This window comes from Flavobacterium sp. Root420 (assembly GCF_001427905.1).
Classification (GTDB): Bacteria; Bacteroidota; Bacteroidia; order Flavobacteriales; family Flavobacteriaceae; genus Flavobacterium.
Genome location: NZ_LMEF01000001.1, coordinates 57,672 through 115,342, shown reverse-complemented (window position 1 = coordinate 115,342; position 57,671 = coordinate 57,672). Strand labels below are relative to the sequence as shown.

The 57,671-nt window shown below is 36.2% G+C and carries 51 protein-coding genes (2 of these 51 cut by a window edge); 23 read left to right on the top strand and 28 right to left on the bottom strand.

What is annotated here, in order from left to right:
• The 3 genes in view from ASC72_RS00500 to ASC72_RS00490 are tightly spaced (at most 8 nt apart) and all read left to right on the top strand, a layout consistent with a single transcriptional unit that may run on beyond the window.
• Positions 1-258, top strand: the 3' portion of a protein-coding gene (locus ASC72_RS00500) for a response regulator (protein WP_056185105.1). It extends 108 nt beyond the left edge of the window; only the last 258 of its 366 coding nucleotides appear in the window; its start codon lies beyond the left edge, outside the window; it ends in the stop codon at positions 256-258.
• Positions 259-266: 8 nt separating this feature from the next.
• Entirely contained in the window at positions 267-1,076 is an 810-nt protein-coding gene (locus ASC72_RS00495; protein ID WP_056185101.1) for a protein-glutamate O-methyltransferase CheR, read from the top strand.
• Positions 1,058-1,651, top strand: a complete 594-nt coding sequence (locus ASC72_RS00490) for a chemotaxis protein CheB (RefSeq protein WP_056185098.1) — start codon at positions 1,058-1,060, stop codon at positions 1,649-1,651. The genes ASC72_RS00495 and ASC72_RS00490 overlap by 19 nt, the downstream gene beginning before the upstream one ends.
• On the opposite strand, the gene ASC72_RS00485 is transcribed toward ASC72_RS00490, so the two are convergent.
• Both ASC72_RS00485 and ASC72_RS24410 read right to left on the bottom strand, forming a co-directional pair.
• Positions 1,648-2,421 (bottom strand): porin family protein, encoded by a 774-nt coding sequence (locus tag ASC72_RS00485; protein ID WP_056185097.1) that lies wholly within the window; start codon positions 2,419-2,421, stop codon positions 1,648-1,650. The two genes, ASC72_RS00490 and ASC72_RS00485, sit on opposite strands and share 4 nt — an antisense overlap.
• A gap of 10 nt (positions 2,422-2,431) precedes the next feature.
• On the bottom strand, positions 2,432-2,626 hold the full coding sequence (locus tag ASC72_RS24410; RefSeq protein ID WP_056185093.1) for a hypothetical protein: 195 nt from the start codon (positions 2,624-2,626) through the stop codon (positions 2,432-2,434).
• Between the two features lie 779 nt (positions 2,627-3,405).
• On the opposite strand from ASC72_RS24410, the gene ASC72_RS00475 reads away from it, so the two are divergent.
• The 5 genes from ASC72_RS00475 (at position 3,406) to ASC72_RS00455 (ending at position 11,825) form a co-directional block, all read left to right on the top strand.
• Positions 3,406-3,729 carry a DUF6660 family protein gene (locus tag ASC72_RS00475; protein ID WP_241775584.1) on the top strand — a complete coding sequence of 108 codons (324 nt, stop codon included), beginning with the start codon at positions 3,406-3,408 and terminating at the stop codon, positions 3,727-3,729.
• 105 nt (positions 3,730-3,834) lie between these two features.
• Positions 3,835-6,960 (top strand): efflux RND transporter permease subunit, encoded by a 3,126-nt coding sequence (locus ASC72_RS00470; RefSeq protein ID WP_056185090.1) that lies wholly within the window; start codon positions 3,835-3,837, stop codon positions 6,958-6,960.
• Positions 6,961-7,080: 120 nt separating this feature from the next.
• On the top strand, positions 7,081-8,328 hold the full coding sequence (locus ASC72_RS00465) for a TolC family protein (protein ID WP_056185086.1): 1,248 nt from the start codon (positions 7,081-7,083) through the stop codon (positions 8,326-8,328).
• Positions 8,329-8,330: 2 nt separating this feature from the next.
• Positions 8,331-9,560, top strand: a complete 1,230-nt coding sequence (locus ASC72_RS00460) for an efflux RND transporter periplasmic adaptor subunit (RefSeq protein WP_056185083.1) — start codon at positions 8,331-8,333, stop codon at positions 9,558-9,560.
• Positions 9,561-9,836: 276 nt separating this feature from the next.
• Complete coding sequence (locus tag ASC72_RS00455) at positions 9,837-11,825, top strand: heavy metal translocating P-type ATPase (RefSeq protein ID WP_056185080.1); 1,989 nt, start codon at positions 9,837-9,839, stop codon at positions 11,823-11,825.
• A 105-nt stretch (positions 11,826-11,930) separates the two neighbouring features.
• On the opposite strand, the gene ASC72_RS00450 is transcribed toward ASC72_RS00455, so the two are convergent.
• Positions 11,931-12,581 (bottom strand): hypothetical protein, encoded by a 651-nt coding sequence (locus tag ASC72_RS00450; RefSeq protein WP_056185077.1) that lies wholly within the window; start codon positions 12,579-12,581, stop codon positions 11,931-11,933.
• 269 nt (positions 12,582-12,850) lie between these two features.
• Here ASC72_RS00450 and ASC72_RS00445 point away from each other — a divergent pair, with 269 nt between their 5' ends.
• Positions 12,851-14,293: a serine hydrolase domain-containing protein gene (locus ASC72_RS00445; protein ID WP_082564211.1), complete on the top strand. Its 1,443-nt coding sequence runs from the start codon at positions 12,851-12,853 to the stop codon at positions 14,291-14,293.
• Between the two features lie 47 nt (positions 14,294-14,340).
• Here ASC72_RS00445 and ASC72_RS00440 read toward each other — a convergent pair whose 3' ends face one another.
• Entirely contained in the window at positions 14,341-14,775 is a 435-nt protein-coding gene (locus tag ASC72_RS00440; protein ID WP_056185070.1) for a DUF1810 domain-containing protein, read from the bottom strand.
• 495 nt (positions 14,776-15,270) lie between these two features.
• On the bottom strand, positions 15,271-15,585 hold the full coding sequence (locus ASC72_RS00435) for a helix-turn-helix domain-containing protein (protein WP_241775583.1): 315 nt from the start codon (positions 15,583-15,585) through the stop codon (positions 15,271-15,273).
• Between the two features lie 108 nt (positions 15,586-15,693).
• Here ASC72_RS00435 and ASC72_RS00430 point away from each other — a divergent pair, with 108 nt between their 5' ends.
• A complete protein-coding gene (locus ASC72_RS00430) occupies positions 15,694-16,305 on the top strand; it encodes an FMN-dependent NADH-azoreductase (RefSeq protein ID WP_056185066.1) in 612 nt (203 codons plus the stop codon).
• 55 nt (positions 16,306-16,360) lie between these two features.
• On the opposite strand, the gene ASC72_RS00425 is transcribed toward ASC72_RS00430, so the two are convergent.
• On the bottom strand, positions 16,361-17,641 hold the full coding sequence (locus tag ASC72_RS00425; RefSeq protein WP_056185064.1) for an acetyl-CoA C-acetyltransferase: 1,281 nt from the start codon (positions 17,639-17,641) through the stop codon (positions 16,361-16,363).
• A gap of 179 nt (positions 17,642-17,820) precedes the next feature.
• Between ASC72_RS00425 and ASC72_RS00420 the strand changes: the two genes are divergently transcribed.
• Complete coding sequence (locus tag ASC72_RS00420) at positions 17,821-20,268, top strand: TonB-dependent receptor (RefSeq protein ID WP_056185060.1); 2,448 nt, start codon at positions 17,821-17,823, stop codon at positions 20,266-20,268.
• A gap of 155 nt (positions 20,269-20,423) precedes the next feature.
• Here the strand turns inward: ASC72_RS00420 and ASC72_RS00415 are convergent, their stop codons facing one another.
• The 3 genes from ASC72_RS00415 to ASC72_RS00405 all read right to left on the bottom strand — a co-directional run bounded on the left by ASC72_RS00415 (position 20,424) and on the right by ASC72_RS00405 (position 22,831).
• Entirely contained in the window at positions 20,424-21,446 is a 1,023-nt protein-coding gene (locus ASC72_RS00415; protein ID WP_056185058.1) for an LLM class flavin-dependent oxidoreductase, read from the bottom strand.
• A 154-nt stretch (positions 21,447-21,600) separates the two neighbouring features.
• Complete coding sequence (locus tag ASC72_RS00410; RefSeq protein WP_056186814.1) at positions 21,601-21,990, bottom strand: DUF1634 domain-containing protein; 390 nt, start codon at positions 21,988-21,990, stop codon at positions 21,601-21,603.
• Between the two features lie 4 nt (positions 21,991-21,994).
• Positions 21,995-22,831, bottom strand: coding sequence for a sulfite exporter TauE/SafE family protein (locus ASC72_RS00405; RefSeq protein WP_056186811.1), 837 nt, complete (start codon positions 22,829-22,831; stop codon positions 21,995-21,997).
• Positions 22,832-23,040: 209 nt separating this feature from the next.
• On the opposite strand from ASC72_RS00405, the gene ASC72_RS00400 reads away from it, so the two are divergent.
• Together ASC72_RS00400 and ASC72_RS00395 are read left to right on the top strand one after the other, a co-directional pair.
• On the top strand, positions 23,041-23,523 hold the full coding sequence (locus ASC72_RS00400) for a TlpA disulfide reductase family protein (RefSeq protein ID WP_198528473.1): 483 nt from the start codon (positions 23,041-23,043) through the stop codon (positions 23,521-23,523).
• A gap of 12 nt (positions 23,524-23,535) precedes the next feature.
• Complete coding sequence (locus ASC72_RS00395) at positions 23,536-24,147, top strand: thioredoxin family protein (protein ID WP_056185055.1); 612 nt, start codon at positions 23,536-23,538, stop codon at positions 24,145-24,147.
• A gap of 232 nt (positions 24,148-24,379) precedes the next feature.
• Here ASC72_RS00395 and ASC72_RS00390 read toward each other — a convergent pair whose 3' ends face one another.
• From ASC72_RS00390 to ASC72_RS00380, 3 genes are all read right to left on the bottom strand, one after another.
• On the bottom strand, positions 24,380-24,673 hold the full coding sequence (locus tag ASC72_RS00390) for a DUF3861 domain-containing protein (RefSeq protein WP_056185052.1): 294 nt from the start codon (positions 24,671-24,673) through the stop codon (positions 24,380-24,382).
• A 294-nt stretch (positions 24,674-24,967) separates the two neighbouring features.
• The gene (locus ASC72_RS00385; protein ID WP_056185049.1) at positions 24,968-25,699 is read right to left on the bottom strand and encodes a LytTR family DNA-binding domain-containing protein; all 732 of its coding nucleotides are present in this window, start codon (positions 25,697-25,699) and stop codon (positions 24,968-24,970) included.
• Complete coding sequence (locus ASC72_RS00380) at positions 25,699-26,742, bottom strand: sensor histidine kinase (RefSeq protein WP_056185047.1); 1,044 nt, start codon at positions 26,740-26,742, stop codon at positions 25,699-25,701. The genes ASC72_RS00385 and ASC72_RS00380 overlap by 1 nt, the downstream gene beginning before the upstream one ends.
• 266 nt (positions 26,743-27,008) lie before the next feature.
• Between ASC72_RS00380 and ASC72_RS00375 the strand changes: the two genes are divergently transcribed.
• The 3 genes from ASC72_RS00375 to ASC72_RS00365 are packed head-to-tail and all read left to right on the top strand — an operon-like array spanning position 27,009 to position 32,771.
• On the top strand, positions 27,009-28,172 hold the full coding sequence (locus ASC72_RS00375) for an efflux RND transporter periplasmic adaptor subunit (protein WP_056185044.1): 1,164 nt from the start codon (positions 27,009-27,011) through the stop codon (positions 28,170-28,172).
• A 6-nt stretch (positions 28,173-28,178) separates the two neighbouring features.
• Entirely contained in the window at positions 28,179-31,346 is a 3,168-nt protein-coding gene (locus ASC72_RS00370) for an efflux RND transporter permease subunit (RefSeq protein ID WP_056185041.1), read from the top strand.
• A gap of 18 nt (positions 31,347-31,364) precedes the next feature.
• Positions 31,365-32,771 (top strand): efflux transporter outer membrane subunit, encoded by a 1,407-nt coding sequence (locus tag ASC72_RS00365; protein ID WP_056185038.1) that lies wholly within the window; start codon positions 31,365-31,367, stop codon positions 32,769-32,771.
• Between the two features lie 217 nt (positions 32,772-32,988).
• On the opposite strand, the gene ASC72_RS00360 is transcribed toward ASC72_RS00365, so the two are convergent.
• A complete protein-coding gene (locus ASC72_RS00360) occupies positions 32,989-35,340 on the bottom strand; it encodes a mechanosensitive ion channel family protein (protein WP_056185035.1) in 2,352 nt (783 codons plus the stop codon).
• Between the two features lie 237 nt (positions 35,341-35,577).
• On the opposite strand from ASC72_RS00360, the gene ASC72_RS00355 reads away from it, so the two are divergent.
• From ASC72_RS00355 to ASC72_RS00345, 3 genes are all read left to right on the top strand, one after another.
• On the top strand, positions 35,578-37,179 hold the full coding sequence (locus ASC72_RS00355) for a Na+/H+ antiporter (RefSeq protein WP_056185032.1): 1,602 nt from the start codon (positions 35,578-35,580) through the stop codon (positions 37,177-37,179).
• 181 nt (positions 37,180-37,360) lie between these two features.
• Positions 37,361-38,398 (top strand): LacI family DNA-binding transcriptional regulator, encoded by a 1,038-nt coding sequence (locus ASC72_RS00350; protein WP_056185030.1) that lies wholly within the window; start codon positions 37,361-37,363, stop codon positions 38,396-38,398.
• Between the two features lie 380 nt (positions 38,399-38,778).
• Entirely contained in the window at positions 38,779-40,389 is a 1,611-nt protein-coding gene (locus ASC72_RS00345) for a DUF5597 domain-containing protein (RefSeq protein ID WP_241775582.1), read from the top strand.
• Between the two features lie 28 nt (positions 40,390-40,417).
• On the opposite strand, the gene ASC72_RS00340 is transcribed toward ASC72_RS00345, so the two are convergent.
• The gene (locus ASC72_RS00340) at positions 40,418-40,672 is read right to left on the bottom strand and encodes a hypothetical protein (RefSeq protein WP_056185024.1); all 255 of its coding nucleotides are present in this window, start codon (positions 40,670-40,672) and stop codon (positions 40,418-40,420) included.
• 478 nt (positions 40,673-41,150) lie between these two features.
• On the opposite strand from ASC72_RS00340, the gene ASC72_RS00335 reads away from it, so the two are divergent.
• The gene (locus ASC72_RS00335; RefSeq protein WP_056185021.1) at positions 41,151-42,122 is read left to right on the top strand and encodes a hydrogen peroxide-inducible genes activator; all 972 of its coding nucleotides are present in this window, start codon (positions 41,151-41,153) and stop codon (positions 42,120-42,122) included.
• A gap of 159 nt (positions 42,123-42,281) precedes the next feature.
• On the opposite strand, the gene ASC72_RS00330 is transcribed toward ASC72_RS00335, so the two are convergent.
• Positions 42,282-43,079 (bottom strand): alpha/beta hydrolase, encoded by a 798-nt coding sequence (locus ASC72_RS00330; RefSeq protein WP_056185017.1) that lies wholly within the window; start codon positions 43,077-43,079, stop codon positions 42,282-42,284.
• A gap of 68 nt (positions 43,080-43,147) precedes the next feature.
• Positions 43,148-43,564 carry an OsmC family protein gene (locus ASC72_RS00325; RefSeq protein WP_056185014.1) on the bottom strand — a complete coding sequence of 139 codons (417 nt, stop codon included), beginning with the start codon at positions 43,562-43,564 and terminating at the stop codon, positions 43,148-43,150.
• 461 nt (positions 43,565-44,025) lie between these two features.
• Here ASC72_RS00325 and metN point away from each other — a divergent pair, with 461 nt between their 5' ends.
• From metN to metQ, 3 genes are read left to right on the top strand one after another with little or no spacing between them, the layout of a single operon-like run.
• Positions 44,026-45,057: a methionine ABC transporter ATP-binding protein MetN gene (gene metN / locus ASC72_RS00320; RefSeq protein WP_056185011.1), complete on the top strand. Its 1,032-nt coding sequence runs from the start codon at positions 44,026-44,028 to the stop codon at positions 45,055-45,057.
• Positions 45,050-45,703 carry a methionine ABC transporter permease MetI gene (locus ASC72_RS00315; RefSeq protein ID WP_056185008.1) on the top strand — a complete coding sequence of 218 codons (654 nt, stop codon included), beginning with the start codon at positions 45,050-45,052 and terminating at the stop codon, positions 45,701-45,703. Before metN ends, ASC72_RS00315 begins: the two co-directional genes overlap by 8 nt.
• Positions 45,704-45,745: 42 nt before the next feature.
• On the top strand, positions 45,746-46,564 hold the full coding sequence (gene metQ / locus ASC72_RS00310; protein WP_056185006.1) for a methionine ABC transporter substrate-binding lipoprotein MetQ: 819 nt from the start codon (positions 45,746-45,748) through the stop codon (positions 46,562-46,564).
• A gap of 153 nt (positions 46,565-46,717) precedes the next feature.
• Here metQ and ASC72_RS00305 read toward each other — a convergent pair whose 3' ends face one another.
• From ASC72_RS00305 to mug, 12 genes are all read right to left on the bottom strand, one after another.
• The gene (locus ASC72_RS00305) at positions 46,718-47,119 is read right to left on the bottom strand and encodes a response regulator (protein WP_056185004.1); all 402 of its coding nucleotides are present in this window, start codon (positions 47,117-47,119) and stop codon (positions 46,718-46,720) included.
• 2 nt (positions 47,120-47,121) lie between these two features.
• Positions 47,122-48,381, bottom strand: coding sequence for an ATP-binding protein (locus ASC72_RS00300; RefSeq protein WP_056185001.1), 1,260 nt, complete (start codon positions 48,379-48,381; stop codon positions 47,122-47,124).
• Between the two features lie 3 nt (positions 48,382-48,384).
• Positions 48,385-48,684: a circadian clock KaiB family protein gene (locus ASC72_RS00295; protein WP_056184998.1), complete on the bottom strand. Its 300-nt coding sequence runs from the start codon at positions 48,682-48,684 to the stop codon at positions 48,385-48,387.
• Between the two features lie 3 nt (positions 48,685-48,687).
• Positions 48,688-48,984 (bottom strand): circadian clock KaiB family protein, encoded by a 297-nt coding sequence (locus tag ASC72_RS00290; RefSeq protein ID WP_056184994.1) that lies wholly within the window; start codon positions 48,982-48,984, stop codon positions 48,688-48,690.
• 4 nt (positions 48,985-48,988) lie between these two features.
• Positions 48,989-50,665: a circadian clock protein KaiC gene (kaiC, locus tag ASC72_RS00285; protein WP_056184992.1), complete on the bottom strand. Its 1,677-nt coding sequence runs from the start codon at positions 50,663-50,665 to the stop codon at positions 48,989-48,991.
• A 568-nt stretch (positions 50,666-51,233) separates the two neighbouring features.
• Entirely contained in the window at positions 51,234-52,043 is an 810-nt protein-coding gene (locus tag ASC72_RS00280) for an SDR family NAD(P)-dependent oxidoreductase (RefSeq protein ID WP_241775581.1), read from the bottom strand.
• A gap of 200 nt (positions 52,044-52,243) precedes the next feature.
• Complete coding sequence (locus ASC72_RS00275) at positions 52,244-52,831, bottom strand: TetR/AcrR family transcriptional regulator (protein ID WP_056184984.1); 588 nt, start codon at positions 52,829-52,831, stop codon at positions 52,244-52,246.
• A gap of 305 nt (positions 52,832-53,136) precedes the next feature.
• A complete protein-coding gene (locus ASC72_RS00270) occupies positions 53,137-54,687 on the bottom strand; it encodes a DHA2 family efflux MFS transporter permease subunit (RefSeq protein WP_056186806.1) in 1,551 nt (516 codons plus the stop codon).
• 264 nt (positions 54,688-54,951) lie between these two features.
• Entirely contained in the window at positions 54,952-55,398 is a 447-nt protein-coding gene (locus ASC72_RS00265) for a PaaI family thioesterase (RefSeq protein WP_056184983.1), read from the bottom strand.
• 150 nt (positions 55,399-55,548) lie between these two features.
• Positions 55,549-56,139, bottom strand: coding sequence for a TetR/AcrR family transcriptional regulator (locus ASC72_RS00260; protein ID WP_056184980.1), 591 nt, complete (start codon positions 56,137-56,139; stop codon positions 55,549-55,551).
• 453 nt (positions 56,140-56,592) lie between these two features.
• Positions 56,593-57,198: a DNA-3-methyladenine glycosylase gene (locus tag ASC72_RS00255; RefSeq protein ID WP_056184978.1), complete on the bottom strand. Its 606-nt coding sequence runs from the start codon at positions 57,196-57,198 to the stop codon at positions 56,593-56,595.
• A 94-nt stretch (positions 57,199-57,292) separates the two neighbouring features.
• Positions 57,293-57,671: the 3' portion of a G/U mismatch-specific DNA glycosylase gene (gene mug, locus ASC72_RS00250; protein WP_056184975.1), read on the bottom strand. The gene runs 131 nt beyond the window's last position; 379 of the gene's 510 nt are visible here — the last part of the coding sequence; its start codon lies beyond the right edge, outside the window; its stop codon occupies positions 57,293-57,295.

Sequence of the window (57,671 nt, the reverse complement as noted above, 5' to 3'; positions counted from 1 at the left end):
GAAGAAGCTTTAAAATTATTAGAATCCGAAGAAGAAATTGATGCCGTATTAATCGACATGATGATGCCGGAAATGGACGGGTATGAAGCAATTCCACTAATAAAAGCGATTCCGTCACGACGGTTGACTTATGTTGTAGCGGTAACTGCCCAGGCGATGACGGGCGATAAAGAAAAATGTTTGGAGGCTGGGGCAGATGCGTATATTTCGAAACCAGTAGATGTAGATAAATTGCTTCAGGTGCTGAAGGAAATATGAAATGAGTTATGATTGAGGATATTGAGTTAGAAACACTTATAAATGATGTTTACGAATATTATGGTTTTGATTTTGGAAGTTATTCGAGAGCTTCACTGAAAAGACGTGTAAACAGAATCTATCATTTAGATGGATTTACCCATTTTCATGAGTTTCTTTCCAAAGTTCGATATGATCCCGAATATTACAAAAGAATGGTAGACGAAATCACAGTAAATGTAACCGAGATGTTTCGCGATCCTGCTTTTTATACCGTTTTGCGAAAAGAAATTTTACCATTGTTAGGAACCAAGCCTTTTATCAGATTATGGCATGCGGGCTGTTCTACGGGAGAAGAAGTATATTCGATGGCTATTATGCTAAAAGAAGCAGGTTTACTTCATAAATCGCTTATTTATGCGACAGATATCAATGCTTCGGTATTAGAAACAGCCAAAAAAGGGATTTTTCCGCTTCGAATGATGAAAGAATATTCAGAAAACTATCGTGATGCGGGTGGTCTGGAAGATTTTTCAAGTTATTATACTGCTAATTATGGTATCGCCAAATTTAATGAAGAACTCGCTGAAAAGATGGTTTACTCACTGCATAATTTAGTATCAGATACTTCATTTAATGAATTTGACCTGATTTTATGCCGCAATGTTTTAATTTATTTTGACAATGATCTTCAAAAAAGAGTCATTAATTTATTTGATGAAAGTTTGGCCGTATTAGGATTTCTTGCTTTAGGGACAAAAGAAACTATAAAATACTCGATTTCTACAACTAAATATAAACAGTTTGATAAAGAAAAGATATGGAGAAAAGTGAAGTAATATCGGGCTGTAAAGTGGTGATAATAGGAGGATCAGCAGGAAGCCTCAACGCCTTAATGCAAATCTTACCGGAATTACCGATATTAAATGGTTTTGCAATCGTAATTGTGGTGCATCGAAAAAATACCGACGAGCAGACACTCGAAGATTTAATTAGTTTAAAATCAAGTGTGCCATTAAAAATTGTTGAAGATAAAACACCATTAGTTCCGGGTTTTGTTTATGTTGCGCCTTCAAACTATCATTTATTATTTGAGAAAAATGACTTGCTGGCATTGGATACTTCTGAAAAAATAAATTTTAGCAGACCTAGTATTGATGTTTCTTTTGAATCAGCTGCAGAAATTTATGGAGAAGCTTTAGTAGGTATTTTGTTATCTGGTTCAAATACTGACGGAACTGTGGGATTACAGGCTATTCAGGCTCATGGAGGCACTGTTGTTGTTCAAAGTCCGTTGGCGGCTGAAATGCCTTTCATGCCAAACAATGCCATCTTGTATACAGAACCACATTTTATTTTACAAAACCACGAAATCCTAAGATTGATTGTTTCCATCAACAACCCTAATAATTAATTTTTAGATTTTGGTGCTTCTTCCTCAGGTAAAATAACACGGTTTAATTCGGTTTCTTTTTCTGCTTTTTTCCTGGCTGCTTTTCCACGTCCGATTGGTATTCCGGCTGTTACATACAAAGATCTGTTGAATTGTTCAGGACCGTCTCCCTTCATTACCGGAACCAATCCGTAGTAATATTGAACCGTCATATTCAATCCGTTTCCAACATTCATATGATAACCGGCACCAAGCGCAATCCCAGCATCGATTACATGTATTTGGTCTCTGATATTGTGTTTATAAACCACATCATCACCATCGTATTCTTTACGGAATTTGTCAAAAGCTTTGGCTAATAACCCTAATTGCGGCCCCGTTTTTAAATAGATATTATTTTTGAACTGATATTTAATCAAAATAGGAACATTAAAATAACGGATTTCACGATCCACTTTTCCGCCTGCAAAGGTATTATCCAAATTGGCATCTCCTAAAGAATAAACCGGCATACCATGAGCTCCCATTGGAGATTTTACAATAACGCCGGTATTAATCATCCAGGCTGGATTTTTTTTAGATCGGATATCAAAATAAAATCCAAGGTTAAAACCCACTTCGGTACCCGAGGTTTCCATATTTGAAATCGTCGAAAAATTGACACCGCCATCCAAACCAAATTCTAAAAAAGGAGAATTCAGTTTGTCTCCAAAAAGCAAGGAAATTAAAACTTGTGATTGGGCTGATGTAATACAAAAGAAAGCAATAAATAATAGTAAACCTTTTTTCATATTAATTGATTTAAAGTCCAAAACGATACTGAAGACCTCCTAAAACTTGTGTACGGCTTCCTAAAAAAAACACTTCTGCACGAAGCATAATATGTTTATTGTATTGAAATTGAGTACCAATCAGAAAATTCCACATGTCTTTAGGTCTTTTTTGCAGTGAATATTGCACTGACGAGGAATTGGATGTGCTTAAAGTTCCATCCATGGTTGTCAATATATTTCCGGCACTTTCAAGTGCTCTGTTGGCAGTATTATGCTTTGCAACATTGCTAAAAGTCGCAACTTGTGACCAATTATTATCAGCATCGGGAAATGTCAGGCCTGATTGTTAGCGCACCGGCCTCAACTGAAGATTTATCAAAGCGTACAATTTCATCTAAATTATATTGAGGACCATGATTAAAACCGACTTCTAATTCGCTTATCACTATCTCAGAATCCTGCCAGAAATAATTTATTGAAAGCCCTGCAGAATAGGGCAATTTATAGCCTTTTTGAGCAACTTTTTCTCCCCAGATTGGTAAGGCATATGGATATTCTTCAACTTTAAGGCTATCTTTTAATTGTTCATTTTTTTACCAACTATTTTATCGGTATAAACCTGACCGAAAATTTGCATGCTAAAGAATAATAATGTGGCGGATATTAGCGTATTATATTTCATTGACTTGTAGTGTTAAAATTAATTAATAAAACTGTTTAGAAAAAATAGAGACTAATGTTATTATTATAAGAAATGTGTACTTATGTTTTTGTATTATAGTGGAATAAGATTTTTGTGCTTTAAAATTAGAACTAGGTGTAGTATGTTAATTATTGTTAAAGTTAAGTAGATTTTCTTACTATTTCTGATCTTTTTTTAGAAAGTAAAATTTTAAATAAAAAATGTTTAACCAAATTTGATTGAAAAATTTAGCTGACTACGAATATCATTTTCAATTATTTAGATTTTTAGTATAAGAAATAAATAGTATTTTTACAATCATGAAATGGATCGCTATATTTTTGTCAATTTATTTGATGGCACTTTCAAATATGCCTTGTGCAGATATGGAAGTGGATAGCGCTATGCATAAAACTGCCCAATTTTCATCAGAAGCAAATCATTCCCATGATAAGGACAACGACTTATGTTCTCCATTTTGTGCCTGTAATTGCTGCGGAGCCCAGGTTTTAAGTTATCAGATTTCTGAAACTATTGATTTTCCGGTAGCTTTTACCATTATTTCAAAAGCTTTACCCAATTATAATTCTGTTTTTGCTTCCAATTTCTACGGAAGCATTTGGCAGCCTCCTCAAATAGCATAATGATGCCCTTCCCGATACTTATCGGGAATCGGTAAGAGCGTTGTGGATTTTCCGCAAAATGAACAGACAAACCTTGTCTGATTTCTCACGTCATTATAGAATCAAATGTTAGATAAAATTATACAGTTCAGTATAAAGAATAAGTTCTTTATACTGCTATTTACCCTTGTATTAATTGCCTGGGGAAGTTATTCGCTTAAAAATTTACCGCTGGATGCTTTGCCGGATGTTACCAATAATCAGGTGCAGATCATCACAACAGCGCCAACTTTGGCCAGTCAGGAAGTGGAACAATTAATTACTTATCCACTCGAACAGGCTGTAAAAACAGTTCCAAATGTTATAGAACTCCGCAGTATTTCTCGCTTCGGATTGTCGGTTGTAACTGTCGTTTTTGAAGACGATGTCGATATTTATTGGGCCAGAGAACAAATATTTCAACGCTTAAAACAAGCCGAAGAAAATATTCCGGCTTATGCTGGTTCTCCTGAATTAGCACCCATTACCACAGGTTTGGGAGAAATTTATCAATATGATGTTTATGCCAAAAAAGGGTATGAAAATCAATTTGATGCCGTCAAATTAAGAACGATTCAGGATTGGATTATTATTCCGCAGTTACAGGGAATTAAAGGTGTTGCCGATATCAGTACATGGGGAGGAAAACTGAAACAATACGAAATTGCAGTCAATCCAAATACGCTTAATAGTCTTGGAGTTACCATTACCGAAATTTTTGATGCGTTAGAAAAGAACAATCAAAATACAGGTGGGGCTTATATTGAAAAAGATCAGTATGCCTATTTTATCCGCGGCGTCGGAATGGCAAAAGGAATTAATGATCTTGGAAATGTGGTAGTAAAAAACCGAAACGGCTCGCCCGTTTTAGTTCGTGATGTTGCCGAAGTCCGGGAAGGAATTGCGTTGCGTTATGGCGCTTCAACCAAAGATGGAAAAGGAGAAATTGTTTCAGGATTGGTTTTGATGTTAAAAGGAGAAAACTCCAGCGCAGTAGTCAACCGAATCCATGAAAGAATGATTCAGATTAATAAAAGTCTTCCCGAAGGAGTTGTGGCCGAAGCTTTTATTGATAGAGGAAAACTGGTTGATAATGCTATTGGAACAGTGACTAAAAACCTTTTGGAAGGTGCCTTAATCGTCATTTTTGTACTGATTTTGTTTCTTGGGAATCTTCGCGCCGGATTGATTGTGGCTTCTGTGATTCCCTTGGCGATGCTTTTTGCTGTGATTTTGATGAATGCCTTTGGCGTAAGCGGAAACTTAATGAGTCTGGGAGCGATTGACTTCGGAATTATTGTCGACGGAGCTGTTATTATTGTCGAAGCCACAATGCATCATCTCCAAAAAATCAAAAATAAAAAAGAGCTTTCTCAGGAAGAAATGGACATTGAAGTGTATAATTCGGCTTCAAAAATCAGGAATAGCGCTGCCTTTGGTGAAATCATTATTTTAATAGTTTACCTGCCAATTCTGGCTTTAATTGGTACCGAAGGTAAAATGTTCAAGCCAATGGCGATGACAGTTGGTTTCGCAATTGCTGGTGCTTTTATACTTTCGCTGACCTATGTACCAATGATCAGCGCCATGTTTCTATCTAAAAAAACAGAACACAAAGAAAACTTCAGCGACCGGATGATGCGTTGGTTCGAATCCATTTACACCCCTTTTTTAAATAAAGCCTTGCAGTTTAAAAAAGTGGTTTTAGGAATTTCTCTCGGGTTTTTTGTTTTGGCCTTTATCATTTTCCAAAATATGGGAGGCGAATTTATCCCAACAATTGAGGAAGGTGATTTGGCTATCAATGCTACAATTATGACCGGAAGTTCGCTTACGCAGATGGTAGAAACGACTACTAAATATGAGAAATTATTAAAGGATAAATTTCCTGAAATCAAAACGATTGTAACGAAAATAGGAAGTGGAGAAATCCCCACCGATCCTATGCCGATTGAAAGTGGAGATTTAATTATTGTTCTAAAAGACAAAAAAGAATGGAAAGGCAAATATCATAATTGGGAAGATTTGGCCAATGCCATGAAAGAAGAAATGGAAATTATTCCGGGAGCTAATATTGAGATTTCACAGCCGATTCAGATGCGTTTTAACGAACTAATGACCGGAAGTCGAAGCGATATTGCTATTAAGATTTTTGGTGATGATTTAGAAATCCTCGACGCCAAAGCAGCTGAGTTAATTTCGAAAATTAAAAATATTGAAGGAATCGGTGATTTAAAAGCAGATAAAGTAACAGGTTTACCTCAAATTACAATCAAATACGATTACAATAAAATCGCTTTATACGGACTCAATATTTCAGATATCAACCAGATTATTCGTTCCTCATTTGCGGGCGAAAGTGCCGGTAAAATCTATGAAGAAAGCAAAAGATTTGATGTTGTGGTCCGAATGAATCAGGACAATCGCGCTGATATTAACGATGTCAGCAATTTGTTTATTCCGCTTCCAAACGGTCAGCAGGTGCCGCTTTCTCAGGTCGCTTCTGTAGAGTATGAACAAGGCCCTGTTCAGGTGACGCGTGAGGACGGAAAACGCAGAATTTCAGTAGGTTTGAACGTTCGAGGACGCGATATCAAAAGTGTTGTGGAAGAAATTCAGCAAAAGCTAGATCAGAATTTTAAGCTTCCTGCTGGTTATTATGTAACGTATGGCGGGCAGTTCGAGAATTTAATTGAAGCCACAAAACGACTTTCGGTTGCGTTGCCAATTGCATTAGGATTAATATTGATTTTGCTGTATCTGACTTTCAACAGTTTTAAACAAGCCGGATTGATTTTTACCGCAATTCCGTTATCGGCAATTGGCGGTGTTTTTGCGCTATTACTGCGTGGAATGCCGTTTAGTATTTCTGCGGGAATTGGTTTTATAGCCTTATTCGGAATTGCCGTTTTAAACGGAATTGTTCTGATTTCGTATTTCAATCAATTAAAAGCAGAAGGAATAGAGGACCCGCTTCAAAGAGTCTTAATCGGAACCAAAACCAGATTGCGTCCGGTTTTAATGACCGCGGCCGTAGCTTCGTTAGGATTTTTGCCAATGGCTTTGTCCACAAGCGGCGGGGCAGAAGTACAAAAACCTTTGGCAACCGTTGTTATTGGAGGTTTAGTTTCAGCAACATTATTGACGTTAATCGTTTTGCCGATTCTGTATTTGATGCTGGAGAAATTTGGCAGAAATGAGATAATTAGATAATTTATTACTGCCTGTAAAATAATTCCTCTCGCAGATTCAGCTGATCTGGCAGATTAATTTAAAAGAATCAAAAAAAATCTGCGAGATCTGCGAGATCTGCGAGAAATAAAAATTAAAAACATGAAAACACTATATAAAATAAAGACACATCGGCTTGCGAACCTTGCGAAAAAAACCTTGCGCGCTTTGCGGTTAAGTGCATTCCTATTGGTGAGCACGTTAACATCGGCGCAAGCCAAAATATCTTTAGAAAAAGCAATAGAACTTGCCAAATCAAACAACATCGATTTAAAAATTGCCGATAAAGAAATCGAAAAACAAACCATCCTAAAAAAGACCGCATTTCAGGCAGACCCGGTTCAGGTGCAATATCAGGGCGGACAATTCAATAGTGCCGATTTTGATCATAATGTTTCAATTCAACAATATTTCCCCATCGGGAATATCACAAAAGCAAATCGTCAATTACAGGAAGAATTGGTAAAGCTAGCCGAGAAGCGAAAAGCTTTATCGTCTTATGAAATTGAAAAAGCGGTTACATTGGCCTATTATCAATATTTATACGGTGTTTCGATTCAGAAATTAAACTCAGAATTAAATGCGATTTACACCAAATTTCTAAAAAATGCCGAATTACGTTTTCAAACCGGAGAGAGCGGAAACATTGAAGTGATCAGCGCTAAAGCGAAAGTAAAAGAAATTGAAACGCAGAAAGCACAATTAGAATATGATCTGGTAATTTACCAAAAACAATTGCAATTTTTTGTTCAGACCGATGAAAACATAATTCCCGATGAAAAAACGCCTTTGCACTATTCTGTTGTAAAACAAGAAGAAAATTCAAAAGCAGAAGGTTTACTGACGGATTATTATCAACAGCAGATTTCCGTTTATCAAAAGGAAACCAATACATACAAAGCGTTGCGAACACCTAAAGTAGGATTGGGGTATTTTGCCCAAACCATCAACACCGAATCATTGTTTCAGGGTTTTACGGCAGGCTTGCAGATTCCGTTGTTTGGCGGGGTGAATTCGGCGAAAGCCAAAGCTTCTGAGATTAGTATTTCGCAGTCACAATTGGCTTTGGATAAAAGCAAATTAACCTTGAATTTGCAACAGCAGGAATTGCAAAACAACTTCCAAAAACAACAAAAAGCACTTGAATATTATCAGAATGAAGGCTTGCAATATGCGGATCAAATTATAAGCAGCGCCCAAAAAAGCTATGCCAATGGCGATATGAGTTATTGGTCGTACATCAGTTTTTTAAATCAGGCAATTGATATTAAAAAACAATATGCCGAGGCGACCAATAGTTACAATCAAAGCGCCATCGAACTTCAATTTCCAACTATCAAAAACAATTAAAAATGAAAATAAATTTAACCGCAAAGGCCGCAAAGTTTTTTACGCAAAGTTCGCAAAGGAAAGCAGCCTATAGCGTATTGCTTGTTGCTTATAGTGTCGTAATAGGTTGCAATGAGAAAAAAAAAGAAGAAACACACGAAAAAGAAAAATCGCAGACAGAAGTGTCATTAACGACTTCTCAATACAAAACAATCGGAATTGAAACAGGTTTTGTGGAAGACAGAAACCTTAATAAAGTTATCAAAGCGAACGGGTACACTACAGTTCCTCCTCAAAACTCCGCTGAAGTTTCGACTTTAATTGGCGGAACCGTGAAAGACATTTTTGTTTTGGAAGGTACTTTTGTGAATAAAGGAAAGGTGTTGGCAACCATTCAAAATCTGGAAGTAATTGAAATGCAGGAAGAGTACCATTCAGCCACAGCCAATATTGAATATTTGCAGTTAGAATACAACCGCCAGAAAATATTGAGTGATGAAAATGTGAATCCGAGGAAAACGTTTCAGGAAGTTAAAGCAAAATTAGCCGCAGAACGGGCAAGAGCACAAGCAGCGAAAAATAAATTAGAAGCCTTGTATGTAAGCACAAAAGGAAGCACTTCATTAGTGCCAATTGTTGCACCAATAAATGGATATGTTGGTAAAATTAGCATTGCAAAAGGTGCGTACGCCCAAACTGGAGTTTCGTTGTTTGAAGTGGTTGACAATAGTCAAATGCATTTGGATTTGAATGTTTATGAGAAAGATTTAGGCTCTATTTCTGTTGGTCAGGTAATTGATTTTGTATTGACAAATCAATCCAATAAATCTATTAAAGGAAAAATATTCGGAATCAATAAATCTTTTTCAAACGAAAGTAAAACGGTTGCTGTTCACGCTAAAATTGAATCGGCTGATGCCAAAGGCCTGATTCCGGGAATGTATGTTTCTGCTAATATTAATATTATAAACGCGACCGTTCCTGCTTTGCCAAAAGATGCTGTGGTTCGAAATGCCGATAAATATTTTGTTTTTGTTGAAGAGGAAAAACATCAGGAAAAACAAACCAAAAATAAAGAAAACCATGAGGAAGAAATTCATTTTAAAGCCATTGAAGTAATTCCGGGAACAACAGATTTAGGATTCACTGAAGTGAAGTTTGTTGATAAAATTGTGCCAAATGCTAAAATTGTTACGGAAGGCGCTTTTTATTTGCTTTCGGCAATGAAGGGCGGGGGAGAACATGAACATTGATTTTTTTTTGCCGCTAAGTTTTTTAAAGCTGGTGTGGAATAATCTCGCAAAGGCGCAGAGTAGCAAAGTTTTTTAAGTTTAAATGTGTTGAATTGCTTCCTGCTTTAGCTGGAGGCAATTCAAAGCAAAACTTTGCGACTTAGCGCCCCTGCGAGATTAAATAAAAATTATTAGATAAAAACAATTGCCTTAAAATATGTAACTTTAAAAAGTGTTTTCTACACAGTTCAAAACTTGAAACTTTGAACAAAGAAAACTTGAAACAAAAGAGATTTTATGGAACATATAAAAGAAAAAACAATTAAAAAGAAACCAAACCAATCCGGTTGCTGTTCAGCGCATGAAGAGTATCATCATTCTGAGGATGACGGACACGATCATGATCACGAACATAATGCTGATGGCAGTTTGTTTCAAATGTTTCTTCCTGCGATCATTTCGTTTGTTTTATTACTTATCGGAATTGGATTTGATAATTATTTTCCGCAAAGCTGGTTTTCGGGATATGTTAGAATTGGATGGTATATTGTCGCTTATTTGCCGGTTGGACTTCCGGTTTTGAAAGAAGCCTATGAAAGCATTATGAAAGGCGATGTGTTTTCAGAGTTTTTCCTGATGTGTATTGCTACAATCGGCGCTTTTGCCATTGGGGAATTCCCCGAAGGAGTTGCCGTAATGCTGTTTTATATCATTGGAGAAAACTTTCAGGGATTGGCGGTAAGCAGAGCAAAATCGAATATTAAAAGTTTATTGGATCAGCGTCCGGATGAAGTTACTATTTTAGAAAATAATGTGGCGACAAAAGTCAAAGCCGCCGATGTTAAAATTGGATCAATTATCCAACTTAAAGCTGGCGAAAAATTAGGTTTAGACGGAGAATTATTGTCTGATACCGCATCGTTTAATACGGCAGCCCTTACAGGCGAAAGCAAACCATCAACAAAGATAAAAGGAGAAACCGTTCTGGCCGGAATGATCAACGAAAATACAATTGCACAGGTTAAAGTTACCACCGATTATAAAGACAGTAAATTGTCTAAAATCCTTGAAATGGTTCAGAATGCTACAGCCAAAAAAGCACCAGCTGAGTTGTTTATCCGAAAATTTGCCAAAATCTATACACCAATTGTAGTGTATTTGGCAATTGCCATTTGTTTGTTGCCAATGCTTTTTGTAGATAATTATGTTTTTAGTGACTGGCTCTACAGAGCTTTGGTCTTTCTGGTGATTTCTTGTCCGTGTGCTTTGGTAATTAGTATTCCGTTAGGTTATTTTGGCGGAATTGGAGCTGCAAGCAAAAACGGAATTCTCTTTAAAGGAAGTAATTTTTTAGACAGTATTTCGACAATTCAGAACGTTGTAATGGATAAAACCGGAACCATGACTGAAGGCGTTTTTAAAGTGCAGGAAGTAATTATCTTCGATGATTTTGATAAAGAAGAAATCCTGAAACTGGTTAATGTATTAGAAAGCCAAAGTACACATCCGGTGGCAACGGCGATTCATAATCATGTTGGCAAAATTGATGCTTCAATTGAATTGAAAAATGTAGAAGAAATTTCCGGACATGGCTTAAAAGCCGAAATTAACGGAAAAGAACTTCATGTTGGGAATTTCAAATTGATGGATAAATTCAATATAAAATACGATCTGGATCCAAATTCAGTGGTTTATACGACAATTGCAATTGCTTATGATAAGAAGTTTGCCGGTTATTTAACCATTGCAGACGAAATTAAAGAAGATGCTCAGGAAACAGTGAATAAACTAAAAGCATTAGGCGTTAAAGTAACGATGCTGAGCGGTGATAAAACCAATGTCGTTCAATTCGTAGCAGATAAACTCGGAATTACAAAAGCCTTTGGAGATTTGCTTCCCGAAGATAAAGTCAATAAACTAAACGAAATTAAAGCAAAAAATGAAACCGTAGCATTTGTTGGTGATGGTGTAAACGATGCTCCGGTTATTGCTTTAAGCACGGTCGGAATTGCGATGGGAGGTTTAGGAAGCGACGCCACAATCGAAACTGCCGATATTGTTATTCAGGATGATAAACCAAGTAAAATTCCGATGGCAATCAACATTGGAAAACAAACAAAAAAAATTGTCTGGCAGAATATTACATTAGCTTTTGTTGTAAAAGCATTTGTACTGATTTTAGGTGCCGGTGGACTAGCAACAATGTGGGAAGCTGTTTTTGCTGATGTTGGCGTAGCTTTATTGGCGATTTTGAATGCGGTCAGGATTCAGAAGATGAAGTTTTAAACTTAAAAATAAATAAAAATTAAAGCCCAATTCATAAACTTGAATTGGGCTTTTCTATTTTGTAAATTTATTAAGTAATCGTAAGTGTTGAAATGAGAAAACGCATTAGAAGTTTAATTCAATTTTGGCTCCTTTATTTTTAATTATTATACCTGTTTTATTGCTTTTGGAAGGTGTTTGAGTTGGATACCAATTACGGTTGGGTTTTACGATGATCAGCAAACCTTCATCGTCTCCCATTGCAGCAAAAGTTTCACTATTAAAATTTTTTTCAAAAAACATCAAATCATGACTTTCTATTAATTGTTCTCCCAATTCCATTGGATCTTCATGGACAATACCAATTTCGCTAATATTTAAAATTGATTTAGAACTGAATTCTTTTATTTGAAAATTATCTAAATCATGTCTTGCAATAAATTCTAATAAATTGCCATTATTGTCATAAAAATAAATAGCGTTTGCATTCCAGGTTTCAAAATTTGCAATTACACGTTTGTCTTCAATTAGTATTAAGTCTATTTTGTCGGCACACCATTTTATCGCTTCTTCAAGTTTATTTTCAGGGATATTAAATGCGAAGTGATAAATAGAATCAAATTCAGGGTTTTCAATAAATTTTAAAACAGAACTTCCTATCTGAATTATAAGTGAATTTAATCCCTTTTCCATGATTTTAAGGTCAAGAACATCTTTATAAAATAGTTCCGTTTCTTTAATATTGTTTGTTTGAAGTTGAATGTATTCTAATTTCATAATGGTATTTGTTAAGAAGACGAGACTTTTTTTATTTCAAACAAATTTAAAGAACGATTATTTTAAATTTATAGAAAAATCATTTTATACATTGATGCAGGAATAGTAAATTGTTATAAAAGATTTTAAAAAAAAATGTAATACACATTACATTTTTTAGGTTTGATAAATTCGTCTATATTTATAGCATTTTGATTATAAAAAGCATACTTGCAACTAAGAAAGAACTGTCACAAAAACCAAAATGATAACCCGTATTAAAAAATATTATGCTAAAACTATTTATATCGTTTGCTGCTTTATTCTCCTTTACCGTTTTGATGGGACAAGTGCAACCAAAGAAAGCACTGGAAACGAGTGCTCAAATTGACCAATATTTAATGGAAGTTTTAGGCAAATATAATATTCCCGGAATCGCTGTTGCAGTTATTAAAAATGATAAAATCATCCATAGAAATAATTATGGAAAAGCAAACATTGAATTGAATGTGGCAATTTCTGAAAAATCTATTTTTAGGCTTTACTCTCTAACAAAACCAATTATTGCTACAGGAGCATTTCAATTGATTGAGCAAAACAAGTTGTCATTAGAAGACGCGATTTCAAAATACCTCCATAACTTGCCAACTGCCTGGAATTCAGTACAAGTAAAACATTTGCTTACACATTCTTCAGGACTTCCTGATATAGTAAATTATGAGCAACTGCCAGAAAATGAAGCGCGTGAGAAAGTTTTTGCAGATGCCATTCAATTTGAGAAAGGCGAAAAATTTGACTACAATCAAACTAATTTTTGGCTGCTTCAGAAAATTATTGAAATCATAAGTAAACAAAATATAACAGCATTTATAACAGAGAATCAGTTCAGTCAAACAGCTGATAAAAATGTGTTTTTCTCGACAGATTCAAGAGATATTATTCCAAATAGAGTTACACAATATTCTAATTTTGCAACGGGTAAACTGCAAATAGAAGTTCCAAACAACGGAAGTTATCTTAGTAGCTGTAACGGCCTGAATATGACAATGGACGCACTCATACAATGGGATAGTAAATTCAATAATAATAAATTGATTAGTGCAAAATCCAAAGAAAAAATGTTGGAGCTGTTTCCGTACACAAAATCAGATTCTAAATTTACTTTTGGATGGGATGAGAACGTTATAAATGGACATAAAGCATATGGATTTTCCGGAGGAAGGAGAACTGCCTATAGAATTTTCCCAAAAGATAATTTAAGTATACTATTTTTAGCAAATGGCATTGGAAGCGATGTTAATGTAGATAATATTGTCAATCACATTGCTCATTTTGTAGATAACGATATTATTGATTATAGTTTTACTGCATACGAAACACTACTAAAATCTGCACAGGAAAATGTTTCAGGTCTGAAAAATACTTTCGTTTCTTTAAAAAAGGATCCAAAATATTCAAATGTCAATTTTGAAGAGCATCTAAATACAATTGGATATATACTTTTAAATCAGGATAAAAAAGTAACTGAAGCGCTCGTGGTATTTAATTTAAATGCACAGGAATATCCCAAATCGATTAATGTTTTTGACAGCTTAGCAGAAGCATATGAAGCAAATAACGACGTAAAAAATGCTGTGGACAATTATACCAAATCAATGGAATTAAATACCAATCCGGATTACCTGGCCAGAGTAAGCAAAAAAATAAAAGAGTTAAAAATAATATCAAAATAAGATAATATTCTTGCTTTGAGTACTTTAAAATAGACTTATAACTTAAGCTATAGATTGTTATACAATAATTGCAGCGTATGAAAGTCAGATGAGCCATCGAAATATTTGTGCAGGGCTTCCTGAAAAATAGGTTCTGTATTTTGAATACTGGCAAATAAAGTCAGACAGGATTGCAATTTTTCATCATCCGGGTTTCCGAATATTTCTGTTGCTGTTTTTTCTTCTGTTTTGATTAATTCTTCTGTAATTTCGATAAGATGTTTTCCCAGAATTGGATGTTCTAAAAAAGCAATTGCTTCATCGGCATTTTTGATTTCGTAGAATTTTGAAGTATCGCAGGATCCAAATCCTTTAATCTGAGGAAAAACAAACCACATCCAGGGAGATTCTTTTTTTCCTTTTTTAATTTCAGAAAGAGCTGAAAGGTATAACTTGTTCTGGGCGTCTAAAAAACGCATTAATTCATTATTATTGTATGCCATTATGTGCTGATTTTATTTGGGGATCAGACCATAAAACTACAGAAAATATGTGTGGTTGTACATTATGAAATCCTTTTTTTATTGTTGCTTTTTTAAAAATACGACAATAGAAAATTTGACACTTTTTAGATAGAATAAATTGCGAATAACCTATAAAAAATGTTTTAATCTCGCAAAGACGCAAAGACGCAAAGTTTTAAGTTTATTAGGAAAATGTTTTAATCGCGCAAAGACGCAAAGTCGCGAAGTTTTTACCCAAAGTAAACCCAAAGTTTACCACACAGCTTTGCGACCTTAATAAAGACTATTACAAGCACACTAAAAAAAAATACTTTGCGTTCTTTGCGGTAAAACTAACCCTGCAAATACAGGAGTCGCAAAGTTTAGAACCTCAGTATCTCAGAACCTTAGCCCCTCAGTACTTTTAACAAAACCTATTTCCCAATTATTTCTTTGCGATGCAGTGTTCCCCAATCTTTTAATGCTCCAATGACATTATATTAAAGTGTGGCTGTGTTCTGTTCTCGTATATTCAACAGTGGGTGGAAAAGTATCATAAACCGTTCTGGTAACCAGTTTGTTTATCTCCAGATCTTTAAGTTCTTTAGAAAGCATTTTATCTGTAATGCCGTTTATATCTTTAGAAATCTCCTTAAATCGTTTTGGTCTGCTTGATAATGCAATCAAAATGGGTAGCTTCCATCTGCCGCTTAAAACTTCTAATGCATCTCTTACAGGTAATACTACTGCAAGGCATTCTTCTGGTTCACCGCAAATCTTTTCTTTGGCTATTTCGTTCTTTGTTTTCATATTCTACATGTTACTATCCTCAAGGATAGCGCTATCCTTGAGGATAGTACTATAAAAGAGATAGTAAATGTAGATAAGTTTGTATTGTCAAACAAAACAAATATAAAAATGAGCAAAAGAATTCTGAATATAGTGACAAGCGTCAAAGGAGATGCTTCGTTTAGTAATAAATTATCCAATGCTATTTTGGAGAAACTGAAAGCAGAACATAATGAAATACAAGTGCAAACACTTGATCTTTCAAAAACACCTTTACCATACGTGACTGACCTGCATATAAGTGCAGTTTATGTGCCTGCAGAACTTCATACAGAAGCGCAAAAAGAGGCTCTTAAATATTCAGATGCAGCAATCAAAGATGTTTTAGATGCCGATATTATTGTAATTGGTGTACCGCTTTATAATTTTGGAATTCCGGCCGTATTAAAAGGCTGGATTGACCAGGTTTCAAGAGCAGGTAAAACGTTTAGCTATGATGAGAACGGACCAAAAGGATTAGTAACAGATAAAAAAGTATTTTTATCTATTGCTTCAGGAGCTATATTTTCTGAAGGGCCTTATAAAAGCTACGACTTTTCAGAATCGTATCTTCGAACTGTATTAAGCTTTTTGGGAATTACGGATGTAACTACTTTCCGTGTAGAAGGAACCTCGATTCCTGATTTTGCAGAGAGTGCTTTACCGAAGGCGCTGGCCAGTGTGGAGGAATTTGCTTTCTAAATTAAAAATGAAACCTAACAGGTTTTAAAAACCTGTTAGGTAACTATCTAAATTGCTATTTCTCAATAATCATTGTAATTCCTTGTCCGCCAGCGGCACAAATCGAAATAAATCCTCTTCCTGAACCTTTTTCATTTAGTAATTTGGCCATGACACCAATAATTCTTCCACCTGTTGCAGCAAAAGGGTGTGCGGCTGCCAAACTGCTTCCCTTCACATTCAATTTTTCTCTGTCGATAGATCCAAGTGGTTTTTTTAAACCTATTTGTGCACTCAATTCAGGGCTTTCCCAAATTTTTAAGGTTGTCAAAACCTGTGCAGCAAATGCTTCGTGAATTTCATAATAATCGAAATCTTGCAGATTTAAGCCGGCTTTGTCGAGCATTCTGCTTGCAGCAAATAAAGGCGCTAACAATAGATTTTGTTGATTTTTGACATACTCAATGGCTGCGACTTCAGCAAAAGTGATGTAGGCCAAAATGGGTAGTCCACGTTCTTTAGCCCATTCTTCACTGGCCAAAAGGACACAAGAAGCACCGTCAGTAAGTGGTGTTGAATTTCCTGCGGTTAGTGTTCCGTTTACCTTATCAAAGGCAGGTTTTAGTTTGGCTAATTTTTCAATCGAGCTGTCTTTTCTGAGATTATTGTCTTTATCCAGTCCGTTGAAAGGCGTAATCATATCATCAAAAAAGCCTTCATCATACGCTTTCGCCATATTCAAATGACTTTTAAGCGCCAGATTATCCTGATCTTCTCTGGATATTTGATAATGTTTTGCTGTAATTTCAGTATGCCCTCCCATCGAAAGTCCGGTTTGTGATTCTTCATTTCGGGGAACCAAAGGCGTTAAATCTGCCGGACGAAGTTTTAAAAATTTTTTGATTTTCTCTCCCAATGATTTTGCTTGTCTTGCATTAAGCAGAATTTTTCTCAGTTTTTCACTTACTGCAATTGGCATATCGCTAATCGAATCAACACCACCGGCAATTCCGGATTCAATTTGTCCAAGAGCAATTTTATTGGCAATATAAATAGCACTTTCGATCCCGGTATCGCAGGCTTGCTGTAAATCGCAGGCCGGAGTTGCAGGATCGAGAGTTGTTTTCATCACACATTCCCGAATCAAATTGCTGTCATACGTATGTTTAATCACAGCGCCGCCGACTACTTCGCCTAATAATTGTCCTTTTAAATTGTATTTATCAATAAGGCCGTTTAAGGCTGCAGTCATCATTTCCTGATTTCCAATATTGGCGTAGGCCGTATTGGCACGCGCAAACGGAATTCGGTTATATCCTAAAATGGCAACTTTTCTAATGGTTTTATTATTATTCATCTGTGAAGTAGATTTTGTTTATCACATTAAAGATAAGCAGAATATCGGTTTTAAGGTTTGTTTGATAAATAAAAGATGAGGATATAAAACACTATGTTTATTTAGAATCATTAAAAATAATTTGGAAAACAAGATTTTAGACCATACTTTTGCGACATAAAATTTTAACCCTACCCAAAATGAATATTCAAACCATAAAAAAAGTTTTCTTTTTTATCTTGCTTTTGAGCTCACTAAACATGATGAGTCAGGAGCTTGGAAAAGTTACCGGAAAAATTTCCTTAAGTGGAAATGTTCCTGCAGAAAACATTGCTGTTGCTCTTAAAGGAACGAAGTATACTGCTGTCACTAATTCAAATGGACAATACGAGATTAAAAGTGTGAAACCAGGAACTTATGTAATTAGCATTCGTGCTGTAGGAATTCATGCAGTTGAAGATAATATTGTTGTAAAATCGAAACAAACTACAACTAAAAATTTCTCACTTTCTGAAAGTCAGGAAGATCTTGAAGAAGTTGTTATTACAAAAAATAAATACAAGCAAGACAAGCCTTCTTTGTCTTTGCGTCTTCAAACACCTGTTTTAGAGATTCCACAGAACATTCAAATTGTGAGTGGTCAGACTTTAAAAGATCAACAAATTACAAGTATGAGCGACGGAGTAATTCGTAACGTAAGTGGTGCTGTACGTTTGGAGCACTGGGGAGATTTGTATACTAATATTACCATGCGTGGTTCGCAAATTCAGGCATTCCGTAACGGATTTAATGTAGTTTCTTCTTTCTGGGGACCATTAACTGAAGATATGAGTTTTGTAGATCATATCGAATTTGTAAAAGGACCGGCAGGATTTATGCTTTCAAGCGGAGATCCAAGCGGACTTTATAATGTGGTGACTAAAAAGCCAACCGGAATCACAAAAGGTGAGGTATCTGTTCTTGGCGGTAGCTACGATTTTTACAGAGTTAGTATTGATCTTGATGGTAAATTAGATAAAAAAGGAAAATTATTGTACAGATTTAACGGAGCTGCTCAAAACAAAGGTTCGCACCGTGCATTTGAGCACAATAACCGTTATGTTCTTGCTCCGGTAATTTCATATCAAATTGATGATAAAACGAAAGTTACGGCTGAATATAATTTTCAGTATGCTAATATGACTGAAGTTGGTTCATACTATGTTTTCGGACCTGCGTCTGAAGGATATGGAACTTTGCCTGTTGGATTTACCATGACACAACCAGGATTGCCTGATACTAATATTCAGGATCATAGTGGATATTTGATGTTTGAGCACAAGTTTGATGACAAATGGAAATTAACTGCACAGACTTCTTATTTTAAATACATTCAACAAGGATATAGTTCATGGCCAGGTGTTGTAGGTCCTGGACCTGTAGACAGAGATTTTAACGGTGTTCCGGAAGGAAGTCTTGCAGCGGGTGAAATTATTAGAAATGCTGGTATTTGGGATGCAGAAAGCAATATGTATTTGGGGCAAATTTTCTTAAATGGAAAATTCAATACAGGAGCTGTTAGCCACAAAATATTAAGTGGAGTAGATTTAGGAAATAAAGATTATGCAGCAGATTGGGGACAATCTCACGATCTTGATACTGTTGATGAGCCGTTTAATGTTTACAGTCCAAATTATGGTGTACCATCTAATGGTTTTCCTGCTTTTGATCACACAATACCTCTTTCAATTAGAGCTAAAAATGCTGGAGGTTTAATGAATTCAGAGTATGCAGCAGGATATATTCAGGACGAAATTGGTTTCTTTCAAAATAAATTGAGACTGACACTTGCAGGAAGATATACCTGGATTAGTCAGGCAAGCTGGGGCGGAGCTCCAATTTCCGATAGCCATATTACACCACGTATCGGAATTAGTTATTCGGTAACCGAAAGTCTTGCTGTTTATGGATTATATGATCAGGCTTTTACACCACAATCAGGAATTATTAAAAGCGGTGAAAGTGTAAAACCATTAACTGGTAACAACGTTGAATTTGGTATCAAAAAAGACTGGTTCGACGGTTCATGGAGTACTACTTTAGCAGCGTACAGCATTTTAAAGAAAAACGAACTTACTTCTGATCCGGCTAATACACCGGGAGAGCAATATAGTGTTGTTTTAGGAGAGAAAAGAGCTCAAGGAATTGAGTTTGATTTAAGAGGAAAATTATTCGACGGACTTAATTTAATTGCAAATTATGCTTTTACTGAGTCTATCGTAAATGAAGTTGATCCGGCAGTTTCTGCTGCAACTGGTATTAACAAAGGAGATATTGTTCCTGGATATTCAAAACATACAGCAAATGCATGGTTAAATTATACAGTGCAAAGCGGAAAAATTAAAGGATTTGGAGTTTCTTTAGGAGGAACTTTCCTTGACGGACGCCAAACAGATACCTGGAGTGCAGGGCTTCAAAAATTACCATCATACTTTAAATTAGACGGAGGTTTATCTTATGAAACAGGAAAAGTAAAAGTTACTGCGAATGTTTTCAATATTTTGGATAAATACCTTTACAGTGGTTCTTATTATGAATGGCTTTCTGCTTATTACTGGCAGACAGAAGCACCAAGAAACTTTAGAGTTGGGGTAACTTACAAGTTTTAATTTTTAGAAGATTAAATACAAAAACATCCACCATTGGCGGATGTTTTTGTATTTAATAGGTTCAAAGGGACAGGGGAGCAAAGGTTCAAAGGTGTCATCTCATAGTTTAAGAAAATCCTTTTAATCTGTGTAATCTGTGTAATCTGTGGCAAAAATTACCCTTTTTTAAGTAACGGGATCACTTTTGTACCGATGAGTTCTATCGCATTCATTAATTGTTTGTGTGTTAATCCCGCATTATCCATTTGGAAAGTGAATCGGTCTACACCTCCCAGAGATTCGCTGTGTCTTGATAACTTCTCTGCAACACGTTCCGGACTTCCAACAATTAAAACACCGTCATCATCAATAAGTCCGTCAAATTTGGCTTTTGTAACGGGCGGCCAACCGCGTTCTAGCCCTAATTTTGTCCAAAGTTCGGCGTAACCCGGATAATATTCATCTATGGCTTTTTCTGTTGAAGTTCCAACATAACCAGGAGAATGTATTCCAACTTTCAATTCTTTAGGTTTGTATCCTGCAGCAGCTCCGGCTTGTCGGTATAAATCAATAAGTGGACGAAAACGGTGTGTTTGTCCTCCAATTATAGCCACCATTAAAGGTAAACCTAAAGATCCTGCTCTTATAAAAGATTCCGGAGTCCCTCCAACTCCCAGCCAAACAGGTAATTTTTCCTGTACTGTTCTTGGATAAATTGGAAGATTATTTATTGCAGGACGAAATTTCCCTGACCAGGTTACAAATTCATTGTCCCGAATTTGAAGAAATAATTCTAATTTCTCTTTGAAAAGCGCATCATAATCATTCAGATTAAATCCGAAAAGGGGATAGGCTTCAATAGAAGAACCACGGCCCACTACAATTTCGGCGCGACCTTTTGAAATCAAATCCAAAGTCGCAAAACTTTGATACACTCTCACCGGATCGGCAGCACTCAAAACGGAGACGGCACTGGCTAATCGGATGTTTTTTGTTCTCGCAGCAGCAGCACTTAATATGACCACAGTAGCCGAGTCTAAAAACTCTTTTTTATGATGTTCCCCAATTCCAAAAACATCCAAACCAACCTGATCGGCAAGTTCGATTCTTTGGAGTAATTGTTCCATTGCATCAACGCTACTCAAAGTATTGTTGTCGCCGTACATTGCCGAAGCAAAACTGTCAATTCCTATTTCCATTTTTTTTAGGCATTAGGCTATAAGCTATAAGCAGTAAGCTTTTTTGGATAGCCTACAGCTAATGCTTATAGCAATTATTTTTTTTGTTTTAAGCACTATGCCTTAAGCTTTTTTAAAAAGCCTAAAGCCTACAGCTTATAGCTTACAGCAATTTTTAATGTGAGAAGCCAAACGAAACACTGATCAAAATAATCAGAATAACAATCAGCGTAATCACAACATAAAGATAATCTTTCTCCAGAAGGAAAGAAAATAAAGAAAGTAAAACGCGAAATACAGGCGTCAGAAAAAGTAAAATAATTCCGAAAAAGATCAGCGATTCTCCTTTTCCCTGCGCAACACCTTTATAAATAGCTCCAATTACTTCAAATATATTTCGGTCATTTTCATGAAATACTGAGTAGTTTTCGATATCGGTGCTGTGTCCCATCAAATAAACAATTCCGCCAATAAATGCCACTGATAAGGAAGTCCAAACGCCGTAACGCAACAAATTTCCTATTATGGTTTGAAAATCTTTTTCTCCGAATTTTTCGTTTTGCATACTTTTAGATTTTTCCATTTAGTCCGTTATAAATCATATTCACAGCCAAAACAAAAATCAGGCAGGCAAAAAAGATTCTGAGTTTTTTTGGGTTTGTTTTTACTAATATTTTGGCTCCGGCCATAGCGCCAAACAAAACGCCAATAACGACCGGCATACAAATTCCGGGTTCGATATAACCTTTCTGAATATAAATCACTGAACTCGCCATTGCCGTAACGCCCATCATAAAATTGCTGGTTGTAGTTGAAACTTTAAACGGAATTTTCATAATATTATCCATCGCAATTACTTTAAAAGCACCGGAACCGATTCCGAGCAATCCCGACATCATTCCGGCAATTCCCATCATACTGAAACCGCCAATCACATTTTTGGTTCCGTAACGGATAACTTCGCCGTCGTGTGATGGATAGGTAGCTTGTAATCTTAGTTTTTTTGCTAACGAACTTGATTCCAATACAATATGTTCTTCTTTTTTTAGAAGGGAATTTATAGCAGAAAAAATCAAAGTCATTCCGAATAAAACGGCAATGAAAGAAGTAGGAGCAATAGTAGAGAGTAGCGCCCCGCAAACAGCGCCAATTGTGGTAGCGATTTCAAGGAAAATCCCTAAACGCATATTGGTAATTCCTTCCCGAACATAAGCCGCAGCAGAACCCGATGAGGTTGCAATTACAGAAACCAAAGCCGCGCCAATAGCATAATGAATATCAACTCCCAAAATGACAGTTAAAAGCGGAATGATAATGATACCGCCCCCCAATCCTGATAATGAACCAATAAAACCGGCTAAAAAAGCGCCAAGAAGCATAATCAGGGTAAACGTAAGCACTATCATTCGGATCAATTTTGTTTTTGCTAATTTACGAATTGAAATTTGGTGAGACAATTTTTAGTTGCTTAAAAAGTCCTTAAAAAAGCGAAAACGATTTAATTCTGAAATATTTTAACGAGAATAAATTTCGGTATTAAACTTTTATTAACAACTGCGAAAAAACTTATCGTTTATATTTGTAAGGATAATTCATAAACAAACCCTTTAATGGTATGATGAAAATTCAAACATTCACTATCTGTGCCTTTTTATTCCTGGCTTTTTCGTTTTCGGCTTACAGCCAAAATGTAAAACTGCTAAATATTGACCAGCTTAATGAAAGAGTAAAAAACGGAAAAGACAGTACTTATGTCGTTAACTTTTGGGCAACCTGGTGTGCGCCATGTATTAAGGAATTGCCTCATTTTGAAAAACTTCAGAGCGACTATAAATCGGAAAAAGTGAAAGTATTGTTGGTTAGCGTTGACTTTAAATCAAAACTAAGCTCCGCTGTTGTACCATTTGTCAAAAGAAAAAATCTAAAAAATGAAGTTTTTTTGCTGAATGAAAGCAGTCCACAAGAATATATCGATCGTATTGATCCATCGTGGTCGGGTAGTATTCCGGCAACGCTTTTCATCAAAGGGGATAAACGAAAATTTGTCGAAAGTGAATTTACCTATGAACAATTAGTAACTGAATATAAAAAACTGTAAACTATTAAAACCATGAAAAAAATAATCCTTTTAGTTATGCTGGCGTTTTCTGCCTTTCTTTCTCAGGCGCAAAATGCAACCCTTAAAGCTGGAGATACTGCACCAGATTTTAAATTGAAAAATATTGATGGCAAAGATGTTTCGTTTACCAGTTTTCCAAAAGCAAAAGGTTATATTGTAGTTTTTACCTGCAATACTTGTCCGTACGCTGTTGGTTATGAGCAAAGAATAATTGATCTGGATAATAAATTCAGACCACAAGGATATCCTGTAATTGCTATCAATCCTAATGATCCGGAAGCTTCTACAGCAGATACTTTCGAGAAAATGCAGGAATTGGCCAAAAATAAAAAATACCCTTTCCCGTATTTATTTGATGCAGGACAAAAAATTACCGATCAATATGGTGCAAAGCGTACACCGCATATTTTTATCGTATCAAAAACGGCTAAAGGAAATGTGGTAGAATATGTAGGTGCTATCGATAACGATCCGGAAGGAAACAATGCACAAAAAACGAAATATGCTGAAGATGTGATTGCATCATTAAAAAGCAATCAAAAACCAGCGATTACACAAACAAAAGAAATTGGATGTACAGTTAAAAGAAAAGCAAAAGCTTAAATTTATTTATCTTTCATTAATACAAAAAACGCTTCAGATATCTGAAGCGTTTTTTGTTAATGCCATTTCTTCCGTAATCTTTGTCATTCCGAGGCACGAGGAATCCCCGCAAGTAACTCCGGCATAGAAAAGTAGACAATCTTTGTCGAGCTACATGTGTGATTTGATTCGCCAGTCGCTATCGCTCGAGTCTCGAGCCTCGGAATGACAATATTGTGTTGAAGAAATAATATCACAAACTTTTCAACTTCTTCATAAAAACAGGAAACACTTCATTCAATTCATCAAATAAAGGATTCTTTCGATACTTTAATTTTATTTCTCCAAATAATTTCAACCCCAATGCAAATTGTATCGCTTCAGATTCATTGTCAAATAAGTTTTTAGCTTTTATTTTTTCAATGATATCAAATATTTCATCGTGATTACCAAATTCTATACCGAGTTCTTTTGCAGGCTGGTTTTCGCCGTTTGCGTATTCTTTTAAACTTAATGTTAAGTAATATTTATTGCTTCTTTTTTCCATGTGATTTGAAATTTATTATGTAATTAAAAAAGGTGCAAGCACTTATTTTAAAGATATTTTTGTAAAATATTTAAGAACAGCTCCATAGGAGCGTTATGTTTATAGCTAATAAAATGTGATCGGATTCAAAGCTCCAGCGGAGCGATATGTATTGCGGGATATTTCGCCCCGCTGGGGCTCTATTCTCAAAACGTATAAAATTCTATAAATATGGCGTCCCGCTAGGACTCTACACACGAACCTTATAAATTCTATAAGTATGTCGTCCCACTGGGACTTACTGCATCTGCTAAATTATTTTATCCATTTATCTACAATTACCTTAAATGTTTCCTTGTATTGTTCACCAACAGTTATTTCTACTTTATTAATAAAGATTGAATTCTTACTGATGGCATTTATTTTTTCAAGGGAAACGATAAACGAACGATTCATTCGCATAAATTTTGAAGATGGCAATTTTTCTTCCAAAGCTTTTAATGAAATCAATGACATCAAAGCTTTATCTGAATTTTCAAGATGCACTTTGACATAATCTTTTAAACTTTCGATATATAAAATGTCTTTTAAATTTACTTTTACCCATTGATATTCCACTTTCAAAAAGATAAAATCATCTTCAGGATTAGCTTGCGGATGGTCATTTAAAGTTTCCTGGGTAATCTGCAATACTTTATTAGCTGCACGTAAAAATTCTTCGTAGCTAAAAGGTTTTAAAAGATAATCAACCGCATTCACTCTGTAACCTTCAATTGCATAATGATTATAAGCCGTTGTAAAAACAATTTTCGGCAATGATCCCGACTGCTCCTGTAAAAGTCTCGCCAATTCCATTCCGGTCAAATTGGGCATATTGATATCTAAGAAAACTAAATCCGGCTGTTTTTCGCGAATTACACCCATAGCTTCAACCGCATTGTCATAACTGGAAATTAATTCCAAAAAAGGCGTCTGCCCGATAAAGGTTTCGACCAATTTTAATGCGAGAGGCTCATCATCAACTGCTATACATCTTAGTGTTGTCATTATTCTAAAGTTATTTGCAGTTTTACGTTATACATGCCATTTTCGCCAATTTCGGTTTTTAGGGAATGTTTGTTTGGATAAATTAAATGAAGTCTGCGTTTTGTATTGGTTAGCCCGATGCCACCTTCATTTGTTGTAGAAGATTTTTCGAAATAGGTATTTTCTACTTCAAATGTAAGATCACTTCCATTCTGCGAAAGCGAAATATGTATTTCACTTTTATCAGTAGCGTGAACACCGTGTTTAAAAGCATTTTCTACTAAAGGTAATAATAACATAGGAACAATTGGATAATCGTGTATTTTTTCAGGGATGTTTGTTGTAATCGTTAGTTTATTATTGGCACGAAGTTTCATCAAGGCAATAAAATCCTTCATAAACTCAGCTTCTTTTAGTAATGTGGTTCTTTCTTCTGTACTGTAAAGCAGATAGCGCATCATTCGGCTTAAAGTGTGCAGGGCATTTCTGGAATCTTCTATATTAGTATAGGTAAGCGAATAAATACTGTTAAGCGAATTAAAGAAAAAATGTGGATTGATTTGCGCCTTGAGCATTGCCAATTCTGCTACCGTTTTATCCTGTTCAAGCTTTTGTTTGTGTTGTGCTGCTTTCTGCCAATATTGGAGCATCGACCAACTGGTGCTGATTCCTAAAACCAGCAATGTCAGCATGAGTACATAATTGTCAAAATAGGGATTTCTATATTTTTTAAATCCTAAGACTTCACTGACTTTAGTATGAAGATCTGTCTCTGAAGTATAAAAATAGGCAATAAGCTGCATTACAAAAATGGTAAGGAAAGCCCAAATTAAAAACGGAGATGTATTATCTTTTATAATAGTTTTTGGAACTATGATTTTAGCATTGGAATAAAAAAGAATTATTAATAAAACTAAGATAATCATCTGCCAAAGCCAAAAGACAGAGGGCAGTACCACATTCCAGGTTATTGGGATGTAAAATAACATAATGAATCCTAATAATAACCAGCTTAGAATGTGCAATCCGGTAAATAAATAAGGTCTAAATAAGTTTATTGACATTATAATTTATTTTTTATTGACAATATTACATTTTATTCGAATGCAATTTTGAGCCAATCGCTAAAGAGAGATTTACAATCCATAAAAACCATTTTACAGCCGACGAGCCTTACTCAAAAATACGTTTTTTTGACGAAACAACTTTTATCGGTTCTCAATGCATGTTTATCGATTATATCTTGCTATACGTCTAGTGGAAAGATTTTGTGTGAAAAGTTTTAGTTCTTTTGTACCTTAGTAAATAGATAATCTCATATTTCATCAAAATGGATAAGCAATCTTTTTTAAGCATTCTTGCTGCTTCAGTTATCATCGCTTCTTGCGGAAATAAAAATGATAAATCAGCTCAGGCTGGCGGAGCACCACAAGTTAAAGAATATAAAACACTTACTTTAGAACCTAAAACAGCGACTTTATATACTGATTTCCCAGCGAGTATTCAGGGACAGCAAAATATAGAAATTCGTCCAAGGGTTGAAGGTTATATCGATAAGATTTTTGTAGATGAAGGTGCTGTCGTAAAAACGGGGCAGCCTTTGTTTAAAATCAGTGCTCCGGAATATGAGCAGGAAGTTCGAACTGCATCGGCAAGCATTAAAAGTGCCCAGGCCTCTGTAAGCGCTGCAAAATTAGCTGTTAATAAAGTAAAACCTTTAGTTGAAAAAGGAATTATCAGTAAATACGATTTAGAATCGGCTCAATATACATATGAATCGGCTATGGCTACTTTAGCGCAGGCAAATGCGGCTTTGGTAAACGCTAAAACCAATTTGGGATATACGACTGTAACAAGCCCGGTTAATGGAGTGGTTGGTTCAATTCCGTTTCGTTTAGGAAGTTTGGTAAGTTCCAATACAGCTGATCCGTTAACGACAGTATCAAGTATTGGCAATGTTTACGCTTATTTTGCCTTAAATGAGAAAAAGCTTTTGAACTTTACGCAAGGCGATACGCCGGGAACTACACTGGCTCAAAAAATCAAGAATATTCCCGAAGTTTCATTACTTCTTTCAGATGGCTCGCTTTATCCTGAAAAAGGAAGAGTTGAAACTGTAAACGGCTTAATCAATACAGAAACAGGTTCGGTTACTTTTAGAGCACGTTTTGCAAATCCAGGAAGTATTATCAGAAGCGGAAGCAGTACTACAATTCGAATTCCAAACGAAGTAAAAGAAAAACTGTTAATTCCACAAAGTGCAACATTCGAACTTCAGGATAAAATTTTTGCTGTTACAGTAGGAAAAGACGGAAAGACTAAAAATGTCAACATCACAGTTTTAGATATTACAGCAGGTAATTATTATGTAGTTACCAGTGGTTTAAAAACAGGAGATCAAATTGTATTAGAAGGAGTAGCTTCTTTAAAAGAGGGAAGCGAAATTAAGCCTCAAAATCAGAATCAGGAAACGGTATACGCCGATTTAAAATAGAAAAAAATGTTTAAAATATTTATAAAAAGACCAGTACTTTCTACAGTAATATCGGTCATCATCGTAATTCTGGGTATTTTAGGCCTCGTTGAGCTGCCTATTTCTCAATATCCTGATATTGCTCCGCCAACTGTAAACGTTTCAGCAAGTTATACCGGTGCAAATGCCGATGTGGTATTGAAAAGTATTGTAATTCCGTTGGAAGAGCAAATTAATGGTGTAGAGAATATGACCTACATGACTTCTACAGCAACAAACGACGGAAATGCTTCCATCAAAATTTTCTTTAAGGTAGGAACCAATCCAGATTTAGCAGCGGTTAACGTTCAGAACAGGGTTTCGAGAGCTACGAGTTTATTACCGGTAGAGGTAACTCAGGCTGGTGTAACGGTAACGAAGAGCCAGAGTAGTAACTTATTGATTTTCTCTTTATATAGTGATGATAAAGCGTACGATCAGACTTTCCTTCAAAACTATGCTAAGATCAACCTTGTGCCTCAAATTCAGCGTGTCGTTGGAGTAGGAGATGTAACTGTTTTTGGTGCCAAAGATTATTCGATGAGAATCTGGCTAAGACCAGATATCATGCAGCAATATAAACTGATTCCGAGTGATATTTCGGCTGCTTTGGCAGAACAAAATATCGAAGCTGCACCAGGTAAATTTGGTGAGAATGGTGGTCAGGCGTTTCAATATGTAATTAAATATAAAGGTCGTTTAACAAGCCAGAAAGAATTTGGTGAAATCATCATAAAATCTGTTGGTAACGGACAAATGCTTCGACTAAAAGATGTTGCCAAAGTAGAATTAGGATCTTTAAGTTACGCTTCGACTATTAAAACAAACGGTGTAGAATCTGCGGCAATGGCGATTAGCCAGACCCCCGGATCAAATGCCCGTGATGTAATCAACAACTCTAAAAAACTAATTGAAGAAGCGGCAAAAAACTTCCCGAAAGGAGTAAAATATACACTACTTGTTGATGTTAATGAAAATTTGGATGCTTCTATTGAAAAGGTAATTCACACTCTGATTGAAGCTTTTATATTGGTTTTCATCGTTGTATTTATTTTTCTTCAGGATTTCAGATCAACATTAATTCCGGCGATTGCAGTTCCGGTAGCAATTGTAGGAACGTTTTTCTTCCTGAGTTTATTCGGATTTACGATTAACTTATTAACCCTTTTTGCGATGGTTTTGGCGATTGGTATTGTCGTCGATGATGCTATTGTCGTCGTCGAGGCCGTGCATGCCAAACTGGATCATGGTTATAAATCGTCTAAAAAAGCAACGATAGATGCTATGGATGAAATCTCCGGAGCGATTATTTCGATCACACTTGTAATGGCCGCAGTATTTATTCCGGTAACGTTTATTACTGGATCTACGGGGGTATTCTACAAACAATTTGGTATCACATTAGCGGTTGCGATTATTCTTTCTGCCATTAATGCTTTGACTTTGAGTCCGGCATTATGTGCTTTGCTTTTAAAACCGCATGCTGACGATCATAAACATAAAAGTTTTATTCAAAGATTCTATACTTCGTTTAACGTAGCCTTTGATAATGTAACCAATAGATACAAACGTTCGGTTAGTTTCCTTTCTGTCAAAAAATGGATTGTATTGGCTGCCATTCTTATTGCCAGTGCGGGATTGTTTTATATGATGAAAACGACGCCATCTGCTTTCGTTCCTGCAGAAGATCAGGGGACCGTGTTTGCCAACATCAGTTTACCACCATCAGCTTCTATGGAACGTTCTGATATAATAGCCAAACAAGTAGACAGTATTGCCAACACAATTCCGGGAGTTAAAAACACCCTTCGTATTGTGGGGCAAAACTTTACAGCCGGAGCGGGTAGTGCTTACAGTATGGTTATCGTGAAACTGGAAACCTGGGACAAACGTGACTTAAGTGTTAATGACGTAATCGGTCAGCTTTTTGCCAAAACAAGCGGTATTCGTGAAGCCAATATTTTCTTCATTTCGCCACCAACCATTCAGGGATTTGGTCAAAGTGGTGGATTCGAATTTCAATTGCAGGATAAAGGAGGTCACTCAACAGCAGAGTTCTTCAAAGTGAATACTGAGTTTTTAGAAAAGCTATCAAAACGTCCGGAAATACAATATGCAACAACGCCATTTAATCCTGGTTTTCCACAATATATGATGGAAATTAATTTGGCTAAAGCCAAAGATGCAGGGGTTCCCGTAAATTCGATTTTATCAACCATGCAAGGGTATTATGGAGGATTGTATGCTTCGAATTTCAATAAATTCGGTAAACAATATCGTGTTATGATTCAGGCTTCTCGAGAATTTCGTACAAATACAGAAGGGCTGAATAAAATATTTGTCCGCAACAGTGCGGGAAACATGGCGCCAATTACGGAGTTTATAAAAATGACCAGAGTTTTTGGACCAGAATCGATTTCAAGATTTAACTTGTTTACGTCTATTGCGATTACCGGAGCACCAAATCCGGGCTTTAGTTCAGGAGATGCTATTAAGGCAATTCAGGAGGTGGCAGCAGAAAATCTTCCGGCTGGTTATGGATATGAATTCTCAGGATTAACGCGTGAAGAATTGGCGTCCGGAAGTGAGACAATTTTCATCTTTATCTTATGTCTGGTTTTTGTTTACTTCTTGCTGAGTGCGCAATACGAGAGTTATATTTTACCTTTTGCCGTATTATTCTCCATTCCGTTTGGATTGGCGGGAGCTTATTTGTTCTCGATTATTTTCAAATTGAACAGTAATATTTACCTGCAGATTTCCTTAATCATGTTGATTGGATTGCTGGCGAAGAATGGTATTTTGATTGTCGAATTTGCATTGGGCAGAAGACGAAAAGGAATGCCAATTGTACAATCTGCAATTGAAGGTGCAGTTGCACGTTTAAGACCAATTTTAATGACTTCTTTCGCTTTTATCTTGGGACTTGTTCCGTTGATGTTTGCTACGGGAGCAGGAGCTGTCGGGAATAAATCGATTGGAAGCGGAGCGGTTGGTGGAATGTTAATCGGAACCATTTTGGGAGTATTTGTGATTCCGATATTGTTCATTGTTTTCCAGACTTTACAGGAAAAATTGAGCGGTCCGGCGAAAGAAAATTATGATGATGAAGATGAAGACGACGAAATACAATTGATAGAAGCTCATAAAGAGTAATAATTTAATTCAGAAGAAATGACCCATAGTTCAAATAAATATATTGTACTGGTACTGACAACCGCACTTTTAAGTGCGTGCTCGGTTACCAAAAAGTACGAACGTCCCGGAACGATTTCGACAGATAAGTTGTATCGTGATCAGGCTTCCGCCGATTCGACTACGATTGCGAATATGCCGTGGCAAACTGTCTTTAAAGATGAAAAACTGAATGCTTTAATCCAAAAAGGATTAGATCAGAATCTAAATCTGAAAAATGCAATTGAAAATATTGTACAGGCTAATGCTTCTTTAGTTCAAAGTAAATTAGCCTATTATCCAACTTTGAATTTGGATGCTAATGCAACTCGAAACAAGCAGTCAAAAGCGGGATTGAATTTTCCTCCCGGAATAAATATTAATACCTTAACAACAACGTATAAATTAGGTTTGAGTACGTCTTGGGAAGCTGATATTTGGGGAAAATTAAGCAGTTCTAAAAGAGCAGCTTTGGCAACTTATTTAGGTACGGATGCTGCAAGACAAGCGGTTCAAACCCAATTGATAGCTGACATTGCCAATAATTATTTTTTATTATTAGCCTATGACAAACAATTGGTTATCACAGAGGAAACATTGGAAGGCCGAATCAAAAACGTGCAAACTATAAAAGATTTAAAAGAAGGTGCTATTGTTACCGGTGCGGCGGTTGTACAAAGTGAAGCCAACCAGCACGCTGCAGAAGTATTGATTCCGGATTTAAAACGTAATATTCGCGAAATAGAAAATGCAATTCATATTTTGTTGGGAGAAGCTCCGGGACCAATTGATAGAGGAGTTTTAGGAGATCAGGTTATTGCGCAGAATCTGGCGATAGGTTTGCCATCTCAATTATTGCAAAATCGCCCGGATGTCCGTCAGGCGGAATTTAATTTGAGAACGGCTTTCGAAATGACGAATATGGCAAAAACCTACTTTTATCCAAGTTTGACATTAACAGCAAGCGGTGGATTTTCGAATTTGCAATTGACAGATTTCTTTACCAATTCTGTTTTCTACTCATTAATTGGCGGATTAACACAACCCCTATTCAATCAGGGAATCAACAAAATGAGATTGACAACAGCGCAATCACAACAAGTACAGGCTTATAATAATTTCCAACAAAGCCTTTTAGTGGCCGGTCAGGAAGTTTCAAATGCTTTGTACGCTTATCAAATGGCGGCTGACAAAGAAGATTCAAGAGAAAAACAAATTGCAGCTCTAGAAAAAGCAGTTGATTATACACAGCAGCTTTTAGAATATAGTTCGGCAACCAATTATACAGATGTATTGACATCGCAGCAAAATCTTTTGGCAGCTCAATTGAGCGGTGTGAACGATAACCTGCAAAAATTACAAGCGGTGGTTGATTTGTACCGCGCTTTAGGCGGAGGCTGGAAATAATTCTTTATGCCGAAAAGCATTTATTGGTCGATAAAATTGGCTGATTGGTATAAAGAATAATTCTGAAGTTGAAGTTTGTTGTTATTTTGGAAAATAATAAATACAAGTCAAAGAAAAAGATCTAAAGTTCCACACTATGATCCCTATTATTAAAAACATGACTAATGGAAAACGCCTCATAATTGAGGCGCTTTTTTGATAATTATAGTAGCAACTCTTAACTAGAAAAAGTCAATCCTTTAGCTTTAAAACTACTAAATAAAGTCTGACGTGCAGAACTTATGGTTTCTTCGGTTCGGTAAATGCTGCACCAGAATTTTACTAATACTTTGTATTTTTCATCAGAAATAGCATTGTAAAAAATTTGAGGCGGTTTGACAGTGTTTACTAAAGTTAAATTTTCCAAAGCTTCTATTATTATTGCATTGATATCTTCTGGTGTGGTGTCACCGCTGATGTCTATTGAAACTTCAACTAATTTAAAATTGTCCGTATACGTCCAGTTGGTGATGTTTTGCGATAATAAATTTCCATTCGGAATAATAATTTCGGCACCATTTGGGGCGTTGATTTTGGTGGTACGCAATCCCATTGATTTTACCCGGCCAGATTCGGAACTAATTTCAATAACATCTCCAATCTGAATCGGTTTATCAAAAATTAAAATCACACCCGATACAAAGTTGTTTACTACATTCTGAAGGCCAAGTCCGACACCGACACCTAAGGCTCCTAATAAAATACTTAATTTATCCAAAGGCATTCCTGAAGCGGCAACGGCTAAAAGATAACCGCCAATCAAAACAATAAGTCTGGTAATTAGTAATTTAGAATGTTGTCTTTTATTGACGTTTTCTTCATTTTCATCGTCAATTTCTCCAAAGAAATAAGCGACATACTTTTGAAGCAGATGGGCAATCCAAATAATAATAAAGAATAGTACAATATTCCCCAAAGTGAAAGTAATACTTCCAATAGTATTCGGATGGGTTAATAAGTTTCCTAAAGAAGAATGAAGGGATTCCCAAATATTTAAATTGGAAGCAATAACCACCAGCCACATATAACTGATTACAATGATAAAAGGTTTTTTCAGTGTATCAGATAAACTTTCGTGATCAAAAATCTTTTCGAAACCGCGTTTAATTCGGGTCGTATAGATTTGTAAAATAATGATTTCTAAAATGATTTTCAACAATACGCTAAGCGCTACAATCTGCGTAAGCGAAATAAAAGCAGTTAAACTCAGCATATTAGAAAGCGATACGCGTCCAAACAGATTATACAGTATCGACAATCCATTTAATCCAATAAAAATAATGCTGGCCCATTTAAAGAAACCTTTGATATACAATTGATCTTTAAGGGTTTTTATTTGTACCAAACCATAACGGATTCCAAGAATATTGATAATAATAAAGGCACTACGTTGTAAAAATCCAACTTCGATAAAAAGATCAAGGAAACATAGCGTGAAGAATAATCCTAAAAGAAACAGCCAGTTTTTCATGGAAACTTTGGACCATTTATTTTTAAAGAGTACAGTCAAAAATCCGAGTAATAAAAGTTGAAGCAATTCTAAAAATAAAGCAGGCGCATACAAATTGCTGACAACAGCAATGTTGAGTCCAATAACTGCAGCCGGAATGATAACGCCTCTATTTAGGTATTTAAAATTAAAATCAGAAAGATTTTCCGCATATCCGTTTTCCTTAAGATATTTTATATTACGTGAAATGTACCAGGCCAACAATCCTATAAAAAAGAGCAAAGTAATTAAACCGCCTGTTCGATAGCTCAAATAATAAGCAGCAACACTTTCTTCGATCACGATTTTGGCACCGATATTTTGTCTTATTACCTTTTTAGGAATGGACTCGTTGAAATTCCATAAAAAAGGATATTCCTTATGAAGCATGCTGATTCCGGATTTTTCCAGATTATTTTCAACTGTAATCAAAGCATTGGAAACAGCAATTTTGCGCTGTACGGTAATTCTTTTTTTAGCATTTAGAACACTCTGATTTTTGGTCATCAGGCTGTCTGTGCTGCGGTATTTTTTTCTAAGATTGGCAAACTCTTTTTTAAACTGCTTACGGCGAATGGTGTCTTTTATTAAGCCCATCAACGTTTTATCCTTACGTAATTCGATAAATCGGCCTTTAATCTTTTCCAGATTTTCGTTACGTAGATTGATGGCTGTATTTTGTTCGTCCAATTGCGTCTGGATTTCCTGCAGGACAGTATGATACATTTGTTGGTTACGAACGTTTGGATTAGCACCTTTCAAACTTGCTAGAATAAGGTCGAGTTTACTTTGGGTTCTTTTGATTTCGCCAAACAAATGACGGGAAGCGCTATCAAAATCGGCATCATTATAAGCAGATTCCATTACTTCGCCGGCTTTTTCGATTGCCATCAGATAATCACTGTCAGTAGTTGTCTCCTCAAATAATTTGGAGCGGCTTTCTTTTTTTGGCGTTGCAGTGGTTTGCGAATAGGAGAGTGGCGCAAAAAAAAGTGCAGCCAATAAGGCGAATAAATAAAGATAATTTCTTTTTTGAAGCATAATTTAAGTAATGAATTGGGTTTCAAATTTAATTTTTTTTTGACCGACTTTTACAGATTATGTTCGAAATATTCTGATGTGAAAACCTCGTAATCTGATCTTGTTTTCTAAGAAACGATTTTCAAATCTTTAAATTGAATTGAAATTTATTTTTTCAACTAAAAGTATATAATTCATAAAATATTATATTAGTCCCTAAATTAAGTATAAACCAAATAACGCACAAACAATCAGGAAATGGAAAATATTACGGTAATCATTATGTTACTATTTGGAGTTGCTTTTCTAAGTCTGTTAAGTAAAAAATATAATTTTCCCATTCCAATCGTTTTGGTGCTTTGCGGTGTTATCATCAGCATTATTCCCGGTCTTCCGGTAATTTCCCTGAATCCTGAAGTCGTTTTTATTATTTTTTTACCGCCTCTTTTATACCACGCTGCTTGGTACACAAGTTGGTATGAATTTAAAAAAACGATTCGTCCAATTACACTTGCAGCTGTGGGTTTGGTTTTGTTTACAACTGTGGCGGTGGCATTGGCAGCTCATTCGCTTATAAATGATATCTCCTGGCCTTTGGCCTTTTTGCTTGGTGCCATTGTTTCACCTCCTGACGCAGTTTCGGCCACCTCTATTACAAAAGGTCTTGGCTTGCATCCACGTCTTATTGCGCTGCTAGAGGGCGAAAGTTTACTTAATGATGCCAGCGGATTAGTAGCTTATAAATATGCATTGACGGCAATTCTTGCCGGGAATTTTGTGCTTTGGCAGGCAGGTTTAAATTTCTTTATTATGTCAACCCTTGGTATTGCCATTGGTTTAGTAGTAGGTTTTGTGATGAGTATTGTTCATAAAAAATTTGTTTGTGATGATATTATTGAGGCTACATTAACTCTTTTAACACCTTTTGCTTCGTATTTAATTGCAGAGCATTTTGAATGTTCCGGTGTACTGGCTGTAGTTACCACCGGACTTTATCTTTCGGCACGATCAGGCGCTATTTTTACGCATGAAAGTCGTATTATGGCAGGAACAATCTGGAGTATTCTGACCAGTATTTTAAATGGTTTAATCTTTATATTAATTGGTTTACAACTTCGTCATATCATTACAGGAATCAGTACTTATTCAGGAAACGCTTTGTTTATATGGGGAGCGAGCATTAGTGCAGTTGTTATTATAGTGCGTTTTCTATGGGTAATTCCCTCGACATTACTGCAAAAATATTTAAGTAAAAAAAATAAACAGAAGGAAGAATTTGATTATCGAAACATGATTGTTTTTGGCTGGTCCGGAATGCGTGGTGTGGTTTCGATGGCGGCCGCTTTGGCACTACCTTTAATGGTAAATGAAAAAGAGGAATTTCCTTTGCGTAATCTTCTTATCTATTTGGTCTTCTGTGTGATACTTTCTACACTGGTCATTCAGGGATTAACACTTCCGTGGCTGATCAAAAAACTAAAACTTCAGCCTTATTCCATTTTAGCCGAAGAATACGAAATTCGAAATGTAATTGTTTCCGAAACCATTGCTCATATTGAAGATAATTTCTCCTTGCTAAATGACGATTTACTTCACAATATTAAAAGTAAATACGAAGTTAAGTTTAATCGTTTACAGAAGACAGAACTTCCGGCTAATTTCTTCGGAAAAGGTAACATAATGGGAGGGGATATTTTTAATGATTTTACTAAACTTCAAATTGATTTATTAAATGTAGAGCGTGAAAAACTGGAGTTAATGCATAAACAAGGAGCTGTTAATGAAGAAGTTTTTCGAAAAATAGAAAAAGAACTTGATCTTGAGGAAACTCGTTTGTGGATGGAAATGTATGAGGAATGAAAATTAGATAATTAGGGAATTAGAAAATTAGATAATTGGAATGTTGGAATATTGGAATTTCGGAATGTAGAATTGGAATTATTAGATTTTAATATTGGATAACGTAAAATAGGGAGCTTAATTCACGAAAATATACTTGTTGTAAAAATAACTTATATTTACACTTTATATTATGTAATCCATGGAAGAAAATAAACACGTAACGATCTATGATATTGCTGAGAAGTTAAATTTAGCAACCTCAACAATTTCAAGAGCTTTAAAGGATCATCATTCGATAAGTGATAAAACGATCAAGAAAGTGAAGAAGGCCGCAAAAGAAATGGGATTTGTGCCCAATACTCTTGCAGCAGGTTTACGTGGTAATAAAACCAAAACAATTGGTGTGTTGATTCCAACAGTAACGCAGCCCTTTTTGTCATCTTTGATTAGTGGTATTGAGATTACAGCACAAAAGGCCGACTATTCTGTAATCATTATGCAATCGCATGACTCTTATCATGAAGAAGTCAATATGGCTAAATCCTTATACAGTAACCGTGTGAGTGGCGTTATTTGCTCACTGGCGATGGAAACGAGGGATACTTCGCATTTTCATCAATTTTCAAATAATAATATTCCGTTGGTTTTTGTCGACAGGGTTCCGAAAGATTATAATACTTTCAGAGTGGTTATTGACAATTATTCTGCGGGCTATAAAGCGACCAAACATCTAATAGAACAGGGTTGTCTTCGTATTGCACATTTAACAGCCGGTTCAGAATTTGGTAATTTGTATAATGAAAGAAAAAGAGGTTACGTTGAAGCTTTAAGAGATCATAATTTACCGATAGATGAAGATTTAATTATCGATTTGAAAGCAGTTACTTATGAAGAAGGGGTAAAAGCAAGCAATAAATTGTTTGATTTAAAACCAATTCCGGATGGACTTTTCGCTTCTGGGGATATAATTGCTGTAAGTGCAGTGCAAACCGCCAAAAAACGTGGTATTAAAGTACCTGAAGATATTGCCATTATTGGTTTTAATAATGATCCGATTTCTCAAATTATCGATCCAAATTTATCAACCATAACGCATCCTGCAGAAAAAATGGGAAAAGCTGCTGCCGATATTATTATAAAGAACCTGAAATCAGCCAAAAATGAAGATGTTCAGGAAATAGCTTTCTTAAATACAGAAGTACTTATTCGCGAATCTTCCAAAAGAAAAGAATCTTAATATTGGTGCATTGGATTGTAGATTATTTTAGATTAATCTGTTAGGTTTTGTCTGAAAATCAACAAATTGATATCAGTAATAATTTTAATAAAAAAACTCTCTTCAAATTAATAAAAGGAGTTTTTTAGTTTTTACAAACAACCGATTGTCTTGCAGGAGAAGACGTAAGTAAAGACTTTTCAGGTGAATTAGTAAAAAAATAAAAACCTTTATTACCTTAATCCATATTATAAAACCAGCCAGGTTTTATAATGTGGATTACTAACTTTTTTTAGCCACAAATTTTACGAATTAGCACAAATCAATTCGTGTAGATTCGTGAAATTCGTGGCATAAAAGCTTTAATATGAAATTGAAAAAATATGTTTTATTTTCTAAAAATGAGATTTTTTTTACTGCTAATTATGGCGATGCAACTCGGCTTTAGCCAGAAAAAAATACCGCACCTTCAAAAAAAAGGAGATAAGACACAATTGATGGTCAGCGAGAAACCTTTTCTTGTTTTGGGTGGGGAATTAGGCAATTCTTCGGCTACGACTATAGAAAGTATGGAACCTATTTGGTCTAAACTAAAAGATATGAATCTCAATACGGTATTAACACCGGTTTATTGGGAATTGATCGAGAAGGAGGAAGGCAAATTTGATTTTTCACTAGTAGATGATTTAATCCTTCGCGCCCGAAAAGAAGATTTAAAATTGGTATTTCTTTGGTTTGGATCATGGAAAAACAGTATGTCAAGTCATGCGCCGGCTTGGGTAAAATTAAATCAGAAGAAATATCCGAGAGTAAAAGATGATAAAAACAAAAGTCATGAAATACTAACACCTCTCAGCGAAAATAACCTGAAAGCGGATATAAATGCTTTTCAGAAATTGATGGCACATATTAAAGATTTTGATCAAAAGGAGCAGACTGTCATTATGATTCAGGTTGAAAATGAAATCGGAATGCTGCCGATTGCCAGAGATTACAGCCCGTTAGCAAATGATGTTTTCAATAAGGAAGTGCCTTCGGAATTATTACAATACCTGCAGAAAAATAAGGAAAAATTAGTTCCTGAATTTTTAGAAATCTGGAAAAAAAATGGTTTTAAAACGAAAGGAAACTGGGAAACCATTTTTGGAGAAGGACTTTCTACAGATGAAATTTTTATGGCTTGGTATTTTTCAAAATTCACCAACAAAGTTGCCCAAGCCGGAAAAGACAGTTATGCGATTCCGATGTTTGTAAATGCCGCTTTAAATGCCCCCGAAAAGAAACCCGGAGAATATCCAAGTGCCGGACCTTTGCCACATGTTATGGACGTTTGGAAAGCCGCCGGAAATTCGGTTGATTTTCTCTCACCAGATTTTTATAATCCATCATTTAAGCACTGGAACAATTTATTTACCCGTCAGGGCGATCCGTTGTTTATACCGGAACACAAATTTGATAAAACAGCGCCTTTTAAAGGATTGTATGCGATTGGACATTATGAAGCAATTGGTTTTTCGCCTTTTTCAATTGAATCTGTAACCGATGCCAAAAATGAACCTCTTGGCAAAATATATGATTTAGTCAGACAATTGACGCCTGTTATCGAAGCCAATAAAGGATTGGGAAAAATAGATGGCGTTTTATTGGATAAAGAAAATCAGTCACAAATCATTCAGTTAGGAAATTACGAATTTACGTTTAAACATGATTATACCTTAAATTGGTCTGATGGTGCCAAAGAAGAAACCTGGCCAATGACAAGCGCTATCATAATCGAAATTGCACCTGACGAATTCTATATTGCCGGTTCCGGAATTGTGGTGACTTTTAAACCATTAAAGGATAAATCGCTTAATGTCGGTATTTTAAAAGTGGATTATGGAACTTTCGAAAATAAGATATGGAAAACGTTCCGTCATTTCAATGGCGATCAAACCCATCAGGGAAGACATGTGAGAATCGCCGTTGATGATTACGAAATTCAGAAATTGAAATTATATACTTATGAATAAAATACTTTTTTATTGTTGAATTAAACGCTCAAATTGAATTTGAAAAGTTATTTTCTATAATATATTTTACCTGAATAATAAAAACATCTGTATTTTTAATTTCTTGTTTGATAGAAGCATCATAATCTGTTAATTGAAACTGATGAACCATATCTTTTTTCAAATATTTTATGATAGATTCATGACTACGAGTATCATTTTCCTGCTGTTTTTTTAATTCTCGTTGTTTGCTTTCCAAATACTGTAAACTCTTTTTTAATCTTTGAAGCTCTAATTTTTCCAATCTTTATGCTTTATAAAATTTGATTAAACAAAACGATAACCCGGAAGGCCATTAAACCCAATATGCTCCAAAAACTTTTCCATTTGAATTTAAGCCATTCCAGAGTATCGTATATTAATACTTACGTACAATTTGAGGTTTTGGTTTTGTTAAAGATTATAGAATTTTCTACAAGTGTTATAAAATTCCCATGTCAGTAATTAAGTACTTGATAATATGTTGTTTATGTTTTTGTTGGAAAGGAGTCATTCTTAATAAATTTCTTTTTTGATACAGTAACTTTGAGATTTAACTGCAAAGTACGCTAAGATCTACGCAATCCCGAGGCTTCGGGAGCAAAGCTATATTTACCTAGCTTTGCGAACTCTGCGTTTTTACAGAGCCCAACTGATTAAAAATCCTTTGTGCACTTTGCAGTTAAATTTTTTCATAATCAAAATTGATATTTCTCTATCTTTATAAAATAAAATTATAATCCATGACGATCCAGCAATTAAAATATATTGTAGCCTTAGACGAAGAACGCCATTTTGCAAGAGCAGCCGAAGTCTGTATGGTCACACAACCCGGACTAACGATTCAGTTAAAAAATCTGGAAGAGGAAATCGGAATAAAGATTTTTGATCGGAATAAAGTGCCATTGACACCAACAATATTAGGAATCGAGATTATCAATCGCGCAAAAAAGATTCTCCGTGAGGCTGATGAGATTCGGGATTTTGTGGTCAATGAAAAAAATCTGTTAGAAGGGGAGATCAAAGTGGGCATCATTTCCACTTTATCGCCTTATTTGATTCCGTTGTTTATTAAAGCGATGAAAGAAGCGACTCCCAAGGTACATTTCATTATCAGAGAATCCAACACCGGTCAATTGATGAAAGATGTAGAAACGGGAACGATTGATGTCGCTATTATGGCAACGCCTACCGGAAATCCGAATTTAATTGAACATCCTATTTTCAAAGAACCCTTTGTGGCCTACCTGAATCAGTCGCATCCAATGGCCAATGAAGCTTTTTATGAATTACAGCCCGGAGATCAAACCGAATTATTGCTGTTGCACCATGAATTTTGCTATAACGCACAGCTTTTGGATATCTGCGGATTAAAAAATTCAGATAAGATAAAAGAACAATTTACGTATGACATTAGTTCGATTGAGACCTTAAAAAACTTAGTGCGTGCTCAATTAGGATTTGCCATTATTCCGCAGCTTTCTATACTAAACGAAGGCGTAACCGGACTTTTTAAACCTTTCAAAGAACCCATTCCGGTAAGAGAAATTAGTCTGGTGGTTTCAGATTCTTTTTCCAAGAAATTGATACTCGAGAAAATGAACGAAGCCATCTGGAATTGCCTTCCGGACTCACTCAAAAAAGACTTCGCCTATCGAAAAATTAGATGGAACGATTCGCCTTATTTTGTGAAAGCGGTTAGTAAGTTTATGTAATTTTTAAACACATAGAGACATAGCTTTTCTTTGTCGATAAAGGCATTTCACTTATTTGAAAACACAAAGTTATGTGTCTTGAAACAAGTGAAACGCCTTTTTGCAGTATATAAATCTATGTTTCTATGTGTTCAAATTCTAAGTTCAAAGCTGAACCAATTATTGTTTTTTAGATGCAGCAATAATAACTTTCGAAACAGCCTTTGGTTGAGAAATAAAAACCACATGGCTTCCTTTTATTTCTGTGATTTTTGTGTTCGAACGTTTGTACATCGCACGTTGAATATCAGGTGTAATACTTTTGTCTTCGGTGGCTACAATTCCGTAAGAAGGTTTATCTCTCCAAGCTGCTTTTGTGATAGGAGTTCCAAAACCTTGTGCGTGAAATGCACCTTGCGAAGCATACATGAAATCAGCTTGTTCTTTGCTTATATCACCTGCAAATCCAGCGTGGAATTTAGCTTTATCATAATACGCTATTCCTTTGTCATCTGGAGGCAATACACCATTTTCAGGAGCAGGAGGTGCAGTTTGCAGCCATTGAATAGAGTTTTCTCCGTTATCAGGCTGTAAAGCCGCTACATAAACCAATGCTGCTACTTTTGGATGGTTTCCGGCTTCTGTAATTACAGTTCCGCCCCATGAATGTCCAACTAAAATGGTTGGTCCGTCTTGTTTGTCTAAAGCTAAATTTGTTGCAGCAACGTCATCTGCTAATGAGCTTAACGGATTTTGAACAATCGTTACATTATACCCTTTTTTAGTCAAAATTTGGTATAATCCCTGCCATCCTGAGCCGTCTGCGAAGGCACCGTGTACCAATACAACGTTTTTAATTTGTGGAACAGCAGTTTTAGTTTGTGCATTAACATTTACAGAAGTAAATACTAAACTTAAGATTAAAGCGGCGAACAGGAAATAAGATTTCAATTGTTCTTTTATAGATAGTGTTTTCATATTGATTTTAGATTTTAGTCCCGAAGCCTCGGGATTGATTTTAGATTTTAGATTATTTGAAATTGAAATTAATTCAATGTTACAGCCAAAGTAATTTCAGTGTTTAATAATTTTGAGATAGGACAAATTTCTTTTGCTTTTTGTGCTGTTTGCTGAAAATCTTCTGCTGAGATTCCGGGAACTTTTCCAGTCAATTCCAATTGAATTAAAGTAATTGTTCCGTCTTCGAAAGTAATTTTTGCTACAGTATCTAAATCTTCCGGAACAAATCCGGCTTCAGATAATAAAAAGCTCAATTGCATAGTAAAACAGCCTGAATGTGCCGCTGCGATTAATTCTTCTGGGTTGGTTCCAACTCCTTGCTCAAAACGGGTTTTGAAAGATAATTGTGCTTCGTGTAATGTTGTGCTTTGTGTACTGATGGTTCCTTTTCCTTCCATTCCTGTACCTTTCCAATTTGCGTTTGCTCTTCTTGTAAATTTCATGATTTCTATTTTTTAAAGTTGTTTTTAATTATTTCAAATCAATTGTTTGATTTTGATGAGACAAATTTAGGGCGAGTACGTTTATTAATCAAATTAATAATTTTTTAGTATTATTAAAATAATTTATAATGATAGTATTAGCGGGGTGGAATAGAGTAGTGCAACAATAAATATTTTTTTGAAATGCCTCAAATGTCGCTGAAATTAAACTAATCTACTATTTTGATAGGTTAATAAAAGTTTTGATGATTTATGGGGTGAAATCAAAAATAACTCTTTAAATTTGCAACCACAATGAGAAATAATAGCCAGAATATGAAGAATTATTATAACCGCAGCCTGATACTGTGCTGTAGTGCTGTAATGATTGTATTGGCTTCTATATAAAATAATACTATTTTTTCGAAAAGCCTTTCATGAGTATTTGAAAGGCTTTTTTGTTTTTAAACCTATAATAAAGAATGATTGAATTAAAAAACGTCAGCAAAACTTTTCATCAGAAAGACCGAATTGTTTCGGCTTTATCAGAGGTCTCGCTTAAGGTTCCGCCCGGGAAAATTTTTGGTGTAATCGGAACTTCGGGAGCAGGAAAAAGCACCTTGATCAGATGCGTTAATTTACTGGAAAGACCCACTTCGGGAGAAATTATTGTAGATGGGAAATCCCTTATACAATTATCAAACGCACAGCTTGCTATTGAAAGAAGACAAATCGGAATGATTTTTCAGCATTTTAATTTACTTTCCTCCAGAACAGTATTTGAGAATGTTGCTTTTCCGTTGGAATTAACCGGAACTTCAAAAGCGGCAATAAAAGAACGGGTTCTAGAATTACTTCAATTAGTGGGTTTGACCGAAAAAGCAAATGATTATCCGGCAAGTCTTTCGGGAGGCCAAAAACAAAGAGTTGCGATTGCCAGAACATTGGCCAATAATCCAAAAGTGTTATTGTGTGACGAGGCAACCAGCGCACTGGATCCTGCAACCACAAGATCTATTCTGAATTTACTGAAAGACATCAATCGCCGACTTAATATTACGATTTTATTGATTACACATCAGATGGAAGTGGTAAAATCAATTTGCGATGAGGTGGCCGTAATTAGTCACGGAAAATTAATAGAGCAGGGAAGTGTGGGCGAAATTTTTGCAGACCCCAAACACGAACTGACAAAGGAATTTATTGCTTCTTCTTTGCATTTGGATATTCCTGCTGTTTATCAGGAAAGATTGCAAAAAGAAGAAGGTGAAAACTTAAATCCGTTATTAAGACTTGAAATGACCGGAAAATCAGTAAATGAGCCTGTAATATCAGAAGTTTCGCGATTATTTGATACTAATTTTAAAATTATTAGCGCACAAATGGATCAGGCAGGCGATGTTAACTTTGGAATTATGCTGATCGAGTTATCCGGTAAACGGGAAAACTACCAGGCTGCTATCGAATATTTTATATCAAAACATATTAAAGCAGAAATCATAGGTTATGTCTGAATCCATTATTGAATTATTATTAAAAGGAACCTGGGAAACGATCATTATGACATTTTTGTCTGGCTTTTTTGGTTTTCTGCTGGGACTTCCAACAGGTATTTTGCTTTTCCTTACCCGAAAAAATCAAATATTAAAACAACCCGCTTTAAATAGAGTGTTGTCTATTTTGGTAAATATTTTCCGTTCGATTCCATTCATTATATTAATTGTCTGGATGATTCCGTTTACCCGTGCCATTGTCGGAACTTCTATTGGCGTTAGTGCGGCACTGGTTCCGCTAAGTATAGGAGCGGCGCCTTTTATAGCGCGATTGGTAGAGAATAGTCTTTTAGGTTTGCCATCCGGATTAATTGAAGCCGCAAGAGCTTTAGGCGCTACACCTTTTCAAATTGTATATAAAGTATTATTGCCGGAAGCTTTGCCTTCTTTGATAAATGCAGCTTCTATCACTTTAATTACACTTGTGGGTTACTCTGCAATGGGTGGAGCAGTAGGAGCGGGCGGTTTAGGACAAGTGGGCTATCAGTATGGTTACATTGGTTATGATGCTGTAACCATGAATTCGGTATTGGCTTTACTGGTGATTCTGGTATTTCTAATCCAGTTTGCCGGCGACACTTTATCAAAACGATTTGACCACAGATAGTTTCAATTAAAAATTTAGAATTAAAAATTAAAAAATATAAAGATGAATACTAAATTAAATTTCTTTAAAACAGCCGGAATTATTGCTTTATCACTTGTTTTATCAAATTGTGGAGAAAACAAGAAGAACGACCCGCATCATATTAAAGTTGGTGTTGCTTCGGGGCCAGAATTGAAAGTAGCAGAAGCGGCTAAAAAAGTAGCCAAAGAAAGATACGGACTTGAGGTGGAACTGGTTTCTTTTAATGATTATGTAATTCCAAACGAAGCGTTGAGTCAGGGCGATATAGATGCCAACGCTTTTCAGCACAAACCTTATTTGGATGAGCAGTCGAAACAACGCGGTTACAAATTGGCCATAATTGGAAAAACATTTATTTATCCGATTGCGGCCTATTCTAAAAAAATAAAAAGGCTTTCTGAATTGAAAAACGAAAGCACGATCATTATTCCAAATGATCCAACAAACGGAGGTCGTTCGTTATTACTTTTAGAAAAAAACGGTTTATTGAAATTGCGTGCAGGAGTTGGTTTATTGCCAAAAGTAACTGACATTGTCAGTAATCCTAAAAATCTTAAAATATTGGAATTAGAAGCGCCTCAATTGCCTCGTGCTTTAGACGATCAAAATGTTTCGATTGCTATTATCAACAACACTTTTGCTTCTCAGGCAGGTTTGGTTCCTTCCCGTGATGCCTTGTTTGTAGAAGACAAAGATTCTCCGTATGTAAATCTGGTAGTAAGCCGTGAAGACAACAAAAATGAGGAAAAGGTAAAACAGTTTCTCCAGGCCTTTCAATCTGCAGAAGTAGAGCAGGCAGCTGTTCGCGAATTTAAAGGCGGGGCTGTGAAGGGATGGTAATTGGAGAGAACATGTTAGAATAAAAAAACTGCGTAGAATCTAAAAGGATTTTGCCTCGGGAGCCACAAAAGATTGCAGCGGATAGCAGGAACCAGCTCCTAAAAAAAAACGAGACCTTCTCTCTAAAAGAAAAAATCTCGTCTCTATATTTTTTTAATCTTCAATAATACTCAGTATCGTCTTCGGGATTTCGGCGAAAGCCTCGAAGGAGTAGGGTTTTATGAGATAGCCTTTTACGCCCAGTACATCGCATTTTTGTTTGTAGGATGGGTTTATGCTGGTCGAATAGACAAAGCAGGGAATGTTTTTGAGCTCGTTGTGGTTTAAAATTTCCTGTAGGGCTTCGATGCCGTTGAGTATGGGCATGTTAATATCGGTCAGGATCACGTCCGGGGTTTCGTTGGTTGTGTCTTTTAAGAAATTAAGGAGTTCTTCGCCATTGGCTACAAGACTTACTTTGCTAAAGCTGGGGTTGTTGTTAAAGGTTTCGTAGATTACATCTGCATCGTCATTGTCATCTTCGGCAATTATGATATGTAGCTTTTTTTGTGACATTTTTACGTGACTGGAAAATAAAGATTAAATGTTGTCCCTTCGTTCAGTGTACTTTCGACTGTGATATTTCCGGAGTGGTTTTCCATAATCTTCTTGCAAATCGCGAGGCCAATACCGTTTCCTGAATATTCGTTTCGGGCATGCAGGCGCTGAAAAATCGTAAAAATCTTAAGAAGATGGCCGGACTCCATTCCAATCCCGTTGTCTTTGATCTGAATCTTTACAAATTTAGTATTTTGATTTGGTATTTCAACGTCTAAATCGTCGGCCTGATAAATTTCTATTACCGGCGGTTTGTCTGTCTTGCAGTATTTAATGGCGTTGGATATCAAATTCGAGAAAAGCTGGCGCATTTGCACTCGGGATGCTTTTATTACAGGTAGTTTTCCGGTTTTTATATTGGCGTTTTTGTCGGTAATCGTTACTTCGAGATCTTCAACCACTTCAGCAATAACGGTGGCCAGATTAATTTCGGTACGTTCTTCCTGTGCGGTATGCGACGAATATTGCACCAAATCATCGACAAGGGAATTGAGACGCAAAACAGATAATTTGATGATCTCCATCGATCTGGCGTCAACTCCGTTTAAATAGGTGCCGTCAATTTTTCCGTTGTGCATAACGATTTTGCGCAGTGGTTCTTTTAAATCGTGTGAAATGACGTGAATGAATTCTTCGAGATTGCCGTTGATACGGTTCAGCTCGTGGATTTTTCCTTCCAGTGCCTGCTGATTTTTAAGCAGGGCTTCTTCGTGTTTTTTCTTTTCGGTCAAATCGATTACTACGATTCCAATGGCATCTACAGACGGTTCAAGGTCAGTGAGCGAGATATAAGCCGGAAAAGTAGTAGGGGAGCCGCCATCACTTTTAAAAAGGATTTCGTGCGTGCTAAGCCCGAATTTTAGGGCTTCGATAAGCGTAACAAATTGCGAGGCATTGTCGAAATACTCCTGAATGTAGTTCCCAATAATTTTTTCTGTCGGTGTATTGACCAGTTTTGCAAAATAGTCGTTACAATATAAGATCAGGCCATTTTTGGCAATACTCAGGGCGCCTTGTCTGAATTTCTCAATAAGCAGTCTATAGGTATAATCGGCCGTTTCAAGCGAATAAAGCTGTGGCTTTCCGTTGTTGTTGACCACCAGGGCATCAACGTCTCCATTTTTTATAGCATCAATAATACTGTTTGATTCATCAAGTTTTTCCTTTAATGATTCAATTTTAGCTAATAAGGAGACTATATTTTTATCGTTTACTATCAAATTCTATTCACTTAAATTAAGTATTTTCAATACCTTTTCCTTGTCTGATAAATCTCCTAGGATGATTCGTCTGGGAGCAGGCTGTATTTTTATTAAGGTTGGTATCGCTACAATTTGATGTTTGATGGCCAACTCTGTGTCACGGTTGATATCTACGATTTCTAATTCGTAGTTGTCCTCGAGATAGATATCACATATCCTGCGTAAATTTTCGATAGCATGTCCTGACTTAACAGACATACCCGAAACAAAAAGCATGAACTTATGTTTGGTGGTATTTGTTCCATCAGCTGAATAATCCATTTTTTAAGCGTTTACGGGTTTGATATTAAGCCCTACGAGCACTCTTTCCTCATTCGAAAGATCGCCAATGATCTTGCGAATGGGTTCCGGAAATTTTCTGACCAATGTGGGTACAGCCAAAATTTGATCCCCTTCTGCCAATTGGGGATTCTTCAGCAAATCGATAATTTCGATGCTGTATTTCCCCGCCAGGTATTCTTCGGCATATTTTTTTATGTTCTCTAATGCCTTGATCGATTTTGGTGTCTGACCTGCTATATATAATAATAATTGCCATTCGGCTACCGCTTCTTTTTTCATGGTGTTACTTTTTTTTCTTAGCAATGAGCTGCGCCTGTAGTTCTTCGGTGGCTTTCAGGATGCTTAATTCTTCCTGAGCCGATTCGAATTCATTTCTAAGTGCCTCAATATTAGCCTCCAGAACTTTGCGCTTGCGCTCAATTTCACGGTCTTTTCGGTTAATTTCGTTCTGCAGCTTAATATCTGACATTGTTTTTTTGAATTTTTGAGTTTGTCTTGCCGTGCCCGTCAGGATTCCGTTTGGACCTAACTCTACATCCAGCAGTTCAATACCTTTGTTGGTAATGATAAACTCCCTCACCTGATTGGAATGGCCCATTCCTCTGGCTTTGATAATAAAGATACCTCGGTTTCTTTCGCCAATGCCTTCCATATCACGAACCGTAATCCAGGTGTCGACTAAGGAAGAAACGGATTCTTCTGCGAGATCTGGCCTGAAATTATCGGTCTGTTTGTTTAAAGACGTAAAAAGTGCTGTTATATTGTGCGCTTTCAGCATATCGATGAGCCTTACTAACATGGAACGGACTTCGTGTTCGCTTCCTACGGTGATTAAATTACTTATCGGATCAATGATGATCGTGGTAGGGGCAAACTCTTTTATTAATTTTCTAAGCGTAAGCAAATGCAGCTCTAATCCGTTTAGCGAAGGGCGTGAGGAATGAATCTGCAATATTCCTTTTTCAATGTGTTTTTGAAGGTCAATCCCAATCGATTTCATATTGCGCACCAACTGCTGTGGAGATTCTTCAAACGCGAAATAGATCGTTTTTTCGTTTTTCAGGCATTGCTCATTGGCAAAGTAACAGGCCACGGTTGTTTTTGCCGTTCCGGCTGTTCCTGAGATCAAAATATTGCTGCCGCGATAGAAACCCCCTCCATGAAACATTTCGTTCAATCCGGGAACTCCTGTCGAGATAACATCAGAACTGACTTCATTGTTAAGTTTTAGCGAGGTGATAGGCAGTACTGAAATTCCATCTTCGTCAATTAAAAACGGATATTCGTTGGTACCGTGTGTTGATCCTCTGTATTTGACAATGCGGAGTCTTCGGGTCGAAACTTGTTCGATTACACGATGGTCCAGCACGATTACGCAGTCTGAAACGTATTCTTCGAGTCCCTGACGGGTAAGCGTTGCCTCGCCGCGTTCGCCGGTAATGATGGCCGTTACACCTTTGGCTTTAAGCCAGTGAAACAAACGTCGGAGCTCGGCTCTCAGGATGGCCTGGTTGTCGAGTCCTGCAAATAATGATTCTATGGTATCTAATACGACTCTTTTGGCTTTTACGGAATCAATGGCATAACCTAATCGGATGAATAAACCATCCAGATCGTATTCGCCAGCTTCTTCAATTTCTGATCTTTCTACGCGAACGTGATCGACTACGAGTCTTTTGTCTGCCTTAAGTTTTTCGATATCAAAGCCTAATGATTTGACATTTAAGGTAAGGTCGTCCGATGGCTCTTCAAATGACATGAAGACCCCGGGTTCGTTATGATCGGTGATTCCTTTAATAAGGAATTGCATAGACATTAATGTTTTTCCACAGCCAGCACCGCCGCAGATTAAAGTCGGACGCCCTTTTGGGAAACCTCCGTTTGTAATCTCGTCGAGTCCGTCAACTCCACTTGGAGTTTTAGGGAATATAAAACGATGTGATTTTGATTCTTTTTGCACTTTATTTAAATATACTGTTTACTCAAATATACGTTTTCTTACATAATTGGCAATGGATATTTATTAAAGATTTAACAGCTGTTTAAATAAATTGCAAATAATTTGAGGAAATTAAGGCTTTAGATTGCTTTATAATCGGGTATTAAGTTAAATTTCTGAGATTGGTGATAGATTTTGAGATGGGGATTATGTAAGATTTGAGAAGTAAGATGTAAGAGGTGAGATGTGAGATGGAAGATCAAAAGATGTGAAGTGTGGGGTGGGAGAAGAAAGAAGAAAGAAGTACGAAACAAGAAGTAAGCAAGAGGCAAGATTTGAAGTGTAACTGTAAATTGTCAATAGAAAAAGAGACAGCGACCGAATACTGTTTTTAAGAAATAATCTATTTTAAGAAATAATCTAAATATGGAAAAAGAAAATTTTCAGTCTCAGTATACAGTCACAGTTTTCAGTTTGTACTGCGACTAACTTGAAACCTGAAACCTGAAACAAAAAAAGAAAAAACGAGATCATTTCTCTTAAAAAGAAAGGATCTCGTTCAATCAACATAAAAAAAACAGAATATAAATTATCCGTGTGCTGCTACAGAAACGTCAGCCCATTCATTCCAGGTGGCTAGTTTTTGTTCGTAGGTTTGTTTGGCGAATGGTAAAGCTACTTTTCCTAAGAACAGGCGTAGAGGAGGAGTTTCGGCTTCAACCAATTTAATAATGGCCGGTACAGTAGCGTTAATTTGTCCGAAAGAATCAGGATCATGTCCTTCTGCAATGGCTTTTTTAAGTCCGTCGTAAGCGGGAATACTTTCGCTGTTGAATCCGTTACCCCAGATATCTGTGAAATAACCGTTTGGTTCTACCAAAGTCACATTGATTCCGAATTGTTTTACTTCCGAAGCCAAAGTTTCAGTAAGACCTTCAACGGCAAATTTAGAAGCGTTGTAAAGCCCTAAAACCGGTAAAGTCGTGATTCCTAAAATAGAAGAAACCTGAATGATATGACCGCTTTGTTGTTTTCTCATAGTGGGTAAAACGGCTTGTGTTAACCATAAAGTTCCGAAGAAATTGGTTTCGAATTGTGCTCTGGCTTCTTGTTCAGAAGCTTCTTCAACCGCACCGTTCAAAGCATAACCGGCATTGTTGATCAGGATATCAATCGACCCGAAATGTTGTTGTACTTTTTCTACGACTGCAAACGATTCTGCACGGTTGTTTACGTCTAGTTTAAGAGGTAAAATAAAGTCTCCGTATTGCGCTTTTAAGTCGGCCAGGGCATCGATATTTCTGGCTGTTGCAGCTACCTTGTATCCTTTTGCTAAAAATGCTTCTGTCCAGGCTCTTCCAAATCCTTTTGACGCTCCTGAAATTAAAATAGTTTTCATAATTGTTAATTGTTAATTGTTAATGGTGAATTGTTAATGGTGAATTGTAAATTGTTTTGTCTAGAATGTTTAAATCTTTATTTATTTGTTTTAATCGTGTAACTGTTTATATGTTTCATTGTTAACTATTGATCTTTGCGCCTTTGTACCTTTGCATTTTTAAAAAATGACCGAAAGGTCATTTTTTAAACAAAAAAAAATTAGAGACTGTTTTCCTCAATCATTGATTTTAGGGTGGTGGTAACTACTTTCATTTTGTCGTTGTTGCCGGACATTCTTGAAATTAGGTGGCCGCCTTCCATCATGGTGAAAATTACGGTGGCAAAATCGGCTGCGTTCCAGTTGGGATTGAATTCTCCGTTGGCAATGCCTTTCTTGATACTGTTTTCCAGTAATTTTTGGTTGTATTTAATACCCTGGTTTATCTTTTCTTTCACAACCGGATTGGTATCATCTGCTTCTGTTCCGAAATTCAGTAACGGACAACCACCAGTTAGGGGCGGATTTACGCCATTGCTGAAGAAATCGATATACGTAAATAACTCTTCTTTTGCTGTTTTGCTTTTGCTGATTGCAGCCAACAGTTTATCGCCCAATATTTTCATATTATGATCTACGGCGGCACAGGCGAGCACTTCTTTATTTTCAAAATGAACGTACATGCTTCCTTTTGACAATTTGGTGGCTTCCATAATATCACTCATAGAAGTTGCTGCAATCCCTTTTGTGTTAAAGATTGGTGCTGCTTTTTCGATGATGAATTGTCTGGTTTCTTCTCCCTTTGCCATGATAGCTTCATTTTTATTCTGCAAATATATGACCGATTGGTCAGTTGCGCAAATTTTTTATGATTTATTTATGATAGGCACGCGGATGACACGGATTTAGGCGGGTTTGCGCGGGTCTTTATATTTTTCCGCCACGAATTCACGAATTTTATAATCACTATGCGCAATCATTCGTGAATTCGTGGCTATTTTAGCGTATAGAAGCTAATCCTTTATATATAATCTGTAGCAAAACTTTATCAAAATAAATCCGCTCAAATCCGTGTCAACTGCGTTCCAAAATTTCGATACATAGTAGAAAAGTACTAATGATCGGAAAGTATAATGTTTGTTTTTGTTTTTTTCGATTTGTTCATTACCAGTAATAAGAGGGGTAAAGTAAGCGCAAAAAATAAGCCGACAAGGAAAAAGGCATCTCTGTAACTTAATAAGGAGGATTGTCTGGTTACGATATTTTCCATTAGTTTTAGGGCTTTTGCTCTCGCTTCGTTATAGGCAAAACCTCTGTGTTGGAAATAATTGATGTAGCCATTGATTCTTTCCATTGCTTTTACGTTATCTGGGGTTACGTTTGAGATTAATACGTTTCTGTGTGCCGCATAACGATGTGCGATATACGTATTGATGATTGACACGCCGAAAGAACCTCCTAACTGACGCATCATATTGTTGAGTGCTGCACCTTGACCGACATCTTTATCGTCAAGCGAAGAAACAGCCAGCATCGTTAGCGGAACGGTTAACAAAGCCAGTCCGAGTGCTCGGAAAATAAGTGCCGTTGCGACTTCAAAAGCGCTGGTGTCTAGTGATATACCAGACATTCTCCAATTGAAATAAATGAACAGCAGAAAACCTGTTGCGATAATGATGACGGGAGAAACACCTTTTTGCAATAAAGTTCCGCAGAGTTTTAAGGCGACGAGTGCAAACAATGCGCCCGGAAGCAAAAGCAATCCAGTTTGATAGGGCGAAAAACTCAAAAGACGCTGTGCGACAACGGGACTAATGTAAATCGAAATGAACATTCCGAAACCGGTAACGAAGGTCAGAATTGCGGCTATACTTAACGATTTGCTTTTCAGTACACGCAGATTCACTACGGGTTTATCGATTTTTAATTCCCAATAAATAAAAGAAATCAAAGTGACAATTGCTATGGCGGTCAAAACCACAATGTAGCGGGTTTCGAACCAATCTTCGACTTCGCCTCTTTCTAAAACCGTTTGCAGCGCGCCAACACCGATAGCTAATAAGGCAATTCCGGTCCAGTCGACTTTTGAGATTTCAGGTTTTACGGGTGGTTCTTTCAGTAGAAAATAACAGGAAATAGCAACCAGAATCCCAATCTGAATATTAATTAAGAAAATCCACGGCCAGTCGTAGTTCTCGGTGATATAACCGCCAAGCGTTGGCCCGATGGTTGGTCCGATGAAAATTCCGGCTCCGAATAAAGCTCCCGCGGTTGATTGTTTTTCTTTCGGAAAAAGTTCAAAAACTACTACCTGCGAAATGGACAATAAAGCGCCACCGCCAATTCCCTGAAGAAATCTAAAGAAGACTAGCATCCAGATATTAGAGGAATGCCCACACATAAAGGAACAAAATGTAAAGAGAATAATCGAACCAATATAATAATTACGACGCCCGAGATTGGCGCTCAAAAAACTCGTAATCGGAATGATTATCACATTGGCAATGGCATAAGCGGTAATTACCCAGGAAGTATCTTCAAGAGTCGCACCCAGATTACCGCTCATGTGCGAAAGCGCCACATTGACAATAGAAATATCAATAAGTTCCATAATCGCGGCGAGGATTACGGTAAAAATGAGCAATTTTCGTTGTAGAGATGTCATAGTATATTTACTATTGTTTATACCGATTGGTATATTTTTAATTAAAAAAAATGAAAGATTATATTTAACACATAGAGACATAGATTTTGCACCCGAAAATAGACGTTTCACTCATCTAAAAACATACCGAAGCTTTGGGACTATGTGTGAGAAACTAGTTTCTTTCCATATTCTTTTTTGCCAAAGAAAACTATGTCTCTATGTGTTTAATTTTTTTCGTTTACTATATCAGTTGGAATTTGGAATTTTAAATATATTGGAATTTCAAATCGAAAGTTCCTGCTTCACAACATTAGTCTTAAAAAGATTAGAGTAGGCGGTAGCAATTAACCTCGTTTGGGCTTCATTCCAGATTTCGCATTGGGCATTCACGAATTGTCTTCCTTTTTTAATGATTGATGTTCTGGCGATAATAGTATCACCCACACGAGCCGGAGCAAAATAATCAACATTGAGATTGATGGTGGTATAGAAATTTTCTTCATTAAAAGAAAACATCGTTGCTCCGATGCAATCGTCTGCAATGGCCGCAATAACGCCTCCATGAAGAGATTTAATCGGATTTGACATCTCTTCCCGAACTAAATATTGAAAAGTAACGCTGCCTTCTTCAGCTGCTAAAACTATTGGTCGCATCCAAAGCATAAAAGGCGATGGCGAAGCGGTAAATTCTCTGTCGATGTGGTTTTGAAGTACTTGTAAACGTGTCATTTGATTTTAGATTTTAGATTTTAGATTTTAGATTTTAGTCGCGATGGCTGTCGAAATTGGAAATTGGAATTTTTAGTTTGGAATTTAGTTTAAATAATACCAATAGGTATATTTTATTTGATAAAAAAAAGCAATATTCTTGTTATACTTTTATTCTAATTCTTCTATGACATTCCGAACGGACTGCATGATATTTGATAAGTCACCTGGATTTCCGGTTAGCTTGCTGATCATAACGCCGCCTTCAATTAGCGCTATAATGGTTAATGCGGTTCTTTCGGTATTAATAGATTTTGCTTTGAATTCTCCGGCTGCAATTCCCTGGTCGATGAAATGCATTATTTTTTCTTTCCAGTAAATAAGAGTTCTTTCGGCGTATTTCCTTAAAACCGGATGAGTGTCATCAGATTCGGTTGCGGTGTTTAGAATCGGGCAGCCACCTTTTGTGACTTTCATGTTTGTATATTCCGAATAGAGTTGGGGATAGACCAATAATTTGCCTTTGAAAGTGGTTTGCTTATCAATTTCTTTTGAAAAAGCATCCTGAAGTTTTTTTACATTAAACTTAAATGCCGCAATGGCAACTTCGTCTTTGTTTTCGAAATTCCCGTAAATGCTTCCTTTGGTGAGTCCGGTGATCTCGGTAATATCACTCATCGAAGTACCGCTGTAGCCTTTCATATTAAAGATCGGAGCGGTTTGTTCTATGATAAATTGTTTTGTTCTTTCTGCCTTACTCATGTTAATATGATTTAAGATTGCAAATATATACCAATCGGTATAATTAATTAAGGTTTTTGTAAATTATTTTGATGTGGCATAGAAAAGTAATCTTTAGAATAAAATAAAACCTCGCATTCAGGGCGGTAAATAGGAGGTTTTAGTATGTGTAATTTATCACACACTACCCCAGCAATATTCCAACAAATGTTACAACATTACATCGTTTCTTATCTCGGAATTACAGATGAATTTTAAGTAGAACTCGGACGAAACATTGGAAGAGAGGAAAGTGGTACTACTAAATAAATATTGTCTCTACGTGTTTGTTTTTTTTCTCTATTTTTGACTTGCTAATTTAGCTTTTCTTTAAAAAAATCACCATAAATAAAATCAATAGTAGTTGTTTAAATATTTGTTATTCTGATTAGTAAAGATTGTTTTTTAATTAATTACTTTAATGTCTTTTTTAATTTAAATTTTATTCGGCTTGCTGACATATTTATTGCCTTTAACAAAAAAGCGCCAGGGTAAAAAGGCATCTTCCTGTGCATATGCGACACCAATTCTTGGTGAAGCTGTGATCTCATTATCTGTATATTTGATGCTGTGATTTTCTATCCAGATTTCTTCTCCGCCCAAATCTTTTTTATTAAATGAATGGTCAATTCCCAACGCCTTCGCCGCAGAACCCGGACCTGAGGAAATAGCGCTTTTGTTGACAGGCATATTTCGTCTTAGTTTCATTATTTCTGCGCCAATCAAGGGCTCAATCGCCCGTATGAGCACTGCGTGAGGTTCTCCTTTTACTGAGGTGACGATATTAAACAAATGATGAATTCCATAACATAAGTACACGTACGAAACGCCTCCTTCACTGTACATGATTTCGGTACGGTTCGTACGTCGCCCGCCATACGCATGAGAGGCTTTGTCTATTTCACCAAAGTATGCTTCGGTTTCTACAATTATGCCTGCTGTTATTTGCCCTTCAATTTGGGTGAATAGGACTTTTCCAAGCAGATCTTTGGCCAGGAAAATTACGTCTTGATTCAGATAATAGGATAGTGGTAGTTTCAATTTTGTATTAATTTTATACTTTAATTAAATGTTTTTAATTAATTGTTTATTAATTATTTGTGTTTTTAAAAAAAGTAATATAGTTTAAATGTTTTTAAGGATTATTTCGCGAGATATACTGGTGGAATTCGGAATAAGCGCTGACAAGCTGTTCCAGATTAAACCCTCGATTCAGTCCACTTGGGTTTGGTAAAATCCAGACCTTTGTGTCGCAAAAATCTTCAGGCTGTAAACCCCATAATACATTCTTTTTTCCTGAAAAAGCTTTATAGGCTGCTTTACCAAGAAATGCAATAAACCGTGGCTGAAAAGCTGTGATTTTATTACGAAGATTTTCGAAGGCATGATCAAACTCTTCTTTTGAAAGTTGATCTGCACGTGCTGTTGCTCTTTCGACAGCAGTAGTAAGTCCATATCCGAATTCGAGTATAACGGCATCATTTGCAGGCTCAATTTGGTATGTGGTAAAGCCC

Excerpts from the sequence above, each read along its gene's own strand:
- ASC72_RS00495 (WP_056185101.1), top strand. The coding sequence starts at position 267 with ATGATTGAGGATATTGAGTTAGAAACACTTATAAATGATGTTTACGAA.
- ASC72_RS00490 (WP_056185098.1), top strand. The coding sequence starts at position 1,058 with ATGGAGAAAAGTGAAGTAATATCGGGCTGTAAAGTGGTGATAATAGGA.
- ASC72_RS00485 (WP_056185097.1), bottom strand. The coding sequence starts at position 2,421 with ATGAAAAAAGGTTTACTATTATTTATTGCTTTCTTTTGTATTACATCA.
- ASC72_RS24410 (WP_056185093.1), bottom strand. The coding sequence starts at position 2,626 with ATGGATGGAACTTTAAGCACATCCAATTCCTCGTCAGTGCAATATTCA.
- ASC72_RS00475 (WP_241775584.1), top strand. The coding sequence starts at position 3,406 with ATGAAATGGATCGCTATATTTTTGTCAATTTATTTGATGGCACTTTCA.
- ASC72_RS00470 (WP_056185090.1), top strand. The coding sequence starts at position 3,835 with ATGTTAGATAAAATTATACAGTTCAGTATAAAGAATAAGTTCTTTATA.
- ASC72_RS00465 (WP_056185086.1), top strand. The coding sequence starts at position 7,081 with ATGAAAACACTATATAAAATAAAGACACATCGGCTTGCGAACCTTGCG.
- ASC72_RS00460 (WP_056185083.1), top strand. The coding sequence starts at position 8,331 with ATGAAAATAAATTTAACCGCAAAGGCCGCAAAGTTTTTTACGCAAAGT.
- ASC72_RS00455 (WP_056185080.1), top strand. The coding sequence starts at position 9,837 with ATGGAACATATAAAAGAAAAAACAATTAAAAAGAAACCAAACCAATCC.
- ASC72_RS00450 (WP_056185077.1), bottom strand. The coding sequence starts at position 12,581 with ATGAAATTAGAATACATTCAACTTCAAACAAACAATATTAAAGAAACG.
- ASC72_RS00445 (WP_082564211.1), top strand. The coding sequence starts at position 12,851 with ATGCTAAAACTATTTATATCGTTTGCTGCTTTATTCTCCTTTACCGTT.
- ASC72_RS00440 (WP_056185070.1), bottom strand. The coding sequence starts at position 14,775 with ATGGCATACAATAATAATGAATTAATGCGTTTTTTAGACGCCCAGAAC.
- ASC72_RS00435 (WP_241775583.1), bottom strand. The coding sequence starts at position 15,585 with ATGAAAACAAAGAACGAAATAGCCAAAGAAAAGATTTGCGGTGAACCA.
- ASC72_RS00430 (WP_056185066.1), top strand. The coding sequence starts at position 15,694 with ATGAGCAAAAGAATTCTGAATATAGTGACAAGCGTCAAAGGAGATGCT.
- ASC72_RS00425 (WP_056185064.1), bottom strand. The coding sequence starts at position 17,641 with ATGAATAATAATAAAACCATTAGAAAAGTTGCCATTTTAGGATATAAC.
- ASC72_RS00420 (WP_056185060.1), top strand. The coding sequence starts at position 17,821 with ATGAATATTCAAACCATAAAAAAAGTTTTCTTTTTTATCTTGCTTTTG.
- ASC72_RS00415 (WP_056185058.1), bottom strand. The coding sequence starts at position 21,446 with ATGGAAATAGGAATTGACAGTTTTGCTTCGGCAATGTACGGCGACAAC.
- ASC72_RS00410 (WP_056186814.1), bottom strand. The coding sequence starts at position 21,990 with ATGCAAAACGAAAAATTCGGAGAAAAAGATTTTCAAACCATAATAGGA.
- ASC72_RS00405 (WP_056186811.1), bottom strand. The coding sequence starts at position 22,831 with ATGATAGTGCTTACGTTTACCCTGATTATGCTTCTTGGCGCTTTTTTA.
- ASC72_RS00400 (WP_198528473.1), top strand. The coding sequence starts at position 23,041 with ATGATGAAAATTCAAACATTCACTATCTGTGCCTTTTTATTCCTGGCT.
- ASC72_RS00395 (WP_056185055.1), top strand. The coding sequence starts at position 23,536 with ATGAAAAAAATAATCCTTTTAGTTATGCTGGCGTTTTCTGCCTTTCTT.
- ASC72_RS00390 (WP_056185052.1), bottom strand. The coding sequence starts at position 24,673 with ATGGAAAAAAGAAGCAATAAATATTACTTAACATTAAGTTTAAAAGAA.
- ASC72_RS00385 (WP_056185049.1), bottom strand. The coding sequence starts at position 25,699 with ATGACAACACTAAGATGTATAGCAGTTGATGATGAGCCTCTCGCATTA.
- ASC72_RS00380 (WP_056185047.1), bottom strand. The coding sequence starts at position 26,742 with ATGTCAATAAACTTATTTAGACCTTATTTATTTACCGGATTGCACATT.
- ASC72_RS00375 (WP_056185044.1), top strand. The coding sequence starts at position 27,009 with ATGGATAAGCAATCTTTTTTAAGCATTCTTGCTGCTTCAGTTATCATC.
- ASC72_RS00370 (WP_056185041.1), top strand. The coding sequence starts at position 28,179 with ATGTTTAAAATATTTATAAAAAGACCAGTACTTTCTACAGTAATATCG.
- ASC72_RS00365 (WP_056185038.1), top strand. The coding sequence starts at position 31,365 with ATGACCCATAGTTCAAATAAATATATTGTACTGGTACTGACAACCGCA.
- ASC72_RS00360 (WP_056185035.1), bottom strand. The coding sequence starts at position 35,340 with ATGCTTCAAAAAAGAAATTATCTTTATTTATTCGCCTTATTGGCTGCA.
- ASC72_RS00355 (WP_056185032.1), top strand. The coding sequence starts at position 35,578 with ATGGAAAATATTACGGTAATCATTATGTTACTATTTGGAGTTGCTTTT.
- ASC72_RS00350 (WP_056185030.1), top strand. The coding sequence starts at position 37,361 with ATGGAAGAAAATAAACACGTAACGATCTATGATATTGCTGAGAAGTTA.
- ASC72_RS00345 (WP_241775582.1), top strand. The coding sequence starts at position 38,779 with ATGAGATTTTTTTTACTGCTAATTATGGCGATGCAACTCGGCTTTAGC.
- ASC72_RS00335 (WP_056185021.1), top strand. The coding sequence starts at position 41,151 with ATGACGATCCAGCAATTAAAATATATTGTAGCCTTAGACGAAGAACGC.
- ASC72_RS00330 (WP_056185017.1), bottom strand. The coding sequence starts at position 43,079 with ATGAAAACACTATCTATAAAAGAACAATTGAAATCTTATTTCCTGTTC.
- ASC72_RS00325 (WP_056185014.1), bottom strand. The coding sequence starts at position 43,564 with ATGAAATTTACAAGAAGAGCAAACGCAAATTGGAAAGGTACAGGAATG.
- metN (WP_056185011.1), top strand. The coding sequence starts at position 44,026 with ATGATTGAATTAAAAAACGTCAGCAAAACTTTTCATCAGAAAGACCGA.
- ASC72_RS00315 (WP_056185008.1), top strand. The coding sequence starts at position 45,050 with ATGTCTGAATCCATTATTGAATTATTATTAAAAGGAACCTGGGAAACG.
- metQ (WP_056185006.1), top strand. The coding sequence starts at position 45,746 with ATGAATACTAAATTAAATTTCTTTAAAACAGCCGGAATTATTGCTTTA.
- ASC72_RS00305 (WP_056185004.1), bottom strand. The coding sequence starts at position 47,119 with ATGTCACAAAAAAAGCTACATATCATAATTGCCGAAGATGACAATGAC.
- ASC72_RS00295 (WP_056184998.1), bottom strand. The coding sequence starts at position 48,684 with ATGGATTATTCAGCTGATGGAACAAATACCACCAAACATAAGTTCATG.
- ASC72_RS00290 (WP_056184994.1), bottom strand. The coding sequence starts at position 48,984 with ATGAAAAAAGAAGCGGTAGCCGAATGGCAATTATTATTATATATAGCA.
- ASC72_RS00280 (WP_241775581.1), bottom strand. The coding sequence starts at position 52,043 with ATGAAAACTATTTTAATTTCAGGAGCGTCAAAAGGATTTGGAAGAGCC.
- ASC72_RS00275 (WP_056184984.1), bottom strand. The coding sequence starts at position 52,831 with ATGGCAAAGGGAGAAGAAACCAGACAATTCATCATCGAAAAAGCAGCA.
- ASC72_RS00270 (WP_056186806.1), bottom strand. The coding sequence starts at position 54,687 with ATGACATCTCTACAACGAAAATTGCTCATTTTTACCGTAATCCTCGCC.
- ASC72_RS00265 (WP_056184983.1), bottom strand. The coding sequence starts at position 55,398 with ATGACACGTTTACAAGTACTTCAAAACCACATCGACAGAGAATTTACC.
- ASC72_RS00260 (WP_056184980.1), bottom strand. The coding sequence starts at position 56,139 with ATGAGTAAGGCAGAAAGAACAAAACAATTTATCATAGAACAAACCGCT.